Genomic DNA, 56,281 nt, shown 5'->3' on the forward strand with positions numbered 1-56,281 from the left:
GTGATGCCGAGCTCGCGCTGCAGCCGCTTCAGCTCCTCGCGCATCTGGCCGCGCAGGAAGGGGTCGAGGGCGGAGAGCGGTTCGTCGAGCAGCAGCACCTTGGGGCGGGTGATCAGGGCGCGGGCCAGGGCGACGCGCTGCTGCTGGCCGCCGGAGAGCTGCGCGGGCAGACGGTCCGCCATCGTCTCGAGCTGCACCAGGCGGAGGAACTCCCGCGCCCGCGCCAGGCGCTCCGCCTTGCCCACCCCGCGCATGCGCGGCCCGAAGGCGATGTTCTCGAGCGCCGAGAGGTGCGGGAACAGGGCGTAGCTCTGGAACATCATCGCCGTGCCGCGCTCGGCCGGCTTCAGGTCCGTGACGTTGCGCCCGGCCAGGAGGATGTCTCCCGCGCTGATGCTCTCATGGCCGGCGATCATCCGCAGGGTGCTGGTCTTGCCGCAGCCGGAGGGGCCGAGCAGGCAGCAGTAGCTGCCGCCGGGGATCAGGAGGGAGAGGCCGTCCACCGCGACGGTGGCGCCATAACGCTTGGTGACGCCGATCAGCTCCACATCCGGCCGCAAGCCCGTCCTCCTCCTGCCATCCGCCGCCCCCATGCAAGCGCCGCACCAGGGTGACGCCCGCCGGCGCGCCGGCGATCGGCACCACGGTCGGAAGGGCGGATTGCCCAGGATGAAGGCAGATGCTCCCGCCACCGGCCGGGGCTCTGCCGGCCTCCTGGGCACCTCCTTCATTCTGAGGATGCGAGGAGGACTTGTGTCTCTTAATCTGGAAGGACAGGACAAAGGACCTTCATGCCGGACACCACCTCCACGATCTGCGGGACCTGCCCGTCCCTGGCGGACATGGCCTGTTTGGTGCCGACGCTGAATGCGGTGGTGGACGCAGCCTGGCATCCCGGCTGGGCGCCCGCCGCCCTGGTGCGCCTGGTCCAGTTCTGCGGAGCGCTGCGCGAGGGGACCGATCCCGAGAAATGGGCGATGCTTCGGCACAGCCTGCGGGAGCATCCCGTGCGCCGCCTGGTGATGGAGGACCCGCTGGCCCGGCTGGCGCTGGAGCATCCTGGCGACACGGCCGGCCATCCCCTCCTGCGCGACCTGCTGCTGGGCCTGGGCGAAGGGCCGCGGATGCTGGAGCAGGCCTCGCGGGCCGGGCGGGATCTTTTCGCGGTCTCCTCGCAGATCGGCCTGCCAGCCGGGTTGAGGGGCCAGGCCGCCTTCCTGGCCAGCGTGGTCGAGGGGATGCTGGAGCGGCAGCCGGGGGCGGAAATCCTCACGCTCGGCGCGGGCCATCTGCGCGAGGCCGCCCTGGTGCGGCAGCGCGGCGCCATCGGCCGCTGGGTGGCGCAGGCCACGGAGCAGGACGTCCTGACGCGGATGCGGGACAGCCTGCCGTCTGGTCTGCCGGTGCGGAGCCTGCGCTGCAGCCTCGGCGGCTTCGTGCGCCGGCCCTACATGCGCGGCTGCTTCGACCTCATCCTGCTGCCCCTGCTGCCGGATGCGCTGGATGCCAACGGGCTGCGGAACCTGGCCGATGCCGCCTTCGCGGCGCTCAAGCCCGGCGGGATGCTGCTGATCGGCAGTCCCGCCGGTCCGGCGCCGGAAGCGGCCTGGATGGAGGCCTTCCTGCACTGGCGCCCGGCCTGGCGCACAACGCAGGACCTGCTGGCGGCTTTCGCGGTGCTGCCGCCGGCCCAGCTCACGACCTGCCGCGCCTTCAGCAGCCCGGAAGGCCGGCTGGTCTATGCGGTGGCGGAGCGCCGGCGGCGCTGAGGATCAGCGCCCTTCGCGCGCCGCCAGGGCGGCGATCTGCCGCCGCATGGCGTCGAGCAGGGCGGAGACCTGCCCGCCATTGCGGCTGATCACCGCCGAGTACTCGCTGCGCTGGGTCAGGCGGAGCGACGTGCCCTCGGCGATCACGTCCACCACGCGCGGCTGGCCGCCGACCTCGCTGACCCGCCAGTCGAGGCTGAAGGGGGCGCTGTTGGGTCGCTCGATCACGGTGTTCACCAGCGCGTCATCCTCCGTGCGCTGCTGGCTGCGGCCCAGGCTGAAGCGCACCCCCTGATACTCGCCGAAGCGCGCCGAGAGGTTGCGGATCAGGGTCTCCTCGAAGAGCCGCATGTATTCCTGCTGCTCGGCGGGCGTGGCCACGCGCCACCACCGGCCGAGCACGAAGCGGCCCACGCCCTCGACATCCACGGCGCGGCGCAGGATCGCGGCCACCTGCTGGCGCCGCGTGGCGATGTCCTGTTGCGCGTTGATCGCGCTCACGAGATCCCGGCCGGTGGTCTCGATGAAGCTGCCGGCCCGGCCGATATCGACCTGCGCGCGCGCGGCGCCGGCGGCCAGGAACTGCGCGGTGAAGGGAAGGGCCAGCGCGCTGGCCAGGAGAAGGCGGCGGTTCATCCGGTTCGATCTCATTCCTTGCCGAGCGGAGCGGGGGAGGGGCGCGTGTCCAGCGGCCCGCCGATGCCGAAGCCGGTGGCCCGGGCCTCCGGCGCGGTGCCGCCTCCGTTGCGGATCTCGTAATTGCGGCCCTGGCGGTAGGCGCTGCGGATGGTGCTGTAGGGGTCGAGACTGGTCGCCCTGACGTCCGCGATGGTGTCCAGCAGCCCCTCACGCGTATCCAGGATGGTCAGCCCGGTCTGCACCCAACCCAGTGTCTCCGCCGTGTTGTCCCCATTGGCCACCACCCAGGTGATCGGGTTGGCGGCGATGTCGACTCCAAACCCCACAAGGTCGCGCGGGTTGCTGGGGCCGAGCACGGGGATGAACAGATAGGGGCCTTCGCCCAGGCCCCAGACGGCGAGGGTCTGACCGAAATCCTCGCCATGGCCGGGCAGGCCGACCTCCTTCGCCACGTCGAACAACCCGCCGATGCCGAAGCTGCTGTTCATCAGGAAGCGGGCCAGGGTGGTGGCGCTGCGCTCCACGCTGCCCTGCAGCACGTCGTTCATGAAGATCACCGGGCTGCGCAGGTTGGTCAGCACATTGCGCACGCCGCCCCGCACCGGCTGCGGCAGGACGAAGCGGTAGACCCGCGCCGCGGGCTCCAGCACGACGGTATCGATGCCCTCGTGCACCGCGTACATGCCGCGGTTGAAGGGCTCCAGCGGGTCGTTGTTCTGCTCGAACTCCGCCAGCGCCTCGGGATCGCTGGCCGGCGGCCGCGTGGCGCAGGCGGACAGGGCGAGCAGGCCGAGCAGCAGGAGAAGCGGGCGGCGGACGGGCATGGTGGGCAGGGTTCCTGACGGCGCGCGGCACGGCGCTGGCTACGGGTACATACATCCGCGGATGGATGTATGGAACAGGCTATGGCCAAGTCTCAGTGAACAACGTTCCGCGACGACGAGGGATAGCATTCTCCCGGCCGCGGGGACGCAATTTCTCCCGGATGTTCCATTTTCCCTGGACGTTCAATTTCTCCCGGGTCTGCGGTAGAGAGGAGGCATGAGCCATCTCCCCGACCACGCCAATGTTGCCCCTGCCGCCGCGGATCTCTCCGCCGGCGCGAGTCCCGGGACCCTGCAACGCTGGCTGACGGGACCCCGGGTCGCCGGCCTGCCCCTGCCGACCGAGCTGCCGCCGCCGGCGCTCTCCTTCGAGTTCTTCCCGCCGCGCACCGAGAGCCTGGAGCAGCAGCTCTGGGCCTGCGTGCGGCGGCTCGAGCCGCTGGCGCCGCGCTTCGTCTCCGTCACCTACGGCGCGGGCGGCACCACGCAGGAGCGCACCCATGCCACGGTGGCGCGGCTCGTGCGGGAGACCTCGCTGACCCCGGCGGCGCACCTGACCTGCGTCGGTGCCAGCCGGGCCGAGGTGGACGAGGTGGCGCACCGCTACTGGGCGGCGGGCGTGCGCCATATCGTCGCCCTGCGCGGCGACGCGCCGGCCGGGCAGGAGAGCTATGTGCCGCACCCGCAGGGCTATGCCTATGCCGCCGACCTGGTGGCCGGGCTGCGGCGCGCGGGCGAATTCGAGATCTCGGTCGCCGCCTATCCCGAGACGCATCCCTCCGCCCGGTCGGCGCAGGAGGACCTCGACAACCTCAAGCGCAAGATCGATGCCGGGGCGACCCGCGCCATCACCCAGTACTTCTTCGACACCGAGGTCTATCTGCGCTTCCTCGACCGGGCGCACGCCGCCGGCATCACCGTGCCGATCGTGCCGGGCATCCTGCCGGTCTCCAACTTCACCCAGGTGGCCAAGTTCTCGGCCATGTGCGGCGCCAGCGTGCCGGCCTGGATGGGCCGCCTGTTCGAGGGGCTGGACGATGATCCCGAGACCCGCCGCATGGTGGCGGCCGCCCTCGCCGCCGAGCAGGTGCGGCTGCTGCAGGCCAACGGGGTGGACGAGTTCCACTTCTACACCCTGAACCGCGCCGACCTGACCTATGCCATCGCCCATATCCTGGGCGCCCGGCCGATGCGGCAGGCGCCGGCCGACCCGGCCTAGGCCGGCCGCGCCGGGCTCTCCGGCGCCAGCCGGCGATAGACCGGGCGCAGCAGGAAGGGGCTGAGGAAGAGCGGGAACTGGCAGAGCGCGCAGAAGATCAGGATGCGCGCATCCGCCGTCGCCGGCAGCACCGCGAGGTAGAGCGCCATGTTGCGGTTGCCGGAGAGCAGCCCGGCCGACAGGCCGAGCCGCCATCCGGCCGGGCGGAAGGCCAGGGCGGTCAGGGCGTTCAGTCCGAAGCAGGTGGCGAAGGCCAGCAGCAGCCCGCCCAGCATCATCGCCGGCGCCTGCAGCATCCGCCCCAGCATGCCGTCCATCACCCCGAAGCCGTAGACCACCACCAGCAGCACCGAGGCGCCATCCACCGCCCGGCCCCAGCGGGCCAGCCGCGCCGGCCCGGCCAGGGCGCGGATGGCGAGCGAGACCAGCAGCGGCAGCCCCACCACCAGCAGCAGGCGGGCCGTCAGCCCGCCGACCGTCAGCGCCAGGTCGATGCCGAGCAGGCCGAGCGCCAGCGGCGGCGCGGTGAAGGGCAGCAGCAGGGTGGAGAGCAGGGCCACCACCAGCGCGATCTCGCCATCCAGCCCGACCAGGCGGGCGAAGGCGGGGGAGGAGGTCGCGGCGCAGCCGGTCGCCATCACCACCATGCCGGCGCCGAATCCCGCCTCCAGCCCGGCCGTCCGCACCACCGCGTAGGTGACCAGCGGGCAGGCCAGGAGCAGCCAGGCCAGCAGGGCGGCGACCAGCAGCGGGCGGCGCAGATAGGCCAGCACCTGCGCCGGATCGACCCGCAGCAGCACCAGCGTCATCAGCACCACGACCGAGGGGGTGAGCAGCGGCCGCGCGGCGCTGGCGAGCGGCGGCAGGAAGAGGCCCGCGAAGATGGCCAGGGCGAGCAGCGGCCCCCCCTGGCGCGCGGACCATTCCAGGGCACGAATCAGGCTGGCGATGGAAAGCGCTCCGGCTGCGGGCGGCCGGTGGTTGGCCGCGTTCGCTCCCCGTTCTATATCCAGGGCGTGCCCAGGCCAATCCCGCTTCCCCTCCGCCGCATTCTCCCGGTCCTGCTGACCCTTCCGCTCCTCGGCACGCCCGCCCAGGCGGCCTGTTCCGACGCGGCGGCGCCGGGGGTGGACTGGCGCCGCTGCCTGCAGGACGGCAAGGACCTGCGCGGCGCCGATCTCAGCGGGGCCGTGCTGCGCGACGCCAGCTTCGCCCGCGGCCGCCTGCAGGATGCCGTGCTGGACCGGGCGGAGGCGCCCGATGCCCGCTTCACCTCGGCCGAGATGAGCGGGGCGAGCCTGGCCGGGGCGGTGCTGCGCGGCGCCGACTTCACCCGCGCCGACCTGAGCCGCGCCGTCCTGCGCCAGGCCGACCTGCGCGGCGCCCGCTTCTTCCGCGCCGATCTCAGCGAGGCCGACCTGACCGGCGCCATCATCGCCGGCGCCGATCTCTCCACCGCCCGACTCGGCGGCGCCCTCTGGGTCGACGGGGAGACCCGTTGCGCCGCGGCCTCCGTGGGGTCCTGCCAGCGATGAGCGACGCCGGTTATCTGAGCCGCCTCAACCCCGAGCAGCGCGCCGCCGTCGAGACGGTGGATGGGCCGCTGCTGGTGCTCGCCGGCGCCGGCACCGGCAAGACCCGGGTGCTGACCACCCGCTTCGCGCATATCCTGATGACCCGCCGTGCCTTCCCCAACCAGGTGCTGGCCGTCACCTTCACCAACAAGGCGGCGCGGGAGATGCGCGAGCGTGTCGCCGCCATGCTGGGCCAGCCGGCCGAGGGCCTCTGGCTCGGCACCTTCCATGCCCTCTGCGCGCGCATGCTGCGCCGCCATGCCGGGCTGGTCGGGCTGGAGAGCAGCTTCACCATCCTCGACACCGACGACCAGATGCGTCTGCTCAAGCAGGTGATGGAGGCGGCCGGCATCGACCTCAAGCGCTGGCCGGCGCAGGGGATGATGGCCATCATCCAGCGCTGGAAGGATCGCGGGCTGATGCCGGCGCGCATCACCGCCGCCGAGGACACCGACTATGCCGGCGGCCGCGGCCGCGGCCTCTATGCCGCCTACCAGGAGCGGCTGCGCCAGCTCAACGCCTGCGACTTCGGCGACCTGCTGCTGCACGTCACGGAGATCCTGCGCACCCAGCCGGACGTGCTGGCCGACTACCACCGCCGCTTCCGCTACATCCTGGTCGACGAGTACCAGGATACCAATACGGTGCAGTACCTGTGGCTGCGGCTGCTGGCGCAGCGGGAGAACCCGGCCGAGCGCAACATCTGCTGCGTCGGCGACGACGACCAGTCGATCTATTCCTGGCGCGGCGCCGAGATCGAGAACATCCTCCGCTTCGAGAAGGATTTCCCCGGTGCCACCATCGTGCGCCTGGAATCCAACTACCGCTCCACCGCGCCGATCCTGGCCGCCGCCGCCGGGCTGATCGCCCGGAACAGCGGCCGCCTCGGCAAGACCCTGCGCCCGGGCCGCGACGACGCGGCGGGGGAGAAGGTGCGCGTCGTCTCGCTCTGGGATTCGGAGGAGGAGGCGCGGATGGTGGGCTCCCGCATCGAGGCGGCGCGGCGGGGCGGCCACGACCTCTCCGAGATCGCCATCCTGGTCCGCGCCGGCTTCCAGACCCGCGCCTTCGAGGAGCGGCTGATCACCCTCGGCATCCCCTACCGCGTCGTCGGCGGGCAGAAGTTCTATGAGCGCGCCGAGATCCGCGACGCCATGGCCTATCTACGGGTGCTGAGCCAGCCGGCCGACGACCTCGCCTTCGAGCGGATCGTCAACACGCCCAAGCGCGGCCTGGGCGACACGGCGCTGCGCGCCATGCATGACCTGGCCCGGGCGGAGGGGCGGCCCCTGGTGGTCGCCGCCTGGCGGCTGATCGAGACCGGGGCGCTGCGGCCCAAGCCGCGCCAGGCGCTGCGCGAGCTGCTGGAGGGCTTCGCCCGCTGGCGCGAGATGCTGCCGCGCGAGGGCCATGTGGTGGTCGCCGCCACCCTGCTCGACGAGAGCGGCTACACGGAGATGTGGAAGCAGGACAAGTCGCCGGAGGCGCCGGGGCGGCTCGACAACCTGAAGGAGCTGCTGCGCGCGCTCGGCGAGTTCGAGAGCCTGGCCGGCTTCCTGGAGCATGTCGCGCTGGTGATGGAGAATGACGAGCAGTCGGAGGATGGCCGGGTCAATCTGATGACCCTGCATGCCGCCAAGGGGCTGGAGTTCGACAGCGTCTTCCTGCCGGGCTGGGAGGAGGGGCTGTTCCCGCACCAGCGCGCGCTGGACGAGGGCGGCGACAAGGGGCTCGAGGAGGAGCGGCGCCTCGCCTATGTCGGCATCACCCGCGCCCGGCGGCACTGCGTCATCAGCCATGCCGCCAACCGGCGCATCTACGCCAACTGGACCAGCGCCATCCCGAGCCGCTTCCTCGACGAGCTGCCGCCCGACCAGATCGAGCAGGAGGGGGCCGCCGGCGGCGCCCGCGCCCGCATGGCCGCGCAGCCCTCGGCCTTCTCCGGCCAGTTCCCGCTGGTGGCGCGGCGCCCCCGCGTCATCGAGGCCGGCGCCTGGGAGGTGGCGGAGCGCCCGGCGCGCGCGGCGGCCATTCCGGCGGGGCAGCGGGTCTTCCACCAGAAATTCGGCTATGGCCGCGTGGTGGCGGCCGAGGACAACAAGCTCGATGTCGAGTTCGACAAGGCCGGCCGCAAGCGCGTGCTCGATACCTTCGTGGAAAAGGCCTGACCGTGAACCGTCACCCTCCGACGCTCGAGACCCTGACCCTGGACGGCCTGCCGGAGGAGGCGGTGCCGGCCTTCGAGGCGGCCCTGCAGACGGTCTGCCCCAGCGTCGGCTACTTCAAGGACGACGCCACCGACACCTGGCGGCTCGAGGCGGTGCGCGAGACGGGATCGGGGGATGACGAGCTGCTGCCGGCCCTGGTCCTGGCCGCGGCGCTCTCCGGCATCGAGCCGCCCGAACTGCAGCGCGCCCCGGTCGAGGCGGAGGGCTGGCTGGCGCGCACGCTGCAATCCTTCCCCGAGCAGGAGATCGGCGCCCGGGTGCTGATCCGGCCGACGCACCTGCCCAACCCGCCGACCTATGGCCGCATCGTGCTGCGGCTTGACGCCGGTCTGGCCTTCGGCTCCGGCGAGCACGGCTCGACGCGCGGCTGCCTGATCGGCTTCGAGCGCATGGCCCACCGTCGGCCGCGCCGCATCCTCGATCTCGGCACCGGCTCAGGCATCCTGGCCATGGCGGCGGCGAAGCGGCTGCGGCGGCCGGTGCTGGCCACCGATATCGAGCCCTGGAGCGTGCGGATCACCGAGGAGAACGCGCGGATGAACGGGCTGCGCAACCGGGTCCGCTCCCGCCTGGCCGATGGCTGGCGCCACCGGGCGGTGCGCGCCGGGCGGTATGACCTCGTCTTCGCCAATATCCTCGCCCGCCCGCTCTGCGCCATGGCGAAGAGCCTGTCGGACCATCTGGCGCCCGGCGGCACGGCGATCCTGGCCGGCCTGCTAGGCACGCAGGTGCGGATGGTGCTGGCGGCGCACCGCCGCGCCGGGATGGTGCTGGAGCGCCGCATCGACCAGGGCGCCTGGTCGGCCCTGGTGCTGCGTCGGCGCTGAATGCGAAACCGCCCCGCATCTGGGGGGATGCGGGGCGGCCTGGCTCGATCCGGCGGGGGGAGGGGGGGAGGAACCGGATCGTTGGTCTCTGCCCTGTCTAACGAAGGTCCGGCGGCGTGGTTGCGGGCCGGCTCCGGTTTTTCAGGACATATTCTCCGCTCAGGCGGCCAGGCGGTCCTGCGCCTGGGTGTTGGAATTGGCCGCCGGGCGGACGGTCATGGCGGGGGCCATCGCCGCCACCGGGGCCTCGCCGCGGCTCACAGCCTCGCCGCGCAGCACGCGGGGGATATCGGCGCGGGTCAGGCCGATATCGGCCAGCTCACGGTCGGTGAGGCTGGTCAGCTCGTCATGGGCGCGGCGGCGGGCCGGATAGTCGGCCACGGCGCGGAAGGCGGCGACCACGGCGTTGCGGATCCAGCTGCCGACCGCCTCGTCGCGCTTCTTCATGGCGGCGAGGGCAATGGCCTGGGCCTCGTTCAGCTTCATGGCGGGAAGCAGGGCGTCGGCGTCGAGCTGCGGCTTGGAGATGCGGGCGTTCATTGTCTAGCGTTCCGTCTCTTGCGCGGGGGCGGTCCGCGGGATCGGCTCCTGCCGTCAACCGCCCGCTCCAACTGCGTGGCCATGATGTAATATTGTGCGGGCGCGAAGAGGAGTGCTGGTGCTGAAGCTGAGATATGCGGTTCGCGCATCGATACGTGAGGAAACATGTTCTTAATGGGATGCTCATCAAAGTGAAACAAGCTGATCGCCTGGCCGCCCTCCGCGCCGAGCTCGCCCGCCTCGGGGTGGACGGTTTCCTGATCCCGCGGGGCGACGAATATCTGGGGGAATACGTGCCGCCCAGCGGCGAGCGGCTGGCCTGGATCAGCGGCTTCACCGGCAGCGCCGGGCTCGCGGTGGTGCTGCCGGATCGCGCGCTGCTCTTCACCGACGGGCGCTACACCACCCAGGCCCGGGCGCAGACCGATCCGTCGTGCTGGACTCTGCTGCACATCACCGAGCAGCCACCTCATGAATACCTGTCCAGCCATGCGCCTGACGCAAGGCTGGGTTATGATCCCTGGCTGCATCCGCAGGCGGCGGTGGAGCGTCTCGCCGCCGCCGGCCTCACCCTGGTGCCGCTGGCGGTCAATCCGCTGGACGCCATCTGGCGCGACCGCCCCGCGCCGCCGCGCGCCCCGGCGGTGCCGCAGCCGGCCGAGTATGCCGGGCAGGACGCGGCCTCGAAGCGGGCGGCGGCGGCGGAGCGGCTGCGCGAGGCGGGCGAGGATGCCGTGGTCCTGACCGACCCGCATTCGGTCGCGTGGCTGCTCAACATCCGCGGCGGCGACCTGGAGCACACGCCGCTGGCCCTGGGCTTCGCCCTGCTGCGCGCCGATGGCAGCGTCGACCTGTTCATGGAGCCGGCCAAGCTCGGCGAGCCGGTGCGCGCGCATCTCGGCAATGCCGTGACCTGCCTGCCGCCCGCCGCCCTGCCCGCGACGCTGGCCGGAATGGCCGGGCAGGTGGTGCGGATCGACCCCGACATCACCCCCGCCTGGTTCGCCGCCAGCCTGCGGGACGCCGGCGCCACGCTGCGGACGGGCGAGGACCCGGTGCGCCTGCCCCGCGCGCGCAAGAATCCGGTGGAGCAGCGGGGCAGCCGCGCGGCGCATCATCGCGACGCCCTGGCGCTCGCCCGCTTCCTGCACTGGTTCTCGGTGTCGGCGCCGCAGGGAGGGGAGACGGAGATGAGCGCCGCCGCCCGGCTCCTGGCCTTCCGCCGCGACCTGCCGCTGTTCCGCGCCGAGAGCTTTCCGGCCATTTCCGGCGCGGGCGAGAACGGCGCCATCGTGCATTACCGCGCGACCGAGGCGACCAACCGGCCGATCCACGCCAATGAGGCCTATCTGATCGACAGCGGTGGCCAGTTCACCGATGGCACCACGGATGTCACCCGCACCCTCTGGACCGGCCCCGGCACCCCGCCCGCCGATCTGGTCGAGCGCTACACGCGCGTGCTGAAGGGGCATATCGCCCTGGCCGGACTGCGCTTCCCGCAGGGCGTCGGCGGCGCGCATATCGACGCCGTGGCCCGCGCGCCCCTCTGGGCGGCGGGGCTCGACTTCGACCACGGCACCGGCCATGGCATCGGCAGCTTCCTCTCGGTGCATGAGGGGCCGGTCAGTATCAGCCGGGCGGCGAAGCCGGTGCCGATCGAGGCCGGGATGATCCTTTCAGACGAGCCGGGCTTTTATCTGCCGGGCGCCTATGGCATCCGCATCGAGAACCTGCTGCTGGTCCGGCCCGCGCCGGAGCGGCCGGGGCAGGTGAAGCCCTTCCTGGAGTTCGAGACCCTGACCCTCGCCCCCTATGAGCGCCGGCTGATCGATCCTGCCCTGCTGACGCCCGGGGAGCGGGCCTGGGTCGATGCCTATCATGCCCGCGTGCTGGCCGAGCTCGGCGGCGAGCTGGAGGCCCCCGTGGCGGAATGGCTGTCTTGGGCCTGCGCCACGCTCTGAAGGCCCGGCTGCGCCGCTTCCGCCGCCCCACCATCCCCGCCGCGCCGCCGGTGCGGCCGCTGGATCTGGCGGGGCGGCGGGTGCTGCTGGTCTATGGGCTGCTGGGGGAGGGCGCGGCGCGGCTGGCCCCCCTCGGCATGGACTACATGGGCACGCAGCTGCGCTGGCTGCTGGCGCAGGGCGCGGTGGCGCAGGTGGTCAAGCTGCCGACCACGGCGCCCATCGCCCCCAACGCCGCCCTGCTGGCCGAGGCGATCCTGGCCTCGCCCGCGCCCTGCCTGATCGTGGCGCACAGCAAGGGGGGGCTGGAGGCGCTGGCGGCGCTGCTCGATCCCGCCGTCGCGGCGCGCTGCACGGGGCTGCTGGCACTGCAGTCGCCCTTCTTCGGGTCGCCGGTGGCCGATGCCCTGCTGGCCCGGCCGCGGCTGCACCGCAGCCTGGCGGCGCTGGTGCGGGCGCTGCGCATGGGCGGTGGCGCCGGCCTGCCCGATCTTTCCACCCCCGGCCGCGCGGCCTGGATGCGCGAGCACGCGGCGCGGGTGGCCGAGATCACCGCCGCCATGCCGGTGCTCTGCGTCGCCGCCCGGCTCTCCGCCGGGATCACCGGGCCGGACCGGCGCTACCTGCCCATGGTGCGCTGGATGGAGCGGCAGGGGGCGGGGCCGAATGACGGGCTGGTCTCCGTCGCCTCCGCCCTGCTGCCTGGTGCCATGCACCGCGTGGTGACCGGCGGCCACCGCGTCTCGGTCTCGCAGGGCAGGGGGCGCGACCCCATCGGCATCCTGCGCCAGGGGCTCGGCCTGCTGCTCAGCCGGCGGATGGCGTCTCCGCTGCGTCCGGATGGGCCATCGCCCGCCACTCCGCCTCCGTCAGCGTCCTGACGCCGAGCTCCGCGGCCTTCTTCGCCTTCGAGCCGGCATCGGCGCCGATGATGACGAAGTCGGTCTTCTTCGAGACGCTCTTCGTCACCTTGGCGCCGAGCCGCTCGGCCACCGCCTCCGCCTCATCGCGCGAGGTGCGCTCCAGCGTGCCGGTGAAGACCACGACCTTGCCGGCGAAGGGGCTGTCGCCGCCGCCGAGGCTTTCCACCGGGGCGGGCGAGACCTCGCCGAGCAGGTCGTCCAGCGCGGCCATGTTGCGCGGCTCCTTGAAGAACTCGGCGAGCTCGCTGGCGATGGCGGGGCCGACGCCCTGGATCGAGCCCAGCTCCTCCCGCGCCTCGGAACCGATGACGGTCGCCTCCCGCATCCGGGCGCGCCAGTGATCGACGTCGTGGTAGTGCCGCGCCAGCAGCTTGGCGTTCTGCGCGCCGATGCGGCGGATGCCGAGGGCGAAGATGAAGCGCTCCAGGGCCGGGCGGCGGCGCTCCTCGATGGCGGCCAGCAGATTGGCCAGCTTCTTCGAATCCCGCTTCGACGCCTTGCCCCAGCCCTCCCATTGCCGGATCGCCGCGGCATGGTCCTTCAGGCGGAAGATGTCGGCCGGGCTCCTCACCAGCCCCGCCTCGTGCAGGGCGATGATGTTCTCCTCGCCCAGCCCCTCGATGTCGAGCGCGGTGCGGCCGACGAAGTGCTTCAGCCGCTCCACCGTCTGCGCCGGGCAGACCAGGCCGCCGGTGCAGCGGCGCACCACCTCGCCCTCCGGCCGCACGGCATGGCTGCCGCAGGCGGGGCAATGCGTCAGCGGCTGCCAGGGCGCGCTGTCCGCCGGCCGCCTCTCCGGCACGATGCCGACGATCTGCGGGATGACGTCCCCGGCGCGCTGCAGGATGACGGTGTCGCCCACCCGCACATCCTTGCGCGCGATCTCGTCCTCGTTGTGCAGCGTCGCGTGCTGCACCATGACGCCGCCGACATTGACCGGCTGCATCACCGCGCGCGGCGTCAGCGCCCCGGTGCGGCCGACCTGGATCTGGATCTCCAGCAGCACCGTCTCGGCCCGCTCGGCGGGGAACTTCCAGGCGATGGCCCAGCGCGGCGTGCGGCCGACGAAGCCGAGCCGGCTCTGCCAGTCCAGCCGGTCCAGCTTGTAGACGACGCCGTCGATGTCGTAGTCCAGCCCGGCGCGGCCCTCGGCCATGCGGGCCTGGAAGGCTTCCGCCGCCCGCTCGTCCGGCAGCAGCGCCGAGAGCGGGTTCACGCGGAAGCCCCAGCGCGTCAGCGCCCGCAGATAGTCCCAGTGCGTCTCCGCCACCGGGCTGCTGGAAGCGCCCTGGGCATAGGCGAAGAGCTTCAGCGGCCGCCGCGCCGTCACCTCCGGGTCGAGCTGCCGCAGCGAGCCGGCGGCGGCATTGCGCGGATTGGCGGGGATGCGGATCTCGGGCCCCACCTTCTCGCCCCGCTCGCGGCGCTGCTCCCGCTCCTCGGCCAGCCGCGCCTGCTCCTCGCGGAAGGCCAGGAAGTCGGCCTTGGTCATGAAGACCTCGCCGCGGATCTCGATCTGCTCCGGCGCCCCGGGGCCCAGGCTGCGGGGCAGCTCGGCCTCGGGCAGGGTCAGCAGGTTGCGGGTGATGTCCTCGCCCAGCGTGCCGTCGCCGCGCGTCGCGCCCCGCGTCAGCACCCCCTTCTCATAGGTCAGGTTGACCGAGAGCCCGTCGATCTTGGGCTCGCCCACGAAGCGCAGCACCTCGGCCTCGTCGAGCCGCAGGAAGCGGCGGACGGTCCTGGCGAACTCGGTGAAGTCGCCGGCGCCGAAGGCATTGTCCAGGCTCAGCATCGGCGTGCCGTGGCGGGCCTTGGCGAAGCCCGCGGCCGGGGCCGCCCCCGGCGCCGCCTCGCTCGGGCTGTCGGCGCGCTTCAGCGCCGGGAAGCGCGCCTCGATGGCGGCGTTGCGGCGGCGCAGCGCATCGTATTCGGCGTCCGTGATCTCGGGCGCGTCGTTCTGGTGGTAGGCGATGTCGGCGGCGGCGATCTCGGCGGCCAGCGCGGCCAGATCGGCGGCGGCCTGGGCCTCGGTGAGATCCTCGACGGCGATGGCGCGGGGCGACGGGGTCATGCTGCCCTGCTAACCCAGCCCGGCCCCGGCGGGAAGCCGGCGGGCGCGCCGAGGCCTCCGGCGCCCTTGCCGTCCGTCAGGCCGGCCCGCCCAGCAGCGAATCCGCCGCCGCCCGCGCCGCCTCCGTCACCGTCTCGCCGGCCAGCATCCGCGCCAGCTCCTCGCGCCGGGCGGCGACGTCCAGCGGTTCCACCCGCGTCTCGGCGCGGTCGGCGCGCACGCCCTTGGACACCCGCCAGTGCTGGTCGCCGCGCGCCGCCACCTGCGGGCTGTGCGTCACCACCAGCACCTGCAGCCGCTCGGCCACGCGGGCGAGGCGCTCGCCCACCGCCGCCGCCGTGGCGCCGCCGATGCCGCTGTCCACCTCGTCGAAGACCAGGGTCGGCACCGGCGAGCCGCGGGCCAGCACCACCTTCAGCGCCAGCATCAGCCGCGACAGCTCGCCGCCCGAGGCGATCTTCTCCAGCTGGCCCGGCTTCTGGCCCGGATTGGTGGTGACCAGGAAGGTGACGCGATCCTGCCCGTCGGCGGCCCAGGCGCGCTCCTCGCGCGGGGCCAGCTCGATATGCAGCCGGGCGCGGTCGAGCTTCAGCGGCGCCAGCTCCTGCGCCACGGCCTTCTCCAGCCGCCGGGCGGCGGCGGCGCGCGCGGCGGACAGCGCGCCGGCGGCCTCGGCATAGGCGGCGCGGGCGGCGCCGGCGGCGGCCTCCAGCGCGGCGGCGCGCTCCGCCCCGGCATCCAGCGCGGCCAGCCGGGCGCTGAGGTCCTGCAACAGGCCGGGCAGCTCCACCACGGCCACGGCATGCTTGCGGGCGGCGGCGCGCAGCGCGAAGAGCCGCTCCTCCACCTGCTCGAGCCGGCGCGGATCGGGGCCGAGATCGGCGCCCAGCCGCTCCAGCAGGGCCTCCGCCTCGGCCAGCGCGTCCTGCGCCTGGCCGATGGCCGCCAGCACCGGCGCCGCCTCCTCGTTGGGCGGCGGCAGGCGCTCCAGGGCGCGCGCGGCGTTGCGCAGCGCCGCGGCCGGGCCGGTGCCGCCGCGCCGGTCGCGCGGCTGCAACTCCGAGAGGGCGGAGGAGACCGCCTCGGCCCGGCGCTCGCCCTGCTGCATGGCCTGGCGCTCATCGGCCAGGACATCCTCCTCGCCTTCGACCGGGGCCAGGCCCGACAGCTCCTCCACGGCGTGGCGCAGCCATTCCTCGTCGCGCTGCGCCTGGGCGATGGCCTCGCGCGCCTCGGCCAGCACCCGCTCGGCGCCGCGCCAGGCGCGCCAGGCGGCGCCGACCGCCTCGCGCCGGCCCTCCAGCCCGCCGAAGGCATCGAGCAGGCCGGCATGGGTGGCCGGATCGGCGAGGCCCACCTGATCGTGCTGGCCCTGCACCTCGACCAGCAGGGCGCCGAGCCGGCGCAGCAGGCCGACGCCGACCGGCTCGTCGTTGACGAAGGCGCGCGAGCGGCCATCGGCCTGCACCACGCGGCGCAGCACCAGATCCTCCTCCGCCTCGATGCCCTGCTCGGCGAGCAGGAGCTGGGCCGGGTGCTCGGCGGCGAGATGGAAGCAGGCGGCGACGGAGGCGTGCGGCTGGCCGGCGCGCACCATGCCGGCCTCGGCGCGCTGGCCCAGGGCGAGGCCCAGGCTGTCGAGCAGGATGGACTTGCCGGCGCCGGTCTCGCCGGTCAGCACGGTCAGGCCGGCACCGAGCGACAGGTCGAGTCGCTCGATCAGCACCACATCACGGATGGCGAGGGAGGTCAGCATGGGCCGCCCCGGCAACGCGGCTCAGAAGACAGAGTTCCAGGCGCGGCTCAGCAGGCCCGGACGCTCGGCATCCGCCGCGGGGGCGCCTTCCACCAGGAGGGCGTAGGAATCCTGGTACCAGCGGCTGCCGGGGTAGTTGTGGCCGAGCACGCTGGCGGTCTTGCGCGCCTCGTCGGTCAGGCCGAGGGAGAGGTAGATCTCGGTCAGCCGGTGCAGCGCCTCGGGCACGTGGTTGGTGGTCTGGAACTCGTCCACCACGCGGCGGAAGCGGCCGATGGCCGCCGCGTAGAGCCCGCGCGACTGGTAGAAGCGGCCGATGTTCATCTCGCGCCCGGCCAGATGGTCACGCGCCAGATCCATCTTGAGCCGCGCGTCGCGGGCATAGGCGGTGTCGGGGAAGCGGTTCACCACCTCCTGCAACTGGGCCAGGGCGGTCTCGGTGGTCTGCTGGTCGCGCTGCGCGTCGACGATCTGTTCGTAGTAGCAGAGCGAGCGCAGGTAGTAGGCATAGGCGATGTCGCGATGCGCGGGGTGGAGCTGGATGAAGCGGTCCAGCGCGCCGATCGCCTCGGTGTAGCGGTTGCGCATGTAGTCGGAATAGGCCGACATCAGCCGCGCGCTGGTGGACCAGGTGGAATAGGGGTGTTCCCGCTCCACCGCGTCGAAGAATTCCTGGGCCTGCTGGTAGCGCTCCTGCCGCAGCGCGTCGATGCCGGCGGCATAGAGGGCCTCCGGCGTTTCCGCGGCGAGATTGGCACGGGCCTGCAGCGAGGAGCTGCGGCCGTCCCAGGAGCTGCACCCGACCGCGAGGAGCGGCGTGGCCAGCAGGAGAGAGAGGCGGAGGGTCCGGTTCAGGCGGCTGCGCATGGCGCTCGCTCCATACCACGCCTGCCCGATGAAGGCGATGGGGGGCAGGTCGGTGGCCGCCCTCAGGCCGCCACCGGCTCCGCGTAGGACGGCGCCAGGGCGCCATCCTGCTGCCAGCGCCAGGCCTGCTCGTCGGCGAAGAGGGCGCGCAGCAGGCGGTTGTTCAGCGCATGGCCGGAGCGGCTGCCGGAGAAGCGGCCGGACAGCGGCGCGCCCGCCAGGGCCAGATCGCCCACCACGTCCAGCAGCTTGTGCCGCACGCATTCATCGGCATGGCGCAGGCCGCCCGGGTTCAGCACCAGCGGCCCGTCCACCACCACGGCATTGGCGAGGCTGCCGCCCTGGGCCAGGCCGGCGGCCCGCAGGCGGGCGACATCCTCGGCCAGGGTGAAGGTGCGGGCATCGGCCAGAAGCTGGCGGAAGCTCGACTCGGTCACGCGCAGGGAGAGGCTCTGGCGGCCGATGGCGGTGGAGGGAAAGTCGATCTCAAGGGCGGCCTCGAAACCGGGGGTGGCGGAGGGCTCGAGCATGGCCCAGGCGGCGCCGGGGCCCTCGCCCTCCTGCACGCGGATGGTCTTGAGCACCTCGATGCCATGGCGGGGCATCAGGCTGGTCACGGTGCCGGCGCAGTCGATCAGGAAGACGAAGGGCGCGGCGGAACCGTCGAGGATCGGCACCTCCGGCCCGTCCACCTCGATCACGGCATCGTCGATGCCGCAGGCGGAGAGGGCGGCCATGACATGCTCGATGGTGCCGATGCGCGCATGCGGCTGGCCGGGCAGGGCGATGGCGGTGCAGAGGCGGGTGTCGAAGACGAGGTCGTAGCGCGCCGGGATCTCGAGGCCGAGATCGGTGCGGCGGAAGACGATGCCTTCGCCGGCCGCGGCCGGGTGCAGCGTCATCGAGGCGCGACGTCCGGAGTGCAGGCCAATGCCGACGCAGCCGATGGACGCCTTGAGCGTCCTGCGCCGTCCCATGCCTGCCACGAAGAATCCGTCCATCACTGCCTCTGGGTCACTCGGTCGATACAAGGGTCACGAAGGGGTCACTGGTCACGTCGGGCAAGCCCGAGAAGCTGCCTGCCTGAGTGTCTAGATGGCACCGGGACGCGTCACGGGCGAATAAACCCTTGTTTCCGTATATTTCTGTCGAGGTTACGCAGGGAAGCTTTTGTTTCTAATCGGTTTTTGCGATGCAAAAAGAGCCCCGCATCCAGGATGCGAGGCCCTCTTGTTACGTCAGGAACGGTCAGGCTGGCGCCTGTCCGTCGCGCCGGCGTCAGTTGCTCTGGCGACGAAGGAAGGTCGGGATGTCGAGCCCCATCTCCTCGGCCGGCTGGGCGGCGCGCGGCGCGGCAGGCTGCGGCGCCTGCGGCTGGGGCGCCATCGGCTGCGGGGCGACCGGGCGGGGCGCAGGCGGCACTTCGGCATCCCCAACCAGGTTGCGGCGCATCAGCCCGGTGGCCTTGCGGAAGAGATTGAAGCCGCCACCCGCCGGCGGAGCCGAGACCGGCGTCGGCGCCATGCGCGGCTGCATCGCGCGGCCCTGCTCCGGCTGACCCACGGCGGCCGGCATCTCCTCGGGCGAGGGGGCCTCGACCGGCACCGCCGGGGCCTCATAGGCCGTCGGCTGCGGCGCCACGGCGGGGGTCACGGTCGCCGGTGTCGCCATGCCGGCCGGGCGGCGCGGCGCGCCGAAGGTGGGCGCGGCCTGCAGCGGCGCGCCGGGCGGGCCGACGCGGACCGGCGCGGCCGCCTGCGGCATGGCCGGGCGCGGCGCGGTCGGCGCCCCGATCACACCGCGCGAGACCGGCGGCACCGTGGCGGTGCCGACCGCGGCGACCGGCGCGCCGCCGCCGATGGCGACGACCTTCACCGGCTTCTCCGCCGCAACGTCCTTCACCGCATCGATGCCGGTGGCGACGACGGAGACCCGCAGGCGGCCATTCATCTCCTCGTCGACGGAGGAGCCGAAGATGATGTTCGCTTCCTCGTCCACCTCGCGGCGGATGCGGTTCGCGGCCTCGTCGACCTCGAACAGCGTCATGTCGTAGCCGCCGGTGATGTTGATCAGCACGCCGCGCGCGCCGAGCATCGAGGTGTCCTCGAGCAGCGGGTTGCTGATGGCGGCCTCGGCGGCCTTCACCGCCCGGTCCTCGCCCTCGGCCTCGCCGGTGCCCATCATCGCCTTGCCCATCTCCGCCATGACGGTGCGGATATCGGCGAAATCGAGATTCACCAGGCCGGGATTGACCATCAGGTCGGTGACGCCGCGCACGCCCATGTGCAGCACGTCGTCGGCCATCTTGAAGGCCTCGGCGAAGGTCGTGCGCTCATTCGCCTTGCGGAAGAGATTCTGGTTCGGGATGACGATCAGCGTGTCGACATAGGTCTGCAGTTCGTCGAGCCCCGCCTCCGCCGCGCGCCGCCGCTTCGGTCCCTCGAAGTCGAAGGGCCGGGTCACGACGCCGACCGTCAGGATGCCACGCTCGCGCGCCATGCGCGCGATGACCGGCGCCGCGCCGGTGCCCGTGCCGCCGCCCATGCCGGCGGTGATGAAGACCATGTGCATGCCTTCGAGATGGCGCGCCAGATCCTCCGTCGCCTCTTCCGCCGCCGCGCGGCCGATCTCCGGCTTGGCACCGGCGCCCAGGCCCTGGGTCAGGTGCGGGCCGAGCTGCACGCGGCGCTCGGCGCGGCTGTTCACCAGCGCCTGCGCGTCCGTGTTGGCCACGAGGAACTCGACGCCGTCGAGACCCATCGCGATCATGTTGTTCACGGCGTTGCAGCCGGCACCGCCGACACCGACGACGGTGATGCGCGGACTGAAGTCCGTGTGCTGCTGGCGCGGGATCGTCAGGTTCAGCGTCATTGCAGCGAATCTCCTCGGGTAGCGGGCGTGTGGCGTGACGGATGAAGCGAATCGTGACCGCGTACAGATTGCATCAGACGCGCTCGCGAAGCCAGTTGACGAGACGAATAAATCGACCGTTTCCACGCTCGGGACCGGGGTCGATATCCAGGAGCGGACGGCCCTCTCCGGTGCCCCATGCGACTAGTCCCAAAGTTGTGGCAAAGTCGGGTCCTTGCGCGGATTCTGGAACGCCGCGCATCGGTTGCGGCCGCCCGATGCGCACCGGGCGATCCAGGATTCTCGCCGCCATCTCGCGCACGCCGACCAGCTGACTCGCGCCGCCGGTGAGAACGACGCGCGAACCGGCGTCGCGGCCGAGCGCGGCGGCGTCGAGACGGTCGCGCACCAGCTCCAGCGTCTCCTCGATTCGCGGGCGGATGATGCTGCCGAGCTGGCTGCGCGGGATCTGCACCAGATGATCCTCGTCCTCGCCGACGCGCGAGACGCCGATCATCGCCTTGGCGTCGTCGGCGCTGTCGAGCGCGCTGCCCTCCAGGATCTTGATGCGCTCGGCATGCGCGATGGGCGTCGCCAGACCGCGGGCGATGTCGTTGGTCACCTGCCAGCCACCGACCGGGATCTGCGCGGTGTGCAGCAGATGACCCTCGCCATAGACGGCGAGGCTGGTGGTGCCGCCGCCCATGTCCACCACGGTCGCGCCCAGCTGACGCTCATCCTCCACCAGGACAGAAAGAGCGGATGCGAAGGGCGCCGAAACAAGCTCCTCCACCTCCAGGTCGCAACCGGCGAGGCAGACGCCAAGATTGCGCAGCGAGGCGGAGGCCGCGTCGACAAGGTGCAATTGCGCGGCCAGCGTCTCGCACACCATGCCGCGCGGATCCTCGACGCCGGGCGTGGCGTCGATGGTGAAGCCGAGTGTGGTGGCGTGCACCGTCTCGCGCCCCTCATCGGCGGCGCGGCGGCGGCCCTCGCCCAGCACGGCGCGCAGATCCGCCTCGGTCACGGCGCGGCCGCCGATCGGCCATTGAATGCTCATCAGCCGCGAACTCGGCTGGCCGCAGGAGAGGTTGACGATGGCGCCGGACAGCTTGATCTCCGCCGCCTCCTCGGCCTGGGCGACCGCGGCGCGGATGCAGAGCTCGGCTTCCTGCAGATCGACGATGTTGCCGCCCTTGATGCCGCGCGCGCGCTGCCATCCGCAGCCCAGGACGCGGGCATGGCCGTCGCCTTCGACGCGGGCGATCAGGCAGACGATCTTGCTGCTGCCGATATCGATCACGCCATAGGGGCCGCCGCGCGCGCGGCGCCGCTTGGGCGGCGGGGCGGGCGGCTCGCCCGGGCCGATGATGCGGGCCATCCGGCTCATCCGCGTCCGCTCCTTCGCCCCTTGGGCGGTTCGGCGATCGGTTCGGGCTGCGGGTTCTGCCGCACGACGAGCCGGTCGGGCAGGCGCATGTCGATGGCGACCAGCGGCCGGTCCATCAGCGCGCTGCTCCGCTGCAACTCGCCGAGGCGGTGGATCGCGGCGGCCTCGTGGGATTCCGGCAGCAGCACGTCGGTGCCGTTGTGCAGCCTGAGGTTCCAGCGCCGCTCGCTGACCAGCACCAGCGCCTGGGTGCGGCGGCGCACCTCGGGCTCGGTGGAGAGCGCGTCGTAGAGCGCCGCGCCGCGGTGGTGCGCGCCCTCGCCGACCAGCAGCGGCAGCGGGCCGAAGGCATCCAGCGTGTCGGCCGAGACCACGCGGCCGTCACGGTCGACCACGGCGAACTCGCCCTGGTGCTGCCAGATCGCGAAGGGCCGGCGCTCATGGATCTCGATGACGATGCTGCCGTTGAGCAGGCGCTGCACCTCGGCGCTCTCGATCCAGGCGATGCTCTCCAGCCGGGCCTTGGCCTGCTCGGGCGAGAAGCCCAGCAGCGGATCGCCGACGCGCGTGCCGATGGCGGCGCGGATCAGCTCGCGCGGCGTGTTCTGCTGGCCGCGCACGATGATCTCGCCCACCACCATGCCGGCCCCGCCGGTGGCCTCGGCCAGGTTCTCGGACAGCCAGGAGAAGCGCCCGGCGGGGTCCAGGGCCGAGACCAGCACGGCCCCGCCGCCCAGCAGCCCGAGGCCGAGCGCGACGTAGAACGCCGGCCGCAGCATCGGCCGGCGGCGGCGCAGCCAGAGGCGCACGCCGCTCGGCCGCCGCGACGTCGCCTGGGCGCGGCCCTCCGCCGCCAGCCGGGCGCGGTCCTCGGTGCGCAGGCGGGTCGGGCTATGGGCCATGGCGCGCCTCCCGCACCAGCCAGGCGCAGAGCTCGGGGAAGCTGATGCCGCAATGCGCCGCCTGCTCCGGCACCAGGCTGGTCGGCGTCATGCCCGGCTGGGTGTTCACCTCGAGCAGGACCAGCCGGCCGGTGGCATCGTCGTAGCGGAAGTCGGAGCGGCTGATGCCGCGGCAGCCCAGCGCCTCATGGGCGCGGAGCGCGACCGACTTCGCCGCCGTGGCGATGGCGTCCGGCACCTCGGCGGGGATGCGGTGGCGGCTGCCGCCCTCGGCATACTTGGCGTCGTAGTCGTAGAAGACACGGCCGGTGTCGATCTCGGTGACGGCCAGCGCGCGGCCGCCCATGACGGCGACGGTCAGCTCGCGGCCGGGGATGTATTCCTCGACCATGATGGCCGGGCCGAAGCGCCAGCCGCGCGCGATCTCGGCGCGGCGGTTGTCGCCCTCGCGCAGGATGTGCACGCCGACCGAGGAGCCCTCGTTCACCGGCTTCGCGACATAGGGGCGCGGCATCGGATCGGCCGATTCCAGCTCGGCCGGCGTCACCACGCGGTGTTCGGCCAGCGGCAGCCCGTGCGCGGCGAAGACCGCCTTGGACGCCGCCTTGTCCATGGCGACCGACGAGGCGCGCACGCCGGAATGCGTGTAGGGCAGGCCGAGCCAGTCCAGCACCCCCTGCACGCAGCCATCCTCGCCGAAGCGCCCGTGCAGCGCGTTGAACACCGCGTCGGGCCGCGCCGCCTGCAGCGCCGCGATCAGGCCCGGCAGGTCCCGCGTCACCTCGATGGGCGTGACGGCGAAGCCCGCCTCGCGCAGCGCCGCGACCACCTGCGCCCCCGTCGAGAGCGAAACCTCGCGCTCCGCCGAGATGCCGCCGAACAGAACGGCGATGTGGTTCATGCCGAGACCTCCCCGATGCGGCGGATCTCCCAGTCCAGCGCCATGCCGGACCGCGCGGCGACGCGCGCGCGCACCTCTTCGCCGAGATCCTCAAGATCGGCGGCCGTGGCGGCACCGAGGTTGAGCAGGAAATTGCAATGCTTCTCCGAAACCTGGGCATCGCCCCGCCGCAGCCCGCGGCAGCCGGCGGCGTCGATCAGCGCCCAGGCCTTGTGCCCCTCGGGGTTCTTGAAGGTCGAGCCGCCGGTGCGCGCGCGGACCGGCTGCGCCGCCTCGCGCGCCGCGCGGATCTCGTGCATCCGCGCGGCGATGGCGCCGGCCTCTCCCGGCGCGGCGCGGAACCGGGCGCGGGTGACGATGCCGCCCTCGGGCAGGACGGCCCGGCGATAGGCGAAACCGAGCTCGGCGGCGGTGAGGCGCAGCAGGCCGGAGGGTGTCGCGACCTCGGCCCAGTCCAGCACGTCCTTCACCTCCGCGCCGTAGGCGCCGGCGTTCATCGCCACCGCGCCGCCGATGGTGCCCGGAATGCCGCAAAGGAATTCGAGGCCGGCGAGGCCCGCCGCCGCGGCATGCTCGGCCACGGTCACGTCCAGCGCGGCGGCGCCGGCGACGAGGCCGTCCGCCTCGACGGCGACCTCCGAGAAGCCGCGCGCCAGCTTGACGACGATGCCGCGCACGCCGCCGTCGCGCACCAGGAGGTTGGAGGCGGCGCCGATCGCCGTGACCGGGCAATCCCGCGGGCGGTCGCGCAGCAGCAGCAGAAGGTCCTCCGCGTCGGCGGGGCGGACCAGCCATTGCGCCGGGCCGCCGGTGCGGAACCACGTCAGCGGCGCGAGCGGCGCCGCCTCCTGCACGCGGCCGCGCAGCGGCGGCAGGGCGGGGAGGGTGTCCTGCGGCATGGCGCGGCTCACCGGCTGCCTCCGGCCAGGCGCGGACCGCGCGGCTGCAGCGCGGCCAGCTGCTCCGGCAGGCCATGCGCCCAGCCGGTGATATTGCCGGCGCCGAGGCAGATCACGTAGTCGCCCGGCTTGGCGATGGCGTTCACCATCTCCGGCAGGCTGTCGGGGCCGGGCAGGGGGACGACGCTGCGGTGGCCGTGGGCGCGCAGCCCGTCCACCAGCGCATCACGGTCGAAGCCCGGGATCGGCGCCTCGCCGGCGGCATAGACGTCGGCCACGATGACGGTGCCGGCATCGTTCATGCACTGGCAGAAGTCCTCGAACAGCGCCTGCAGGCGGCTGTAGCGGTGCGGCTGCACCACGGCGATGACGTCGCGCGCCCCGGCCTGCCGCGCCGCCTTCAGCACGGCGGCGATCTCGACCGGGTGATGGCCGTAATCGTCGATGATCTGGATGCCGTTGGCCTCGCCGACGCGGGTGAAGCGCCGCTTCACCCCCTTGAAGCCGGCCAGGGCCGAGCGGATGGTGCCCTCATCGATGTCCATCTCCATGCCGACGGCGATGGCGGCCAGCGCGTTCTGCACATTGTGCTGGCCGAGCATCGGCAGGCGCATCGGCTTCAGGCTGCGGCTGCGGCCCGTCGCGCGGTCCTGCACCGTGACCTCGAAGGTGGCGCCCATGCGGTCGGTGATCAGCCGTTCGGCCCGCACATCGGCCTGTGGCGAGAAGCCGTAGGTGATCAGGCGGCGGTCGATCTGCGGGATCATCGCCTGCACGTTTGGGTGGTCGGCGCACAGCACCGCGAAGCCGTAGAAGGGGATGTTGCCGACGAACTGGGCATAGCCCTGCTTCATCGCCTCCTCGGTGCCCCAGTGGTCGAGGTGCTCCGGGTCCATGTTGGTGACCACGGCGGCGACGGCGGGCAGGCGCAGGAAGGAGCCGTCGCTCTCATCCGCCTCCACCACCATCCAGTCGCCCTCGCCGAGGCGGGTGTTGGTGCCGTAGGCGTTGATGATGCCGCCATTGATCACGGTGGGGTCGAGCCTGGCCGCCTCCAGCACGGTCGCGACCAGCGAGGTCGTCGTCGTCTTGCCGTGCGTGCCGCCGATGGCGATGCCCCATTTCAGCCGCATCAGCTCGGCCAGCATCTCGGCCCGGCGCACCACCGGGATCAGCCGCTGGCGCGCCGCCACCACCTCGGGGTTGTCGCGCTTCACCGCCGTCGAGGTGACGACGACCTGGGCGGCGCCCAGATTGGCCACGTCATGCCCGACCATGACCGAGATGCCGGCGGCGCGCAGCCGCTCGACATTGTAGCCCTCGGCGATGTCGCTGCCCTGCACCTGGTAGCCGAGATTGTGCAGCACCTCGGCGATGCCCGACATGCCGATGCCGCCGATGCCGACGAAATGAATGGGACCGATATTGAGCGGCAGGGCGCGCATCACGAAGCATCCTGGGACTGGCGCGCATCCGCGCGGGAGAGAACGAGATCGGCGAGGCGGGCGGCCGCGTCCGGGGCGGCCAGCCGCGCGGCGGCGGCGGCGGCCGCGGCCAGGCCGCCCGGCGCTTCGATCAGCCGCGTCAGCTCGGCGGCCAGCGCCGCGGGCGTGAAGCCCGGCTGCGGCATCACCGTGGCGCCGCCGGCGGCGGCCAGGGCGCGCGCATTGGCGGTCTGGTGGTCGTCGATCGCGTGCGGCAGCGGCACCAGGATGGCGCCGCGCCCGGCGCAGGCGAGCTCCGCGATGGTCGAGGCGCCGGACCGCGCCACCACGAGATGCGCCGTGTCGTAGAGCCGCGCGACATCGCCGAAGAACGGCGCGAGCTCGGCCGGCACGCCCATCTCCTCGTAGGCGGCGCGGACGCGCGGCAGGTCCTCGGTGCGCGTCTGCTGCACCACGGCGAGGCGCGCGCGCAGCGCCGGCGGCAGCAGCGCGACGGCGGCGGGCACGATGTCGGAGAAGACGCGCGCGCCCAGGCTGCCGCCCAGCACCAGCAGCCGCACCGGACCCTGTGGCGGGTGGAACTCCCGCCCGGCCAGCGCGGCCAGGGCCGGGCGCACCGGATTGCCGACCACCGCGGTGCGGGCGCCGCGCGGCACCCGGCTCGTCGCCTCGAAGGACAGGGCCAGCGCGTCGACCCCGGCGGAGAGCAGGCGGTTGGCGCGGCCGAGCACGGCATTCTGCTCGTGCAGGATGGTGGCCGGGCGGCGGGCGCCCCCCAGGCTGCGCGCGGCCAGCAGCGGCGGCACGCAGGGGTAGCCGCCGAAGCCTACGACGGCGCTGGGGCGCAGGCCCTGCAGCAGCCGCCGCGCCTGCACCATGCCGGCCGCCATCGCCACGGCCCCGGCCGCGGCGCGCCGGAGGCCGCGGCCCGCGAGGCCCGCGCCCTTCAGCACGTAGCGCTCGCCCTGCGCGAAGGAGGGGGTGACGTAATCGGCGCTGCGCGCATCGGTCATCAGCGCGATGCGGTGGCCGCGCCGCAGCAACTCCGCCGCCAGCGCCTCGGCGGGGAAGAAGTGTCCGCCGGTTCCGCCGGCGGCGATGACGATGGGAGCGCTCACGCGCCCTCCGCCATGCGGGCGATGCGCCGCCGCGTCAGGGCCAGCAGCATGCCCATGCCGGCGGCCACCGCGACGACGGAGGAGCCGCCGTAGGAGATGAAGGGCAGGGTCATGCCCTTGGTCGGGATCAGGTGCAGCGCCGAGCCCATGTTGATGAAGGCCTGCAGGCCGAACTGCGTCAGCAGCCCGGTGGCGGCCAGGATGATGAACATGTCCTTCTCGCCCAGCAGCCGCAGCAGGCCGCGCAGCACGATGAAGCCGAAGACGCCGAGGATCAGCAGCAGGATGACCAGGCCGAACTCCTCGCCGGCGACGGCATAGACGAAGTCGGCATGCGCGTCGGGCAGCAGGCCCTTGAGCCGGCCCTCGCCGGGGCCGACGCCGAGCAGCCCGCCATGACCGAAAGCCTCCATGGCGATGGTCACCTGGTAGGTGTCGCCCGAGGCGGGATCGAGGAAGCGGTCGATGCGTGACTGGAAGTGCGGCAGGGTGAAATAGGCGGCGATGGCGCCCAGCACGCCGGCCACGCCGCAGACGCCCACCAGCATCATGTTGATGCCGACGATGAAGAGCTGCGCGCAGAACACCGAGGCGACGACCAGCAGCATGCCGATGTCCGGCTGCTTGGCCAGCACCGCCACCACCATCAGGAACATCACGATGGCGGCCGCCGGCGCCCAGCGTCCCAGCGTCCTGGCCTCGGCCAGCAGCCAGGCGGCGACCACGGCGAAGCAGGGCTTCAGGAACTCGGAGGGCTGGATGGTCATGCCGGGAAGATGGATCCAGCGCCGCGCGCCCTTGATCTCGACGCCGATCGACAGCGTCGCGGCGGTCAGCAGCAGCGCGCCCAGGAAGCCCAGCAGCGCCACGCGCCGCACCTGCTTCACCGACATGAGCGAGATGGCGACCATGACGCCGGTGGCGGCGGCCAGGAAGAAGACCTGCTTCAGGATGAAGATGTCGCGCGAGGAGGCGCCGATGCGCTGCGCCACGCCCGGGCTCGCCGCCAGCAGCATGACATAGCCGAAGCCTACCAGCATCAGCAGGGCCGCGAGCGTCCAGCGGTCCACCGTCCACCACCAGCGCCCGACGACGGAGGTATCGGCACGGGAGAGGGCCATCACACGGTCTCCGGCAAGGCGGCGACGAGGGCGCGGAAGGCGTCGCCCCGCGCGTCGAAGCCGCTGAACTGATCGAAACTGGCGCAGGCCGGCGAGAGCAGCACCACGCCGGCGCCGAGCGCGCGCGCGGCGGCCAGCGCCGCCGGCACCGCCGCCTCCAGCGTGCCGGCGATCTCCACCGGCACGCCGGCGGCGGAGAGGGTGGCGGCGAAGTCCGCCGCGCTCTGGCCGATCAGCAGGGCGCGGGCGATACGCGGGAAACACGGCGCCAGGCTGTCGATGCCGCCCGCCTTCGGCACGCCGCCGGCGATCCAGACGACGCGGTCGTAGCTGGCCAGGGCCCGCTCCGCGCTGTCGGCATTGGTCGCCTTGCTGTCGTTGATGAAGACGACGCCGTCGCGCGCGCCGACGCGCTCCTGCCGGTGCGGCAGGCCGGGAAAGCTGGCGAGGCCGGCGGCGAGGCCCTCGCGCGGCAGGCCGAGGGCGAGCGCCGTGGCGGCGGCGGCGGCGGCATTCTGCGCGTTGTGGCGGCCGGGCAGGGCGGCGGCCTCGTCGAGATCGGCCAGGATGCCGCCGTCGTCGCGCAGCAGGCGACCCTCGGCCCAGACGCCGCCCGGCTGCGGCGTGCCGCCCGAGACGGGGATCACGCGCGCGGCGGTGGCGTGGGCGAAGCGCGGGCCGCTGGCATCGTCCATGCCGATCACCGCGGCATCGCCCTCGCCCTGGCGGTTGAAGATGCGCGCCTTGGCGGCCGCGTAGCCCTCCATGCCGCCATGGCGGTCGAGATGGTCGGGCGTCAGGTTCAGCTGCACGGCCACGTCGAAGCGCAGCGTCTCGACGCGCTCCAGCATGTAGCTCGACATCTCCAGCACGTAGGTGCCGTCCCCCGGCAGCAGCGGCAGGCCGAGGGCGGCCGGGCCGAGATTGCCACCCACGGCCGAGATCCGCCCGGCCTGCCGCAGCAGGTGGTGGATCAGCGCGGTGGTGGTGGACTTTCCGTTGGTGCCGGTGATGCCGACAAGGCGCGCCGTGCTGCCCGCGGTGCGCAGGGCGCGATGGAGCAGCTCGGCGTCGCAGAGCACGGGCACGCCGGCGGCCGCGGCCGCCGCGGCGGCGGGATGCGCCCGCGGCAGGCGGTGCGGGATGCCGGGCGAGAGCAGCAGCGCGTCGAAGGGAAAGCCCGGCCGTGCGGCGGGGTCGCCCACGGGCAGGCCCTCGGCCTCGGCCGCCGCGCGGCCGGCCGGCTGGTCGTCCCAGCACAGCAGCCCGGCGCCCCAGCCCCGCAGCCGCAGCGCCGCCGGCAGGCCGGCGCGGCCGAGCCCGACCACGGCGATGCGCTGCCCGGCGAAGGGCGCGAAATCCGTGCGTTCGGCGAGGGCGAGGGGCGCGGTCATCAGCGGATCTTCAGCGTGCTGAGGCCGACGAGGGCCAGGATCATGGCGATGATCCAGAAGCGGATGACGATGGTCGGCTCGGCCCAGCCCTTCTTCTCGAAGTGGTGGTGCAGGGGCGCCATCAGGAAGACGCGGCGGCCGGTGCGCTTGTACCAGAAGACCTGGATGATGACCGAGACCGTCTCCACCACGAACAGGCCGCCGACGATGGCCAGCACGATCTCGTGCTTCGTCGCCACCGCCACCGCGCCGAGCGCGCCGCCGAGGGCGAGGCTGCCGGTGTCGCCCATGAAGACCTTGGCCGGCGGGGCGTTGAACCACAGGAAGCCGAGGCCGGCGCCGATCAGCGCCGAGCAGAACACCGCCAGCTCGGAGGTGCCGGGAACGCCGTTGAGCTGCAGGTAGTCGGCGAAGACGCGGTTGCCGACGAGATAGGCGATGAGCGCGAAGACGGCGGCGGCCAGCATCACCGGCACGGTGGCCAGCCCGTCCAGCCCGTCGGTCAGGTTCACCGCGTTGGAGGCACCCATCATCACCAGCATCGCCAGCACGGGGAAGAAGATGCCGAAGTTGATCATGGCCTCCTTGAAGAAGGGCATGGTCAGGTGCGTCGACAGCTCGGCCGGCATCAGCAGGGTGATCCAGATGGCGGTGAGCAGGCCGACGCCCGCCTGCACCACCAGCTTCATCCGGCCCGAGACGCCCTTGGTGTTGCGCTTGGTGACCTTCAGCCAGTCGTCCCAGAAGCCCAGCAGGCCATAGCCCAGCGTGACCAGCAGCACCGCCCAGACCAGGCCGTTGCGCAGATCGGCCCAGAGCAGGGTGGAGGAGACCAGGCCGAGCAGGATCAGCACGCCGCCCATGGTGGGCGTGCCCTTCTTGGTCAGCAGATGGCCCTCCGGCCCGTCGGTGCGGATCGGCTGGCCGCCGTTCTGGAAGCTGCGCAGCCAGCCGATCACCCAGGGCCCCAGGAACAGGCAGATGAACAGCGCCGTCATGCAGGCCGCGCCGGCCCGGAAGGTGACGTAGCGAAACAGGTTGAAGAGGATGAGCCCGTCCCCGAGGGGGGACAGGAGATTGAAAATCATGAATGCGCCCCTTCGCGCGCTTCCCCGCGCGCGGATGTCAGGGCCTTCACGACCGCCGCCATGCGGCTGCCGAGGGACCCCTTCACCAGAATGACATCGCCCGGACGCACGGCCCCCACGACCAGCGGGGCCAGTTCTTCGCTGCTCTCCCGATGCGCGCCGCGCCGGCAGGCCGGCAGGGCGTCGTACAGGCCGCGCATCAGTGCACCGCAGCAAAATACCAGATCGGCGGCGGCCAGAACATCCGGCAGCAGGGATGCGTGCAATGCGGGTCCGTGCTCGCCCAGCTCCCGCATGTCGCCCAGCACGGCGATGCGCCGCCCCGCCTGGGCGGCCAGCACGCCGAGCCCGGCGCGCATGGCCGGCGGCTGGCCGTTGTAGCTGTCGTCGATCAGCAGGGCGGTGCCGCCGGCCAGGACCAGGGTGGCGCGGCCACCACGTCCGGCGCCGGGGCGGAAGCCCGCCAGCGCCGCCAGGAAGTCGGCCGGATCGGCGCCGAGCGCCGCCGCCGTGGCCAGCGCGGCCAGGGCGTTGAGGGCGAGGTGGCGGCCGGGGGCGGCGAGCGGGAGGTGGTGGCGGGTGCCGCGGAAGGCGATCGCGGCCTCGCCCGATTCGGCGCCGCCGTGATAGTCGAGCAGCCGCGCCTCGGCCGCCGCATCCAGACCGAAGCCGGTCACGGCGAGGCCCGCGCGGGCGGCGCGCCGGGCCAGCAGCGGGTACATCGCGGAATCGCGCGGCAGGACGACCGGCGCGCCGGGCGCCAGCCCTTCCATGATATCGGCCTTCTCCTCGGCGATCTCCTCGAGGGAGCCGAGATGGCCGATATGCGCCGCCTCCACCGTGGTGATCGCCGCCACATGCGGCCGCGCCAGCCGGGCGAGGGGGGCGATCTCGCCCCGGTGGTTCATGCCGATCTCGATGACGCCGTAGGCCGCCCCGCGCGGCATGCGCGCCAGGGTCAGCGGCACGCCCCACTGGTTGTTGTAGCTGGCGACGGCGGCATGGGTCGGCGCCAGGGCGGAGAGGCCGTGGCGCAGCATCTCCTTGGTCGTCGTCTTGCCGACGCTGCCGGTGATGGCGGCGATGCGGGCCTGGCTGCGCGCGCGGCCGGCGGCGCCGAGGGCGGTGAGGCCGGCCAGCGTCTCGCGCACGCGAAGCAGCGGCGCGCCCGCCGCCACGCCCGGCGGATCCCGGTCCACCATGGCGCCGGCGGCGCCGCGCGCCAGCGCATCGGCCACGAAGTCGTGCCCGTCCCGCGCGTCGCGCAGCGCGACGAAAAGCTCGCCCGGGCCGGCCGCGCGACTGTCGATGCCGATGCCGCGGATGTCGAGCCCGTCGGGCGCCGTCCCGCCGGTCGCCTCGCGCAGCTCGCCAGAGGTCCAGAGCGGGCTCATGCGCCGCCGCCGGCGAGGCGGCGCACCGTCCCGGCATCGTCGAAGGGCAGGGTCTCGGTGCCGATGGTCTGGCCGGATTCGTGCCCCTTGCCGGCGATGGCCAGCACATCCCCCGGCCCCAGCGCGGCCAGGCCGGCGGCGATGGCGGCGGCGCGGTCGCCGATCTCGGTCACCTCGGCCTCGCCCGTCATGCCGGCGCGCACGGCGGCGCGGATCGCCGCCGGGTCCTCGGTGCGCGGATTGTCATCGGTCAGGATGGCGTGGTCGGCCAGCCGGGCGCAGACCGCGCCCATCAGCGGCCGCTTGCCCGGGTCGCGGTCGCCGCCGGCGCCGAAGACCACGTGCAACCGGCCAAGCGCATGCGGACGCAGCGCGGTGAGCAGCCGCTCCAGCGCGTCCGGCGTATGGGCGTAGTCGACATAGACGGCGGCGCCGTGGGACAGCCGCGCCGCCAGCTCCATCCGCCCGCGCACGCCGACGAGGCGCGGCAGCAGGGCGAGCACCCGGTCGGCCGGCAGGCCGCAGGCGACGGCCAGGCCGGCGGCGAGCATCACGTTGTCGGCCTGGAAGCGGCCGGGCAGCGCCAGGATCAGATCGGCGCGGCGGCCGAAGGCGTCCAGCGCGATCTCCTGCCCCTCGGGGCGCGGCGCGTGGCGCAGCAGGCGGATCTGCTCGCCGGCCTCGCCCACGGTGTGGAACTTCAGGTGCCGCCGCCGGGCGATGCGGCGCAGCGCCTCCAGCAGCTCAGGCGCCATGTCGGCATTGGCGACCGCGTGGTCGCCCTGGTCCAGCAGGGTGTCGAAGAGGCGCAGCTTGGCCGCGGCATAGGCGGCCATGTCGCCGTGATAGTCGAGATGGTCCCGCGTCAGGTTGCTGAAGCCGGCGGCGGTCAGCATCAGCCCGTCCAGCCGCCGCTGCTCCAGCCCGTGCGAGGAGGCCTCGAGCGCGGCGTGCTGCACGCCGGCGCGGGCCAGCCCGGCCAGGGTCTGGTGCAGCACCACCGGATCGGGCGTGGTCAGCGACGGCGTCTCGGGAAAGCCGGGCGCGCGCAGGCCGAGCGTGCCGAGCGAGGCCGCCTTGCTGCCGGCCAGGGTCCAGATCTGTCGCAGGAAATCGACCGTGCTGGTCTTGCCGTTGGTGCCGGTGACGGCGACGACCTTCGCCGGCTGCTGGCCGAAGAAGCTTGCGGCCAGGCGGGCCAGGGCGCGCCGCGGGTCGGCCACCGCCAGCAGCGGCCGCGGCGGCACCCCGGCGGGCCATTCGGTTCCCTCCGGCGCCAGCACCGCGCCGGCGCCACGGGCCACCGCCTCCTCGATGAAGGCACGGCCATCGGCCCGCGCGCCGGGCAGGGCGGCGAAGAGATAGCCGGGGCGGACGGCGCGGCTGTCGGCGGTCAGGCCGAGGATCTCGGCATTGCCGCCGGGCCAGCCCTGGGTGGATGCCGGAACCGCCTGCCGCATCAGGTCACCGAGCCGCAAGGCCCGCTCCCTGGTTGGAGGTGAGGCGCAGCGGCACAGGCGGCGGCAGCGCCCCCGGCGCGGCGCGGCCGGGCAGGGTCGGCATCGGCACGGCGCGCGGCAGCACGGGCGGCGCGGCGTCATCGCGCGGCGTGGCGGCGGGGCGGGGCGCCGCCGCGCGGGGCGGCTCGGCGGCGCGGCTGGCGGCCGGGGTGGCGGCGCCGGCCGCCACCGAGGCGCGCGGCCGACCCGGCTGCAGCGGGATGGAGGTGGCGGCGACGATCTGGGGATTGCCCGGATCCTCGGGCACCAGGCCGAGGATCGGCGCGATGCGCGCGATCACCGAGCCCGCCGCCGGCGCCGCCACCCAGCCGGCGGTGGCGTAGCCGTAGCTCTTGGCGTTCGGCTTCGGCTCGTCGACCATGACATAGAGCGCGTAGCGCGGCGCGTTCATCGGGAAGGCGCCGACGAAGGCGGCGATGCGCTTGTTCATCAGGTAGCCGCCGCGCGGGCCGGTCTTCTGCGCCGTGCCCGTCTTGCCGCCGACGAAATAGCCCGCGACATCGGCGTTCTTGCCCGAGCCGTCGGTGACGACCAGGCGCATCAGCCGGCGCATCGTCTCGCTGGTGCGCTCGCCGATCAGCCGCACGCCCTCGCGCTGCGCGCCGGGCGGCTGCGCCAGCAGCGTCGGCTGGCGCAGGATGCCGCCATTGGCGATCGCCGAGACACCGGTCACCACATGCAGCGGCGTCACGCTGATGCCGTGGCCGAAGGCGATGGTGAACATGTTGATGTCGCGCCAGCTGTTGGCCGGCGGGGCGAGCGGCAGCGCGGCCTCGGGCAGCTCGATCTGCTGCCGCGCCAACATGCCGGCGGCCTTCATGAACTCGCGCTGGCGCTGCGGACCGAAGGTCTGCGCCATGTGCGCGGCGCCGAGGTTGGACGAATAGGCCAGGACCTCAGGGAAGGTGATCCAGCGGTTCTTGCCCTTGTAGTCACTGATGGTGAAGCGGCCGAAGCGGATCGGGCGCGAGGCGTCGAAGCTCGAGGTGTTGACGTTGGCGGTGCCGTATTCGAGGGCGGCGGCGGCGGTCAGCAGCTTGAAGGTCGAGCCCGGCTCGTAGACGCCGACGGTGACGCGGTTGAAACGCTCGTCGGGTGTCGCGCCGCCGATGTCGCCGGCATCGTAGTCCGGCAGGCTGACCATCGAGATCACCTCGCCGGTGTTGATGTCGAGCACCACCCCCGCGCCGCCGATGCCGTTGAAGTCGGCGATGGCCTTGCTCACCGCGTCGCGCAGCGCGAGCTGCACGCGCACGTCGATCGACAGCCGCAGCGGCGTCTCGCGGTCGGTGGAGAGGCGCTCGTCGAAGCGCCGCTCGATGCCGGAGACGCCCTTGCCATCGACATCGACATTGCCGAGCACGTGCACGGCGGCGCGGCCCTGCGGATAGTAGCGGCGCTCCGCCTCCTCGAAGTCGAGCCCGGCGATGCCGAGGTTGATGACGCCCTGCTGCTCGCGCGGGGTCAGGGCGCGGGAGATGTAGACGAAGCCGCGGTCGCCGGAGAGCCGCTCGATCAGGCGCTCGCGTTCCAGCTGCGGCATCACCGTGCGCAGGCGGTCGGCCACTTCGGTCGGATTGTGGATGACGCGCGGATTGGCGATCAGCGCCGTGACGGGGAGGGAGATGGCCAGCATCTCGCCGTTGCGGTCGGTGATCGGCGCGCGGCTCGCGACATGCAGCGAGGGCGGCTGCAGGGCGCGCACGGCGGCGTTCAGCCGCTTCGGCTCGGCCGGGGCGATCACGGTGGACCAGGTGGCCTTCATCGCCACCGCGAGGAAGAGCGCGCCGAAGCCCAGCGCCGCCACCACCAGCCGCCCGCGACTCCGCTCCAGCTGGGCCCGGCGCTGCAGGTCCGGGCCGGTGACGCGCACGGTCACGCCGGGCAGCGACTCCTCATGCGGCGCCGGCCCGTCGCCGGTGGCGGACAGGACCGGGCGGCGCAGTGGCGGGGAATCGGGCGAGGGCGGCTGGATGGGCATCATGGCGGCCTACTGCCAGGTGCCGGGGCGAACGGGGACCGGCGCGGCCATCGGCACCGGCGGGGCCAGGCTGCTGCCGCCGACCATGCCGAGCGAGGAACCGCCCGGCGCGGCATTGCCGGGTGCGGCGACGGCGCGGGCGGCGGAGACATGGGCGGCGGTCCGCAGCAGGTCGGGGCGCGGCGCCGGGCGGGTGTCGGCGACCAGCGGGCCGCGCGGGACGGCGCGGACGGCCGGCGCCGCCACGACGGCCGCCGGGGCCTCGCGGGCGCTGTCCACCGCCGGCACCGGGCGGCGCGGCGCCGGCGCGGCGCGGGCGGCGGCGAGCTGGCTGGCGGCGTGCGGCGCCTCCCGGACGGTCTCCACGGCGCGGGGCGCGGGACGCGGGGCGGGCTCGGCGGCGCGGCTGTCCTGCGGCCGGGACTCGGCACGGGCCGGGCGGGCCTCCGGCATCCGCGCCGCCGCGGCGGCGACGGTGATCGGCGCCGGGCGCGGCGCCTCGGCCAGGGCGGGGGCCTCCGCCGGCGGCTCGGGCGGCACCGGCAGCGCCGCCTCGGCGAGGGCGGTCTCCGGCGCCGGCCCGAACAGGCTCACCGGGCCGGCGAAGGCCACGGCCACCGGCAGGCGGCGCTCCAGCTCGGTCATGCGGACGAACTGGGACGGCGTCATGGTGTCCAGCGCCAGATGCTTCTGCGCCACCTGGCGCAGCCGCTCCGGCTGGTTCAGCAGGGCCCATTCGGCGCGCAGCACCTGGCTGCGCTCGCGCGCCGCCTCGATGCGCCTGCTGACGTCACGCAGCTCGCGGTCGAGCTGCGCCGCCGCCTCCTCCGCGCGGTAGACGTGCCAGCCCACGGCGCTGAAGGCGAGGATGGCAACCACGGTCAGGGGGCGGAACATCAGGCCTCCTCCAGCTTCTCGAGAGCCCGCAGGCGGGCGGAACGGGCGCGCGGATTAGCCGAGACCTCGGCTTCCCCGGGACGCAGGGCATTGTTGGTGACGAGCCGGAACTCCGGCCGGCGCCCGGCCGCCAGCATGGCGGAGGGCGCATGGCGCGAAGCGCCTGGGGCGCGGCCCGCGGCGCTCTGCATGAAACGCTTGACGATGCGGTCCTCCAGCGAGTGGAAGGCCACCACCACCAGCCGCCCGCCGGGCGCGAGCAGCCTGGCGGCGGCGGCGAGGCCACGCTCCACCTCGCCCAGCTCGTCGTTCACCTTCAGCCGCAGCGCCTGGAAGGAGCGCGTCGCGCTGTCGATCCCGGAGGGATCGCGCGGCATCACCGAATGGATGATGCGCACCAGCTGGCCGGTGGTCTCGATCGGCGATTCGCGGCGGGCGGCCAGGATGGCGCGGGCGATGCGGCGGGAATGCCGCTCCTCGCCGAGCTGCCAGAGGATGTCGGCCAGCTCCGCCTCGGGCAGGCGGTTCACCAGATCGGCCGCCGAGGGGCCGCTCTTCTCCATCCGCATGTCGAGCGGGCCGTCGCCGCGGAAGGAGAAGCCGCGCTCCGCCTGGTCGAGCTGGAAGGAGGAGACGCCGAGGTCGAGCACCACGCCGTCGAGCGCCGCCACGCCGTGGCCGGCCATCAGCTCCAGCATGTCGCCGAAGCGGCCCTCGACCAGCTTCAGCCGCTCGGGGAAGGCGGCGAGCAGGCTGGCGCCACGGGCGATGGCGTCCGGGTCGCGGTCGATGGCGTAGAGGGTGCAGGCGGCGCGCTCCAGGATGGCGCGCGCGTAGCCGCCGCCGCCGAAGGTGCCGTCGAGGTAGGTGGCGCCGTCGCGCGGGGCGAGGCTGTCCAGGACCTCGGTCAGCATCACCGGACGATGCCCGCTCATGCCGTGCCCTCCGGCGCGCGCGGGCCGCGCGGCGGCAGGGTCAGGCCGCGCTCGCGCGCCTGGAGTCGGCTCTGGGCGACACGCTGCTTCGCGCCTTCCGGCTCCCAGATCTCGAAGATGCGGCCGCGGCCCATGAAGACGATGTTCTCCTGCAGGCCGGCGAAGGCGATGAGGTGTTCGGGCAGCATGATCCGGCCATCGGCGTCGGGGCGAAGCGGGCATGCCTCGGCATAGAGCGCGGCGGAGAGGTCGTCCTGGTCCTCGGAGAAGACATCGAAGCCTTCCAGCCGGTCCGCCAGCTCGTCGAAGACGGTGGCCGGCCAGCCCTCCAGGCAGCTGTGCTGGTGCGACGGGCGGAGGATCAGGTCCTCGCTCTGCAGCTGGGTCAGGACGGCACGAAACGGCGCCGGGACGGAGACCCGTCCCTTCTTGTCCAGCCGATTCGTGTGCATCCCCATGAAGCGGGTCATGAAGCCGCCCTGTCCCCCTGCGGCGGTAAGCCTGACCGGCCGGGGAAGCGGCTGGCGGGGCCCCCCGACCCCGCCAGCTACCCGACCATCCCCTTCATCGGCCCCTCGCCCCCCCGAGCTCCGAGCCGTTCATGGGATAATCTGGATTATCATGGGTTAACTCTGGGCAGCAAGCTTAAAACCCGCGTCGGTGCTTGTATAAAATTACGGAAAACATGCGCTTAGACGGCGCAGCGCCGAATCGACGTGAATCGGTAAATAAACGTGATGGGTGGGAGTCAAGAGCGTCAGACGGCCTGTAAGCCGGGTTCTGTCCAGAGCCTGGCGCAAGCCTGACCCTGGGGCGACCATTCCTCTGGGACATGCCTCGCGGCATGCCTCTCGCGGCCAACCCGGGTGGCGGGGCGGGAATGCCCCTGCGGCCGAGACCCTCGCGGATCTCCCGCCGGCCACCCCTATTCGGCCTTGCTCCCGGTGGGGTTTACCCTGCCGCCCCTGTTGCCAGGGGCGCGGTGCGCTCTTACCGCACCGTTTCACCCTTGCCGGGGCGGCAAGCCGGCCCGGCGGTTTGATTTCTGTGGCACTGTCCCTGGGGTCGCCCCCGCCGGCCGTTGACCGGCACCGTATTCCCGTGGAGCCCGGACTTTCCTCCAGCCCCGGAACCTGTCCGGGACCAGCGGCCGCCCGGCCGTCTGACGCGGTGTGCATGTGCGCCGGGGCCCGGCGGGTGTCAATGCGCCCGGTGCCCCGCGCCCGCCGGTGGAACGCTTTTCTGGAATAAGGTGTATTATTGCTACGCTTCTACCCGCGACAGCCGCGAATGCCTGGAAGCTATATATTATAAGGTGTGGCGTTGCCGGGTTCTTCCATCAGGGCGGCAAGCGATTCCAGGCGACGCAGCGTTCCGCTGCCGGCCCGGCCATCCACCCCTTCCGGGTACCAGTGGCGCTGGAAGGCGGTGAGCGCCAGGTGCGGCGCGGCGGGATCGACGGCATAGCCGATCCGCCGCAGCAGCGTGGCGGCCGCCACCAGGTCCTCGCCGCTTCCATCCCCGGTGTCATCCCCGGCCGCATCGGGCCACAGGCCGATGCCATTGGCCGCCAGGCCGCGCCAGTCGAACAGCTCGCCGGGGTCCTGCTTGCGGTCCGGCGCGATGTCGCTGTGCGCCACCACGTGTCCGGGCGGGATCGGATGCCGGGACAGGATGTCGAGGCAAAGCTCGGCCACGGCCGCCATCTGCAGCGCGGGGAAGGGCCGATAGCCCCATTCATGGCCCGGATTGACGATCTCGATGCCGATGCTGGTGGCGTTCAGCAGGCTGCGGCCGCGCCAGAAGGACAGGCCGGCATGCCAGGCGCGGCGCGATTCGGGCACCAGGCGCCAGATCGCGCCATCCTCCTCCACCAGATAGTGGCAGGAGACGCGCGGCAGCGGGGCCGGGGGTGCCGGGTCGCAGAGGCGGTCCAGCGCCGCGCGGCCCGTCGGCATGCCGGTGTAGTGCAGCACCAGCATATCGACCGGCGCGCCACCGGGCCGCTCGTCGTGGTTGGGGCTGGGCCGGTCGCGGCAGGGCAGGGCGGTCTCCGCCGCCTGCCTCACAAGCCGCGTTCCCGCTTCACCTTGTCCCAGGCGGCATTGATCTCGGCCACGCGCTGGGAGGCCTGCCGCACCCCCTCGGCCGGGACGCCGCGCGCCGCCAGGCTGTCCGGGTGGTGCTCCTGCATCAGCCGGCGCCAGGCGAGGCGCACCTCCCGGTCGCTCGCCGTGGCGGAGACGCCGAGCACGGCATAGGCGTCGGTGACCGGGGGCGGCGCCAGGGTGGACCGGTCGTAGCCGGTGCGGAAGCTGCCGGCGGCATCGTTCAGCCGGAAGGACTGGCGCACGCGGGCGAGGAAGATCGCCTCCCCCCGCGTCATCGGCCCATCGGCGCGGGCGATATGGTGCAGCGCGGTCAGCACTTCCTCGAGCACGGTCGGGTTGTCGGCGAAGACCTCGCCGAGCCGCCGGGCGAAGGGCTCGTAGCCGCCGGCCTCGTCGCGTGCCTTGTCGAAGAGCAGGCCGACCTGCCGCTGGTTCTCGGGCGGGATGCGGAAGACGCGCTTGAAGGCGTCGATCTCCTCCCGCTTCACCGGCCCGTCGGCCTTGGCCAGCTTGGCGGAGAGCACGATGACGCTGACCGAGAAGATCTGGTCGCGGTTGGTCAGGCGGGACAGGGATTCCGGGCGGGCATCCAGCTCGTCCCGCGTGCCCTCGTCCGCGGCATGGCCGAGCGCCGCGCCGACGACGGCGCCGAACGGCCCGCCCATGGCGAAGCCGGTCATGCCGCCGAGGATCTTCCCCCACAAACTCAAGACTGGTCTGCCTCCATGCCCTGTCCTTCCCCTACCATGCGTCGGGCGAGGCTGCCATGCCATGTGGTGGCGAACGGGGTGGTGGCGAACGGGCTTGCATGCGCGGCGGGACGGCGGCACAGGACAGGCGGAAACGGGCGGGTGGGCGGCGCGGGCGTCGATGCGCTGGCCGCCGGGAAGGAGCAGGGATGAGCGGAGCGGGCTGGGAGTTCTGGATCGACCGGGGCGGCACCTTCACCGACATCGTGGCGCGCGATCCGGCGGGGCGGCTCTCCACCCGCAAGCTGCTTTCGGAGAATCCGGGCCGCTACCGCGACGCCGCCGTGGCCGGCATCCGCGCCTGCCTGGGCCTCGAGGAAGGCCAGCCGGTGCCGCCCGGCACCGTCGCCGCCGTCCGGATGGGCACCACCGTCGCCACCAACGCCCTGCTGGAGCGCAAGGGCGAGCGGGTCCTGCTGCTGGTCAATCGCGGCTTCGCCGACGCGCTCCGCATCGGCAACCAGGCCCGGCCGCGCCTGTTCGACCTCGACATCCGCCTGCCCGAGCTGCTGCATGAGCGCGCGGTCGAGGTCGGCGGCCGCATCGCCGCCGACGGCCAGGAGATCGAGGCGCTCGACGAGGCGGCCGCGCGCGCCGCGCTGGAGGCGGGCCTCGCGGAGGGCTTCCGGGCCGTCGCCATCGTGCTGATGCATGCCTGGACCAACCCGGAGCACGAGCTGCGCCTGGGCGCGATGGCGCGCGGGATGGGCTATACGCAGGTCAGCCTGAGCCACCAGGCCTCGCCGCTGCCGCGCATCGTGCCGCGCGGCGACACCACCGTGGTCGATGCCTACCTCTCTCCCATCCTGCGCCGCTACGTGGAGCAGGTGGCCGGGCAGCTTCCCGGCGTGCCGCTCTACTTCATGCAATCCTCCGGCGGGCTGATCCTGGCCGAGCGGTTCCAGGGCAAGGACGCCATCCTCTCCGGCCCGGCGGGCGGCATCGTCGGCGCCGCCCGCACCGCCGGCATGGCTGGCTTCGACCGGATCATCGGCTTCGACATGGGCGGCACCTCGACCGATGTCGCCCTCTATGCCGGGCAGTTCGAGCGCGCCTTCGAGACGGTGGTGGCCGGCGTCCGGATGCGGGCGCCGATGATGGCGATCAACACGGTGGCGGCCGGTGGTGGCTCGATCCTGGCCTTCGACGGCGCCCGGCTGCGCGTCGGCCCGGAGAGCGCCGGCGCCGTGCCGGGCCCGGCCTGCTACCGCCGCGGCGGGCCGCTGACCGTGACCGACGCCAATGTCATGACCGGCAAGATCCAGCCGGCGCATTTCCCGCCGATCTTCGGGCCGGAGGGGAATGCGCCGCTGGATGCCGCGGTGGTGCGCGAGAAGTTCGTGGCCCTGGCGCGCGAGATCGCCGCCGCCACCGGCCAGCCGGAGCAGGACCCGCGCGCGGTGGCCGAGGGCTTCCTGCGCATCGCCGTCGCCAACATGGCGCAGGCCATCAAGCAGGTCTCGATCCAGAAGGGGCATGACGCCGCCCGCCATGTCCTGACCTGCTTCGGCGGCGCCGGCGGCCAGCACGCCTGCCTGGTGGCCGACGCGCTGGGCATGGACACGGTCTTCCTCCACCCCTTCGCCGGCGTGCTCTCGGCCTATGGCATGGGCCTCGCCGACCAGAGCGTGATCGAGGAGGCGGCGGTCGAGGCGCCGCTCTCGCCCGAGGGCATGGCGGATCTGGTCGCCACGGCGGAGGCGCTGGGCGGGAAGGGCCGTGCCGCCCTGGCGGCGCAGGGCGCCGATCCCGCGCGGCTGCGCTCCGAGCCGCGCCTGCACCTGCGCTATGCCGGCACCGACAGCTTCCTGCCCGTTCCCCTCGATGACCACGAGACGGTGCTGGAGGCCTTCACGGAGGCGCATCGCCGCCGCTTCGGCTTCGCCACCCCGGAGCGGCCGGTGCTGGTCGAGGCCTGCGTGGTGGAAAGCATCGCGCCGGGCGAGGCGATCGACGAGCCGGCCCTGCCGCCGCGCGCGGCGGGCCGGGGGCCGGCGCCGATCGACACGATCAGCCTCTTCACCGCTGGCGCCGAGCAGGCCGCGCCGGTCTTCGACCGCGAGGCGCTGCGCGCCGGGGACCGCCTGCCGGGCCCGGCGCTGATCCGCGAGAGCACCGCGACCACGGTGGTCGAGCCCGGCTGGACGGCCGAGGTGACGGCGGCCAACCACATGATCCTGCGCCGCTCCGAGGCGCGGGCGGCGGCCGGCGCCGCGCCGGCGGAGGGCGAGGCGGCGCGGCCGGACCCGGTGCTGCTGGAGCTGTTCAACAACCTGTTCATGAGCATCGCCGAGCAGACCGGCACGGTGCTGCAGAACACCTCGCTCAGCGTCAACATCAAGGAACGGCTCGACTTCTCCTGCGCCATCTTCGACGCGCAGGGCCGGCTGGTGGCCAATGCGCCGCATGTGCCCGTGCATCTGGGCGCCATGGGCGAGAGCGTGCGCACCGTCATCCGCAGCCGCGGCCGGACGCTGAAGCCGGGCGACGTGGTGGCGCTGAACAATCCCTCCAACGGCGGCAACCACCTGCCGGACATCACCGTCATCACCCCCGTCTTCGACGAGGCGGGACGGGAGATCCTGTTCTTCACCGGCTCGCGCGGGCATCACGCCGATATCGGCGGGCTGACCCCCGGCTCGACGCCGCCGCAATCCCGCACCCTGGAGGAGGAGGGCGTCGTCATCGACGACTTCCTGCTGGTCGATGGCGGGCATTTCCGCGAGGCCGAGTTCCGCGCCCTGCTGGGCGGCGCGAGGTATCCCGCCCGCAGCCCGGATGTGAACGTGGCGGATGTGAAGGCCCAGGTCGCCGCCAACGAGACCGGCGCGCAGGAGATGCGCCGCGCCGTCCGCGCCTTCGGGCTGGAGACGGTGCGGGCCTATATGCGCCACGTCATGGACAATGCCGAGGCCAGCGTCCGCGCCGCCATCGACCGTCTGTCCGATGGCGCGTTCCACTACACCATGGACGACGGCAGGCCGCTGCATATCGCGGTGCGGGTGAACCGGGCCGAGCGGTCCGCCGTCATCGACTTCACCGGCACCGGCGAGCAGAGCCCCGGCAACTTCAACGCGCCGCCGCAGGTGCTGCATTCCGTGGTGCTGTACTGCTTCCGCTGTCTCGCGGGCGGCGACATCCCGCTGAACGACGGCTGCCTGGTGCCGCTCACCATCGTCCTGCCGGAGGGCACCTTCCTCTCGCCGCGCCCCGGCGCCGCCGTGGTCGCCGGCAATACCGAGGTGTCGCAGGCCGTCTGCAACGCCCTGCTGGCGGCGCTGGATGCCTGCGCCTCCGCCCAGGCGACGATGAACAACCTGCTCTTCGGCGACGACACCTACCAGTACTACGAGACGGTCTGCGGCGGCGTCGGCGCCGGCCCGGGCTTCGACGGCGCCTCGGCGGTGCAGACGCACATGACCAACACGCGCATGACCGACCCCGAGATCCTGGAACTGCGCTACCCCGTCCGGCTGGAGGAGTTCTCGATCCGGCGCGGCTCGGGCGGCGCCGGGCAATGGCGGGGCGGCGACGGCGCGCGGCGGCGCATCCGCTTCCTGCGGCCGATGCAGGCCATCATCGTCGCCTCGCGGCGCGAGGTGCCGCCGCACGGGCTGCACGGCGGTGCCGATGGCGCGCCCGGCCGGCAATGGGTGGAGCGGGTCGATGGCAGCATCGAGCCGCTCGGCGGCCGTGACAGCGCCGAGCTGGTGGCGGGCGAGGTGCTCGGCCTGGAGACGCCGGGCGGTGGCGGCTGGGGACGGCCCGCCCCCTGATGCGACAATGGCCCCGCCTTCGCCGGACCGGCTGGATCGCCCTCGCGTTGCTGCCCCTGCTGGTGCTGGCCGCCGCCTGGTTCGGCCCGCGCCTGACCAACTGGGACCAGCACCGCGACCGGCTGGCCATCCTGGCGGCCGGGCGGCTGGGCCAGCCGGTGGCGCTGGCGGGGCCGGTCAGCCTGACCCTGCTGCCGCAGCCGATGCTGGAGGCCGGCGGCGTGACGGTGGGCGGGCCGGACGCGCAGATCTCGGTCACCGCGCGCGCGCTGCGCCTGCGGCTCGACTGGCTGGCCCTGCTCGGCCTGCGGCTGGAGCCGCGCGAGGTCGCGCTGGTCGGCGCCGAGATCCGCCTGCCCTGGCCGCCGGCGCCGGGCCAGGCCTTCCGCCCGCCACCCTGGCTGACCGAGCTGCAGGGCCGCATCCAGGATTCCCGCGTCATGCTGGGCGGCATCACGCTGGAGCAGGTGCAGGCCAGCCTGGTCGCCGCCGGCCCGTCCGACGCGCTCGGCCTGCGCGGGCATTTCCGCTTCCGCCAGACCGAGTTCGACTTCGAGACGGTACTCGGCCGCGCCGGGCCGGACGGGGTGGCGCCGCTGAACCTGACGCTCAGCGGCGCCAAGGCCTCGCTGTCCGCCAGCGGCGTGCTGCTGCCGGAGGGCGGCTTCGAAGGGGTGGCGCAGGGGGGCGGCAGCGACCTCGCCGCCCTGCTGCCCGCGCCCCCCGGCAGCTTCCGCCTGCGCGGCCGGCTCAGCCTGACCGCCGAGCTGCTCACCGCCGACGAGCTCAACCTCGACATCGGCGGCAGCCCGGCGCGCGGCGCGGCGACACTGCGCCTGGCGCCCTCGCCACGCCTCGATCTCGCCCTGGCGACCGGGCGGGTCGACCTCGACCCCTGGATCGCGGCCCTGCGGAGCGCCGGGCCGCTGCCGCTGCCCTTCGGCGTCGATCTGTCGGCCGAGGCTGCCAGCTACCGCGGCCTGACCCTGCGTCGCCTGCGGGGCGCCGCCCTGCTGGAGAACGACCGGCTGACGCTGCGCGATGTCGGCGCCCTGCTGCCCGGCGACACCGAGGTGTCGCTGAACGGCGCCACCACCACGCGGCCGGGCCCCGGGCGCCCGGCGCGGCTGGAGGGGTGGCTGCGGTTCCAGGGCACCGCCCTGCGCACCACGCTGCTGGCGCTCGGCCTGCCGCTGGAGGGGACCGACCCGGCCCGCCTGCGCGAGGGGGAGGGCCAGCTGAAGCTGCTGCTCGACGAGGCGCAGCTGGCGGTCTCCGATTTCACCGGGACGCTGGATGGCGGCCGGGTGTCCGGGGCGGGCGTCTGGCGCTTCGGCGGCCGCCCGGCGCTCGGCCTCGGACTGACCTTCGAGGATCTGCGGCTGGACGGCTGGTGGCCGGAGGGCGCCGGCTGGGCCGGCGCGCGTCAGCGGCTCGCCGCGATCGACCTCAACCTGCGCCTCAACGCCGAGCATGCCCGCTACGGCGCCCTGGTGCTGGAGGGGCTCAGCGCCGACGCCTCGCTGGAGAACGGCCGGCTGACGGCGCGGCGCATCGGCGCCCGGATGGCGGAAAGCGACCTGGCGCTCTCCGGCGTGGTCCAGCTTGGCGAGGCGCCCCGCTTCACCGATCTGGCCTTCGAGGTCACCGCGCCGCGCGCCGCGCCGTTGATGGCGCTGCTGCCCGGCCCGTGGCCCGACGGGGTGGCGCTGGGCCAGGGCGCGCTGGCGCTCCGCCTCGCTGCCAGCGGGGCCTTCGAGGCGCTGGCCGTGCGGGGCAACCTGGAACTCGGCGACCTGCGGGGCGAGGTGAATGGTACGCTGGACCTCCGCCAGCCGCGCTATGCCGGCGCGCTCACCCTGCGCCATCCGGGCGCGCCGCGCCTGCTCGAGGAGATGGGCCTGTCCGCCCCCGCCTGGCTGGGCCAGGGCTCCTTCTCGCTGATCGCCAATCTCGCCGCCGCGCCGCGGGAGCTGCGGGCCGAAGGCCTCGACGTCGTCGCGGCCGGGCTGCGCCTCGGTGGCCAGCTGGGGCTCGACCTGGCGGCGCTGCGACCCCTGCTGACCGGCCGCCTGGCCGCCGAGCGCCTGCCGCTGCCCGATCCCGACTGGCGCTCGCGCGAGCCGCTGCCGCTCGAGATGCTGGGATGGCTGGATGCCGAGCTGGCCCTCTCGGCGCAAAGGCTGGAGCCCGCCACGCTGCCGCCGCTGGAACAGGCCTCGGCCCGGCTGCTGCTGCGCGACCGCGTGCTGCGGCTCGAGGAGATGCAGGCGCTGCTGACCGGCGGCCGGCTGGCCGGGGCGCTGGAGCTGAACGCCGCCGCGATGCCCCGGGCGCTGGACCTGCGGCTGGACGTCTCCGACCTGGCGCTGACCGGACCGCTCACCGGCCTGCCCATCGATCTCACGGCCGGGCAGATGGAGGCCGGGCTGCGGCTCCACGCCACCGGCCACAGCCCGGCGGCGATGCTGGCGACCTTGTCGGGGGAGGGGCAGGTGGCGGTGCGCGATGGCGTCCTCCGCGGCGCCGACCTGCGGGCCGCGGCGATGGCGGCCGAGCTTCCGGCGCTGGATCAGGCCGAGGCGGGCCTCCGGGCCGCGCTGCTCGGCGGCGCCACCGCCTTCGAGGCGCTGGAGGCCGGGGTACGGCTGGAAGCCGGCCGCATCCTTCTGCAGGATGGCCGGCTGGCGGTGGGCGATGCCGCCGAGGCGGTGCCGGGCGGAGCCGCGCTGGCGGCGACCCTGTCGGGCGAGTTCGATCCGGCGCGCGGCGGCATGGAACTGCTGCTGGCCACCCGGCCGGCCGATCCGCCGGGTGGATCCCCGGGCGGGCCAGGCTTCGGCCTGCGGCTGACCGGTCCGCTGAACCAGTTGCGGCGCGTGCCGGAACTGGCCGACTGGCTGCGCTGGCGCGCCACGCGCTGAGCCCCGGCCTTCGCCCGGCTCAGCGGGCCGGCAGCATGACCTCCCCCTCGCCGGGGGCCGCCTCCGCCGCCTCCGCCTCCGGCCCGATGACCTGCTGCAGCGCATGCACGCGCAGCGCGCTCGCCAGCGGCAGGTCCGGGTCGGCGCGCCCGGCATCCACGCCCTGGACCAGGGCCGAGAGGGTCTGGGCCCGGCGGGCGGCGATCAGCTCCAGCGCCGTCCAGAAGGGCGCCTCCAGGGCCACGCTGGTGCGGTGGCCGGCCAGGGTGAAGGACCGCTTCAGCAGATGGCGCCCCGTCATCCCCGCCGCCTCAGCCCGCCCCGTCCAGCGAGGCGCCGGGGGAGACCATCAGCTCCGGCTTCACCCAGGCGTCGAAATCCTCGGGCTTCACATAGCCGAGCTGCTCCGCGGCGTCGCGCAGCGTCAGGTTCTCGGCCAGGGCCTTCTTGCCGATCTGCACCGCCTTGTCATAGCCGATGCGGGGGTTCAGCACCGTCACCAGCATCAGCGACTTGGCCAGGTTCTCGGCGATGCGGGGACGGTTGGGCTCCAGCTTGTCCACCATGTTGTGGGCGAAGCTCTCGGCGACATCGGCCAGCAGCGCGACCGACTGCAGGGTGGCGTTGATGATCACCGGCTTGAAGACGTTCAGCTCCAGATGCCCCTGTGCGCCGCCCACGGTGATGGTGACGTGGTTGCCCATGACCTGGGCGGCGACCATGGTCATCGCCTCCGACTGGGTCGGGTTGGTCTTGCCCGGCATGATGGAGGAGGAGAGGCCGTCGGCCGGGATGAACAGCTCGGAGAAACCCGAGCGCGGGCCGCTGCCGAGCAGCCGGATGTCGTTGGCGATCTTGTTCAGCGAGACGGCCAGGGTGTTCAGCACGCCTGACAACTCGACGAAGGCATCCTCCGCCCCCATGCCCTCGAACTTGTTGGGGTTGGGCTGGAAGTCGAGCCCGGTCAGCGCCCGCGCCCGCTCGCAGAAGACCGTGTCGAAATCCTTGTGGCGGTTCAGCCCGGTGCCGACGGCGGTGCCGCCCTGCGGCAGCAGCAGCAGGCGCGGCATGGCGCCCCGCAGCCGGTCCTGGCCATGCGCCACCTGCGCCGCCCAGGCGGCGAATTCCTGCCCCAGCGTCACCGGCACGGCGTCCATCAGGTGGGTGCGGCCGACCTTGACGATGTCGCCCCATTCCCCAGCGCGCTTCTCCAGCGCCGCCCGCAGCACGCCGAGCGCCGGGATCAGGCGCTGCTCCACCGCCTCGGCGGCGGCGATGTGCATCATGGTCGGGAAGCTGTCGTTGGAGGACTGGCCGCGGTTGACGTGGTCGTTCGGATGCACCGGCTTGCGGGTGCCGAGCGGCTGGCCCAGCATCTCGTTGGCGCGGTTCGAGATGACCTCGTTGGCGTTCATGTTGGTCTGGGTGCCGGAGCCGGTCTGCCAGACGGGCAGGGGAAAGTCGGCGTCGCGCCGGCCCTCGGCGATCTCGGCGGCGGCGGCGATGATCGGATCGGCGATCTCGGCCGGCAATTCGCCCAGCGCCTTGTTGGCCTCGGCGGAAGCCTGCTTCTGCAGGCCGACGGCGCGGATCAGGCCGCGCGGGAAACGCTCGGTGCCGATCCGGAAGAGCCGCCGCGCCCGCTCCGTCTGCGGGCCCCAGTAGCGGCCGGCCTCGATCTCGATGGTGCCCAGGCTGTCGGTTTCCGTGCGGACGGTTTCCGGGCGGGCGGTCTCGGTGCGGGTCTCGGCCACGGCGGCGCTCCTAATTGAGAGTAGTTCTCAATTGGTCCCGTCTGACGCCGTGACAAGGGGGCCGGTCCGGAAAGTGACCGCGCCCCTACCAGCCGCGATAGGGGCGCGGCGGCGGCGCGTAATAGGCGACCGGCGGCGGGGCGTAATAGGTCGGCGGCGGTGCATAGTAGGCGACCGGGGGCGGGGCGTAATAGGCCGGGGGCGGCGCGTAGTAGGCGACCGGCGGTGGCGCGTAATAGGCCGGCGGCGGCTCGCGATAGACCACCGCCGGAGGGGCGGCGACGGCGCCGCCGATCAGCGCGCCGACGGCCAGCCCGCCGATGATGCCGGCGGCGACGGCGCCACCGCCGGGGCCGCGCCGGTGCCAGTCCCCGGCCTCCGCCGGCGGGGTGGCGAGGAGCAGGGCGGAGCCGGCGGCGGCGGCCAGGGCCAGGGTGCGGAAACGGGACTTCATGACGCCCTCCAGGGCTTGGACAGCGGCCATTCTATCCCGGATCCGAGCCAGATTGTGGCAGGCCCGGTAAAGGAATGTTTCCGCAGCCGCTCAGGCGCGCGGGCCGTAGGTGGCGATCTCGATCAGGTTGCGGTCCGGGTCGCGGCAATAGACCGAGGTGATCGGCCCCAGCGCTCCGGCCTTGGGCACCGGCCCCTTCTCGATGGTGACGCCGCATTCGTGCAGATGCGCGACCACGTCCTGCGCCGTCACCGCCACGACGAAGCAGAGATCCTGCGTCCCCGGTGCCGCGGCCTCGCCGCTGAACCAGGCCTCCTGCGTCGCCGTCTCCGGGCGCAGGTTGAGCTTCTGCCCGCCGAAGCGCAGCGCCGTCCGCCGCTCCTCGCCGAAGGCCTCGCGGTCCATGCCCAGCACGCGCTGGTACCAGGAGGCGCTGACCTCCACGTCGCGGCAGGTGATGACCAGATGGTCCAGCCGGTCCACCGAGAAACGCATCAGCCTTCCTTTCCTGGCGGCAGGGCGCTGCCGATCCGCGCCATGACCTCGATCTCGATCCGCATCGCATCCGTCTGCAGCCCGGCATGGAGCAGGGTGGAGGCGGGGCGCGCCCGGCCGAGCCACTTCCGCGTCACCGGCCAGCAGGGCTCCCAATCCTCGCGCCGCGGCACGATGAAGGTGGCGCGCACCACTTCGTCCAGGCTGGAGCCGGCCTCGGCCAGCGCCGCCTGGATGTTGCGGAAGCACTGCTCGGCCTGCTCCACCACGCCCTCCGCGATGGTCATGGTCGCGTAGTCGTAGCCGGTGGTGCCGGAGACATAGACGGTATCGCCCACGACCACGGCGCGGGAATAGCCGATGTCCTCCTCGAAGCGGCTGCCGGAGGAGATCAGGCGGCGTGGCATGGGCCTATTCCAGCCCGTCGTAGAAGTCGTTGCCCTTGTCGTCCACGACGATGAAGGCCGGGAAGTCCTCCACCTCGATCTTCCAGATCGCCTCCATGCCGAGCTCCGGATATTCCAGCACCTCGACCTTGCGGATGCAGTCCTGCGCCAGCCGGGCGGCGGGACCGCCGACCGAGCCCAGGTAGAAGCCGCCATGCTCCTGGCAGGACCGGGTCACCGCCTTGGAGCGGTTGCCCTTGGCCAGCATCACCAGCGAGCCGCCGGCGGCCTGGAAGCCGGCGACATAGCTGTCCATGCGGCCGGCCGTGGTCGGGCCGAAGGAGCCGGTGGGCAGGCCCTGCGGCGTCTTGGCCGGGCCGGCGTAGTAGACGGGGTGGTCCTTGATGTACTGCGGCAGGCCTTCGCCACGGTCCAGCCGCTCCTGCAGCTTGGCATGGGCGATGTCGCGCGCCACCACGATGGTGCCGGTCAGCGAGACGCGGGTCTTGACCGGGTGGCGGCTCAGCTCGGCGCGGATCTCGTCCATCGGCCGGTTGAGGTCGATGCGGACCACTTCCCCGCCCAGGATCTCGTCGGTCGCCTCCGGCAGGAAGCGGGCCGGATCGTGCTCCAGCGCCTCCAGGAACACGCCCTCCGGCGTGATCTTGGCCTTGATCTGCCGGTCCGCCGAGCAGGAGACGCCGATGCCGATGGGCAGGGACGCGCCGTGGCGCGGCAGCCGGATGACGCGGACGTCGTGGCAGAAGTACTTGCCGCCGAACTGCGCGCCGATGCCGAGGTTCTGCGTCAGCTTGTGCACCTCCGCCTCGAGCTCGGGGTCGCGCAGGCCGTGGCCGGACCTGTCGCCCGTGGTCGGCAGCGCGTCGAGGTAGCGGGTGGAGGCGAGCTTGACGGTCTTCAGCGTCGTCTCGGCCGAGGTGCCGCCGATGACGATGGCCAGGTGGTAGGGCGGGCAGGCCGAGGTGCCGAGCGTCTTGATCTTCTCCTCCAGGAAGGCCAGCAGCTTCGGCTTGTTCAGCACCGCGCGGGTCTGCTGGTAGAGGAAGGTCTTGTTGGCCGATCCGCCGCCCTTCAGCACGAACATCATGTGGAACTCGTCCGCATGGTGGTCACCGGGGGAGGCGTAGATGTCGAACTGGACGGGGAGGTTGTTGCCGGTGTTCACCTCCTCGAACATCGAGAGCGGCGCCATCTGCGAGTAGCGCAGGTTGGTCTCGGTATAGGTGCGGTGCACGCCGTAGGAGAGCGCCTCCTCCTCGTCACCCTCGATCCAGACCCGCTGGCCCTTCTTGCCGAAGACGATCGCGGTGCCGGTGTCCTGGCACATCGGCAGCACGCCACCGGCCGCGATCGAGGCGTTCTTCAGCAGGTCGAGCGCCACGAAGCGGTCATTGGCGCTGGCCTCGGGATCCTTCAGGATCCGCGCCAGCTGCTCCAGGTGGCCGGGGCGGAGGAAGTGGCTGACTTCCCTGCAGGCGGTGAAGGCCAGTTCCTCCAGCGCCTGCGGGCTCACCTTCAGGACCTTGCGGCCCTCGACCTCGATGACCCGCACGCCCTCGATCGGCAGCTTGCGGTAGGCGGTCCTGTCCTCGCCCAGCGGCAGCATCGGGCTGTAGCGGAAGCTCTCCGGGCGCTGCGAGACCGGCATCCCGGCATCGGTGTCCTTGATCGGCGTGTCCGCGAGGGGGGCGGCGGGATCGGCAGGGGGCATGACGGCGCTCCGGCAGGAGGGCGGGGGGGAGACCGGTGGGCCGGGCAGGGTCCCGGGCGCCACCGGCGGGTGGTGGACTCCGGGCTGGAGGTAGCGCAGCCGGGCGGGCAAGCCAACAGGCGAGCCCCCGGGCCGCGGCCCGGACCGCGCGGCGGAGGGGCGGGAGGGCGCGGCTTCGCTGGACAGGCGGCACGGCGCATGGCTGCATGGACGTCCCCGGCCCGCCCGAGCGAGAGACGACCGATGGACCAAGCGATTCTCCTGGGCGCCAGCGACACGCCGCAATGGCTGCACCTGGCGCTCGCCAACCGGCACGGGCTGGTGGCCGGCGCCACCGGAACCGGCAAGACCATCACGCTCCAGGTCATGGCCGAGGCCTTCTCGCGCGCCGGCGTCCCGGTCTTCTGCGCCGACATCAAGGGCGACCTCTCGGGCATCAGCCAGCCCGGCCGGCCGAACCCCAAGGTGGAGCAGCGGGCGGCGGCGACCGGCGTCGCCGACTTCGCCTATGAGGGCGCGCCCGTCGTCTTCTGGGACGTCTTCGGCCGCCAGGGCCACCCGATCCGCGCCACGGTGGCGGAGATGGGGCCGCTCCTGCTCGCCCGCCTGCTGGAGCTGAACGACACCCAGGAGGGCGTGCTCAACATCGCCTTCGCCCTGGCCGACGATGACGGCCTGCTGCTGCTCGACTTCAAGGATCTGCGCGCCATCCTGGGCCATGTGGCGGAGCGCGCCGCGGAGCTTTCCGCCGAGTACGGCAATGTCAGCAAGGCGACCATCGGCACCATCCAGCGCCGCCTGCTGGTGCTGGAGCAGCAGGGCGCCGAGCATTTCTTCGGCGAGCCGGCCCTGGCGCTGACCGACCTGATGCTGCTGGCCCCGGACGGGCGCGGCGCGGTCAACGTGCTGGCGGCGGACGAGCTGGTGCAGCGGCCGCGCCTCTACGCCACCTTCCTGCTCTGGCTGCTCTCCGAGCTGTTCGAGGAGCTGCCGGAGGTGGGCGACCTGGAGAAGCCAAAGCTGGTCTTCTTCTTCGACGAGGCGCACCTGCTGTTCAAGGACGCGCCCCGGGCGCTTCTGGAGAAGGTGGAGCAGGTGGTGCGGCTGATCCGCTCCAAGGGCGTCGGCGTCTATTTCGTCACGCAGAACCCGCTCGACGTGCCGCAGGGCGTGCTGGGCCAGCTCGGCAACCGGGTGCAGCACGCGCTGCGCGCCTTCACGCCGGCCGACCAGAAGGCGGTGCGCGCCGCCGCCCAGACCTTCCGCGCCAATCCCGGATTCGACACCGAGGCGGCGATCACCGAGCTCGGCGTCGGCGAGGCGCTGCTCTCCACCCTGCAGCCGGGCGGCGCGCCCGGGCCGGTGCAGCGGACGAGGATCCGCCCGCCGCAGTCCCGCATGGGCACCATCACGCCGGAGGAGCGGCAGGCCCTGATCGGGCACAGCCCGCTGGGCGGCAAGTACGACACGCCGGTGGACCGCGCCTCGGCCTATGAGCTGCTGCAGCAGCGGGCCGCCACCGTGCCGGAGGAGGCCGGGCCGCACGCCTCTCCCTGGGGCGGGCCGGCGCCGGTGCGGGGCGGCAGCGCCTGGGGCAATGGTCAGGCAGGCGGCGCGGCGGAGGCGGGCGGGGAGGGCCAGGCCGGCGGCTGGAGCCCGGAGGCCTGGGGCCGTGGCGCCGGCACGCCGGCCCCGGGGCCCGCGCCGCGCCCTTCCGGCCGGCGGGCGCCGGCCCAAGCCGCGCCGCCGCAGGGCGCCGGCGGCGGGTTGTTGCAGGACATCCTCTTCGGCAGCGGCGGCGGGCGGCGCGACAGCCCGGTCGGCGCCCTGGCCAAGTCGGTGGCGCGCAGTGTGGGATCCCAGGTCGGCGGCCAGATCGGACGTGCCCTGGTACGCGGCATCCTGGGATCGATCAGCAAGCGCTGAGGCCCGCCGCCGTCGCGGGCGGGCCTTCCGGCGCTCAGGCGCCGTCGCGTCCCGGGCGGCGGCGGAAGGCGTCCAGGCTGACCACCTGGGCGGGACTCTCGGCCTCCTCGGCCGGGGCGGCGGCGGGCAGCTCCTCGGCCTGCTCGGCCATGGGGGCGGGCTGCGCCGCCTGCGCCGGCTCCCGCGCGCTGGACTCCGCCGAGGGGAAGCGAAGCCCGACCCGGACATGGGGATCCCAGAAGGCGGTGAGCGCCGCGATCGGGATGACCAGCGTGGCCGGCACACCGCCGAAGGACAGGCCGGCGGTGACGAAGCCCTGGCTCCGGTCCACCTTCAGGTCCCAGAACTGGTGCTGGAGGACGATGGTCATCTCCTCCGGATAGCGGGCCTTGAGATGCGCGGGGATGGAGACACCGGGAAGATCGGTGCGGAAGGTCAGGTAGAAGTGATGCTCGCCGGGTAGGCCGTGCTCGCTCGCATGGTCGAGCGCGCGCAGCGCGACCTCGCGCATCGCGTCCTCGGTCCAGCTGTCATAGGGGAGCAGACTCTCGGTCTGCCTCGTCTCTTCGGTCATCGGTCATATCCCGGCAGACGCTTCAAGGTAGACCCCCATACCGGAAGTCTCGGGCGGCCGGGAAGTGGGCCCCCGGCAAGAATCGCCTGACAGGAATCGAGAGGACCCGGGCGGGGTTGCCTCGTCTGCGCGGAAGTGGGGGGATTCTGTTGCCCGGTTCCCCCCGGACCGCGCTTACCTATGGTTAGGCAGCGAGCGCCATGGTCTCGCGACCATTATCGTTGGCACTTGTGATATAGCCCGATAACGGCGGTACAATGCCGGGCAAAAGACATGGCTTTACCACGCGCGTCGAGCCTGTTTCGCCCCCCTATGGTGGAGGCGCCGGGCACTGCCCCCGGGTCCGCAACGCTTATTCCACATGCCGTTTATCGCCATAGCCACCCGAAGGTGAGCAAAGCGCATATAGGACATTCCTCTGCCGATTGCGAGAGGGGTGGCGCCTCCGCCGGTGCCCTGTTCCCGGGCATGCTCTGTTCCCTTGGGGCGCCCGACGGGCTATGGGCAGGCGCCGGGCCGGTCCGCCGGCCCGCCACACCCTGGCTCAGCAAGGCGGTTCCATGGCGCTCACCCCATCCCAGCTTCAGGACCTCGCCGAGGCCAAGGCCTTCCGCGCCGAGACCCGCCGCCCCACCGTGCCGGCGCTGGAGGCCATGCTCTTCGAGCCCGTGCCGGTGCTCGACCACGGCTTCGTCCGCGTCATCGACTACATGGGCGACGACGCGGCGGTGGTGCAGGCGGCGCGCGTCTCCTACGGGCGCGGGACGCGGGCGGCGAATGAGGACCGGGGGCTGATCCGCTACCTGATGCGGCACCGCCACTCGACCCCCTTCGAGATGTGCGAGATCAAGTATCACGTGAAGCTGCCGATCTTCATCGCGCGGCAGTGGATCCGCCATCGCACCGCCAATGTGAACGAGTATTCGGCGCGCTACTCGATCCTGGACCGGGAGTTCTACCTGCCGGCGCCGGAGCAGCTCGCCGCGCAGTCGGCCAGCAACCGCCAGGGCCGCGGCACGGTGCTGCAGGGCGCCGAGGCCGAGCATGTGCTGCGCCTGCTGCGGCAGGACGCCATGACGACCTACGATCACTATGCCGAGATGCTGAACGAGGACGAGGCCGGTCAGCCGGCCGACCCCGCCCGCCAGGGGCTGGCGCGCGAGCTGGCGCGGATGAACCTGACGCTCAACACCTATACCCAGTGGTACTGGAAGACGGACCTGCACAACCTGCTGCATTTCCTGAGCCTGCGCGCCGATGCCCATGCCCAGTACGAGATCCGGGCCTATGCCGAGGCGATGATGCGCTCGCTGGAGGCCTGGGTGCCGGCGGTGGCCGAGGCCTTCCGCGACTACCGGCTCGGCGCGGTGACGCTGTCGGCGCAGATGCTGGCGGTGGTGCGGCGACTGCTGGCGGGCGAGGCGGTGGAGCAGGGCGGCAGCGGGCTCTCGAAGCGGGAATGGCGGGAGCTGATGGAGCAACTGGGCCGTCCCGCCTGATCCGCCGCCATGGCACCCGCCCCGCGCAACGGCACCGGTGGTGCCTCCACGCCGCGCCGCGTCCCGGGCCGCCCCTCTGGCCGCCCCCGGACGGCGCCGGCCCGGCGCGGGGCGCGCCGCCTGCGGGCGCCCTTCGCCGCCCTCTCCGGCTTCCTGCGCGATTTTCCCTGGCGCCGCTGGATGGCCGTGCTCATCTGCGTGGGCGTGCTGCTGATCGGCGTGCCGCTGGCGCATGCCCTGGTGGGCGATCTCGGGGCCCTGCTGCTGCTGACCGGGCTGGGGGGCTTCGCTCTCGGCCGGGCCACCGCGCGGCGGCCGTCGCCCCCGGCCCGCAAGCCGCGCGGCCGTGCCTGACGCCGCTTTGACGAGAAGGAGAACCCGATGGGTTGGGTGGTGCTCTTGCTGCTGCTGATCGGCTTCCCGCTGATGCTGGTCTTCGCCGCGCTGTCGCTCAGCCTCTGGCTGGTCTGGGCGGTGCTGGGCCTGGTCTGGGCGGTGCTGACCTTCCTCTTCCACGATCCGGCCACGGCGCTGCTGATCGTGGCGGCGCTGTTCATCGGCTACCGCTACGGCCGCCGGCGGCAGGATGGGGTCCCCCGGGACGGGAGACTGCCGCGCGGCCACTGAGCCGCGCGGCGCCGCCGTCACTCCACGATGATGCGCGGCCCGGCGGGCGCGGCGGTCAGCTTGGCCGACAGCCGCCGGGCGATGGCGCGGTAGCTCTCCGCCTCGTGGCTCTCGGGGCGCGCCATGACGATGGGCGTGCCGGCATCGGCGAGCTGGCGGATCTCCAGCTTGAGCGGCAGCTCGCCGAGGAACTCGACGCCCATCCGCTCCGCCTCCGCCCGCGCCCCGCCATGGCCGAAGA

At 73.1% G+C, this 56,281-nt stretch carries 48 protein-coding genes and 2 other RNA genes (2 of these 50 cut by a window edge); 13 read left to right on the top strand and 37 right to left on the bottom strand.

Features of this window, described 5'->3' with window-relative positions:
• On the bottom strand, positions 1–560 hold the 5' portion of the coding sequence (locus tag D9598_RS08890; protein WP_198366086.1) for an ABC transporter ATP-binding protein. It extends 454 nt beyond the left edge of the window; 560 of the gene's 1,014 nt are visible here — the first part of the coding sequence; the start codon lies at positions 558–560; its stop codon lies beyond the left edge, outside the window.
• 231 nt (positions 561–791) lie between these two features.
• On the opposite strand from D9598_RS08890, the gene D9598_RS08895 reads away from it, so the two are divergent.
• Entirely contained in the window at positions 792–1,769 is a 978-nt protein-coding gene (locus tag D9598_RS08895; RefSeq protein WP_198366087.1) for a hypothetical protein, read from the top strand.
• A gap of 3 nt (positions 1,770–1,772) precedes the next feature.
• Here D9598_RS08895 and D9598_RS08900 read toward each other — a convergent pair whose 3' ends face one another.
• Together D9598_RS08900 and D9598_RS08905 are read right to left on the bottom strand one after the other, a co-directional pair.
• A complete protein-coding gene (locus D9598_RS08900; protein WP_232477032.1) occupies positions 1,773–2,405 on the bottom strand; it encodes a phospholipid-binding protein MlaC in 633 nt (210 codons plus the stop codon).
• An 11-nt stretch (positions 2,406–2,416) separates the two neighbouring features.
• Entirely contained in the window at positions 2,417–3,232 is an 816-nt protein-coding gene (locus D9598_RS08905; RefSeq protein WP_198366089.1) for a VacJ family lipoprotein, read from the bottom strand.
• Positions 3,233–3,449: 217 nt separating this feature from the next.
• Here D9598_RS08905 and metF point away from each other — a divergent pair, with 217 nt between their 5' ends.
• Complete coding sequence (gene metF, locus D9598_RS08910) at positions 3,450–4,451, top strand: methylenetetrahydrofolate reductase (RefSeq protein ID WP_198366090.1); 1,002 nt, start codon at positions 3,450–3,452, stop codon at positions 4,449–4,451.
• Here the strand turns inward: metF and D9598_RS08915 are convergent.
• Positions 4,448–5,260, bottom strand: a complete 813-nt coding sequence (locus D9598_RS08915) for a hypothetical protein (RefSeq protein ID WP_232477033.1) — start codon at positions 5,258–5,260, stop codon at positions 4,448–4,450. The genes metF and D9598_RS08915 overlap by 4 nt on opposite strands.
• Positions 5,261–5,467: 207 nt before the next feature.
• On the opposite strand from D9598_RS08915, the gene D9598_RS08920 reads away from it, so the two are divergent.
• The 3 genes from D9598_RS08920 to D9598_RS08930 are packed head-to-tail and all read left to right on the top strand — an operon-like array spanning position 5,468 to position 9,080.
• Positions 5,468–5,986, top strand: a complete 519-nt coding sequence (locus tag D9598_RS08920) for a pentapeptide repeat-containing protein (protein WP_370591971.1) — start codon at positions 5,468–5,470, stop codon at positions 5,984–5,986.
• Positions 5,983–8,193, top strand: coding sequence for an ATP-dependent helicase (locus D9598_RS08925; protein WP_198366091.1), 2,211 nt, complete (start codon positions 5,983–5,985; stop codon positions 8,191–8,193). The genes D9598_RS08920 and D9598_RS08925 overlap by 4 nt, the downstream gene beginning before the upstream one ends.
• A complete protein-coding gene (locus D9598_RS08930; protein ID WP_198366198.1) occupies positions 8,190–9,080 on the top strand; it encodes a 50S ribosomal protein L11 methyltransferase in 891 nt (296 codons plus the stop codon). Before D9598_RS08925 ends, D9598_RS08930 begins: the two co-directional genes overlap by 4 nt.
• A gap of 159 nt (positions 9,081–9,239) precedes the next feature.
• On the opposite strand, the gene D9598_RS08935 is transcribed toward D9598_RS08930, so the two are convergent.
• Positions 9,240–9,620, bottom strand: coding sequence for a DUF1127 domain-containing protein (locus D9598_RS08935; RefSeq protein ID WP_198366092.1), 381 nt, complete (start codon positions 9,618–9,620; stop codon positions 9,240–9,242).
• Positions 9,621–9,799: 179 nt separating this feature from the next.
• Between D9598_RS08935 and D9598_RS08940 the strand changes: the two genes are divergently transcribed.
• Together D9598_RS08940 and D9598_RS08945 are read left to right on the top strand one after the other, a co-directional pair.
• Positions 9,800–11,581, top strand: coding sequence for an aminopeptidase P family protein (locus D9598_RS08940; protein WP_198366093.1), 1,782 nt, complete (start codon positions 9,800–9,802; stop codon positions 11,579–11,581).
• The gene (locus D9598_RS08945) at positions 11,551–12,462 is read left to right on the top strand and encodes a hypothetical protein (protein ID WP_198366094.1); all 912 of its coding nucleotides are present in this window, start codon (positions 11,551–11,553) and stop codon (positions 12,460–12,462) included. The genes D9598_RS08940 and D9598_RS08945 overlap by 31 nt, the downstream gene beginning before the upstream one ends.
• Here the strand turns inward: D9598_RS08945 and ligA are convergent.
• From ligA to D9598_RS09060, 23 genes are all read right to left on the bottom strand, one after another.
• A complete protein-coding gene (ligA, locus tag D9598_RS08950) occupies positions 12,389–14,575 on the bottom strand; it encodes an NAD-dependent DNA ligase LigA (protein WP_198366095.1) in 2,187 nt (728 codons plus the stop codon). The two genes, D9598_RS08945 and ligA, sit on opposite strands and share 74 nt — an antisense overlap.
• A gap of 76 nt (positions 14,576–14,651) precedes the next feature.
• Positions 14,652–16,331 carry a DNA repair protein RecN gene (gene recN / locus D9598_RS08955; protein ID WP_198366096.1) on the bottom strand — a complete coding sequence of 560 codons (1,680 nt, stop codon included), beginning with the start codon at positions 16,329–16,331 and terminating at the stop codon, positions 14,652–14,654.
• A 21-nt stretch (positions 16,332–16,352) separates the two neighbouring features.
• Positions 16,353–17,198 carry an outer membrane protein assembly factor BamD gene (locus D9598_RS08960; RefSeq protein WP_198366097.1) on the bottom strand — a complete coding sequence of 282 codons (846 nt, stop codon included), beginning with the start codon at positions 17,196–17,198 and terminating at the stop codon, positions 16,353–16,355.
• Positions 17,199–17,260: 62 nt separating this feature from the next.
• A complete protein-coding gene (gene lpxC, locus D9598_RS08965) occupies positions 17,261–18,199 on the bottom strand; it encodes a UDP-3-O-acyl-N-acetylglucosamine deacetylase (protein ID WP_198366098.1) in 939 nt (312 codons plus the stop codon).
• A gap of 277 nt (positions 18,200–18,476) precedes the next feature.
• Entirely contained in the window at positions 18,477–20,069 is a 1,593-nt protein-coding gene (gene ftsZ, locus D9598_RS08970) for a cell division protein FtsZ (protein WP_198366099.1), read from the bottom strand.
• 73 nt (positions 20,070–20,142) lie between these two features.
• Positions 20,143–21,438 (bottom strand): cell division protein FtsA, encoded by a 1,296-nt coding sequence (ftsA, locus tag D9598_RS08975; protein ID WP_198366100.1) that lies wholly within the window; start codon positions 21,436–21,438, stop codon positions 20,143–20,145.
• Positions 21,435–22,340, bottom strand: coding sequence for a cell division protein FtsQ/DivIB (locus D9598_RS08980; RefSeq protein ID WP_232477034.1), 906 nt, complete (start codon positions 22,338–22,340; stop codon positions 21,435–21,437). Before D9598_RS08980 ends, ftsA begins: the two co-directional genes overlap by 4 nt.
• Positions 22,330–23,241 carry a D-alanine--D-alanine ligase gene (locus D9598_RS08985; protein WP_198366101.1) on the bottom strand — a complete coding sequence of 304 codons (912 nt, stop codon included), beginning with the start codon at positions 23,239–23,241 and terminating at the stop codon, positions 22,330–22,332. Before D9598_RS08985 ends, D9598_RS08980 begins: the two co-directional genes overlap by 11 nt.
• A complete protein-coding gene (murB, locus tag D9598_RS08990; RefSeq protein WP_198366200.1) occupies positions 23,238–24,140 on the bottom strand; it encodes a UDP-N-acetylmuramate dehydrogenase in 903 nt (300 codons plus the stop codon). The genes D9598_RS08985 and murB overlap by 4 nt, the downstream gene beginning before the upstream one ends.
• 8 nt (positions 24,141–24,148) lie before the next feature.
• Complete coding sequence (murC, locus tag D9598_RS08995; RefSeq protein WP_198366102.1) at positions 24,149–25,585, bottom strand: UDP-N-acetylmuramate--L-alanine ligase; 1,437 nt, start codon at positions 25,583–25,585, stop codon at positions 24,149–24,151.
• Positions 25,585–26,703: an undecaprenyldiphospho-muramoylpentapeptide beta-N-acetylglucosaminyltransferase gene (gene murG / locus D9598_RS09000; RefSeq protein ID WP_198366103.1), complete on the bottom strand. Its 1,119-nt coding sequence runs from the start codon at positions 26,701–26,703 to the stop codon at positions 25,585–25,587. Before murG ends, murC begins: the two co-directional genes overlap by 1 nt.
• Complete coding sequence (locus D9598_RS09005) at positions 26,700–27,824, bottom strand: FtsW/RodA/SpoVE family cell cycle protein (protein ID WP_198366104.1); 1,125 nt, start codon at positions 27,822–27,824, stop codon at positions 26,700–26,702. Before D9598_RS09005 ends, murG begins: the two co-directional genes overlap by 4 nt.
• A complete protein-coding gene (gene murD / locus D9598_RS09010; RefSeq protein ID WP_198366105.1) occupies positions 27,824–29,218 on the bottom strand; it encodes a UDP-N-acetylmuramoyl-L-alanine--D-glutamate ligase in 1,395 nt (464 codons plus the stop codon). The genes D9598_RS09005 and murD overlap by 1 nt, the downstream gene beginning before the upstream one ends.
• The gene (mraY, locus tag D9598_RS09015; RefSeq protein WP_198366106.1) at positions 29,218–30,306 is read right to left on the bottom strand and encodes a phospho-N-acetylmuramoyl-pentapeptide-transferase; all 1,089 of its coding nucleotides are present in this window, start codon (positions 30,304–30,306) and stop codon (positions 29,218–29,220) included. The genes murD and mraY overlap by 1 nt, the downstream gene beginning before the upstream one ends.
• A complete protein-coding gene (gene murF / locus D9598_RS09020) occupies positions 30,303–31,700 on the bottom strand; it encodes a UDP-N-acetylmuramoyl-tripeptide--D-alanyl-D-alanine ligase (RefSeq protein WP_198366107.1) in 1,398 nt (465 codons plus the stop codon). Before murF ends, mraY begins: the two co-directional genes overlap by 4 nt.
• On the bottom strand, positions 31,697–33,160 hold the full coding sequence (locus D9598_RS09025; protein WP_198366201.1) for a UDP-N-acetylmuramoyl-L-alanyl-D-glutamate--2,6-diaminopimelate ligase: 1,464 nt from the start codon (positions 33,158–33,160) through the stop codon (positions 31,697–31,699). Before D9598_RS09025 ends, murF begins: the two co-directional genes overlap by 4 nt.
• A gap of 4 nt (positions 33,161–33,164) precedes the next feature.
• Positions 33,165–35,204 carry a penicillin-binding protein 2 gene (locus D9598_RS09030; protein WP_232477035.1) on the bottom strand — a complete coding sequence of 680 codons (2,040 nt, stop codon included), beginning with the start codon at positions 35,202–35,204 and terminating at the stop codon, positions 33,165–33,167.
• Positions 35,205–35,210: 6 nt separating this feature from the next.
• On the bottom strand, positions 35,211–36,098 hold the full coding sequence (locus D9598_RS09035; RefSeq protein ID WP_198366108.1) for a hypothetical protein: 888 nt from the start codon (positions 36,096–36,098) through the stop codon (positions 35,211–35,213).
• Positions 36,098–37,033, bottom strand: coding sequence for a 16S rRNA (cytosine(1402)-N(4))-methyltransferase RsmH (rsmH, locus tag D9598_RS09040; protein WP_198366109.1), 936 nt, complete (start codon positions 37,031–37,033; stop codon positions 36,098–36,100). Before rsmH ends, D9598_RS09035 begins: the two co-directional genes overlap by 1 nt.
• Positions 37,030–37,503: a division/cell wall cluster transcriptional repressor MraZ gene (gene mraZ / locus D9598_RS09045; RefSeq protein ID WP_198366110.1), complete on the bottom strand. Its 474-nt coding sequence runs from the start codon at positions 37,501–37,503 to the stop codon at positions 37,030–37,032. Before mraZ ends, rsmH begins: the two co-directional genes overlap by 4 nt.
• A gap of 283 nt (positions 37,504–37,786) precedes the next feature.
• An RNA gene (gene rnpB / locus D9598_RS09050) (RNase P RNA component class A) lies at positions 37,787–38,199 on the bottom strand.
• A gap of 135 nt (positions 38,200–38,334) precedes the next feature.
• Complete coding sequence (locus D9598_RS09055; RefSeq protein ID WP_370591973.1) at positions 38,335–39,102, bottom strand: N-acetylmuramoyl-L-alanine amidase; 768 nt, start codon at positions 39,100–39,102, stop codon at positions 38,335–38,337.
• A complete protein-coding gene (locus tag D9598_RS09060; protein ID WP_198366111.1) occupies positions 39,099–39,854 on the bottom strand; it encodes a TerB family tellurite resistance protein in 756 nt (251 codons plus the stop codon). The genes D9598_RS09055 and D9598_RS09060 overlap by 4 nt, the downstream gene beginning before the upstream one ends.
• Before the next feature lie 188 nt (positions 39,855–40,042).
• Here D9598_RS09060 and D9598_RS09065 point away from each other — a divergent pair, with 188 nt between their 5' ends.
• Together D9598_RS09065 and D9598_RS09070 are read left to right on the top strand one after the other, a co-directional pair.
• A complete protein-coding gene (locus D9598_RS09065) occupies positions 40,043–43,669 on the top strand; it encodes a hydantoinase B/oxoprolinase family protein (RefSeq protein WP_198366112.1) in 3,627 nt (1,208 codons plus the stop codon).
• Positions 43,669–46,593 (top strand): AsmA-like C-terminal region-containing protein, encoded by a 2,925-nt coding sequence (locus D9598_RS09070; RefSeq protein ID WP_198366113.1) that lies wholly within the window; start codon positions 43,669–43,671, stop codon positions 46,591–46,593. The genes D9598_RS09065 and D9598_RS09070 overlap by 1 nt, the downstream gene beginning before the upstream one ends.
• Before the next feature lie 19 nt (positions 46,594–46,612).
• Here D9598_RS09070 and D9598_RS09075 read toward each other — a convergent pair whose 3' ends face one another.
• From D9598_RS09075 to D9598_RS09100, 6 genes are all read right to left on the bottom strand, one after another.
• Entirely contained in the window at positions 46,613–46,894 is a 282-nt protein-coding gene (locus D9598_RS09075; protein WP_198366114.1) for a ribbon-helix-helix domain-containing protein, read from the bottom strand.
• Between the two features lie 10 nt (positions 46,895–46,904).
• Positions 46,905–48,347 (bottom strand): class II fumarate hydratase, encoded by a 1,443-nt coding sequence (locus tag D9598_RS09080; RefSeq protein WP_198366115.1) that lies wholly within the window; start codon positions 48,345–48,347, stop codon positions 46,905–46,907.
• Between the two features lie 85 nt (positions 48,348–48,432).
• Positions 48,433–48,831 (bottom strand): hypothetical protein, encoded by a 399-nt coding sequence (locus D9598_RS09085; RefSeq protein ID WP_198366116.1) that lies wholly within the window; start codon positions 48,829–48,831, stop codon positions 48,433–48,435.
• Positions 48,832–48,891: 60 nt separating this feature from the next.
• Positions 48,892–49,296, bottom strand: coding sequence for a VOC family protein (locus D9598_RS09090; protein WP_198366117.1), 405 nt, complete (start codon positions 49,294–49,296; stop codon positions 48,892–48,894).
• Positions 49,296–49,703: a RidA family protein gene (locus D9598_RS09095; protein ID WP_198366118.1), complete on the bottom strand. Its 408-nt coding sequence runs from the start codon at positions 49,701–49,703 to the stop codon at positions 49,296–49,298. The genes D9598_RS09090 and D9598_RS09095 overlap by 1 nt, the downstream gene beginning before the upstream one ends.
• 4 nt (positions 49,704–49,707) lie before the next feature.
• Positions 49,708–51,351: a fumarate hydratase gene (locus tag D9598_RS09100; RefSeq protein WP_198366204.1), complete on the bottom strand. Its 1,644-nt coding sequence runs from the start codon at positions 51,349–51,351 to the stop codon at positions 49,708–49,710.
• 306 nt (positions 51,352–51,657) lie between these two features.
• Between D9598_RS09100 and D9598_RS09105 the strand changes: the two genes are divergently transcribed.
• Positions 51,658–53,340 carry a helicase HerA-like domain-containing protein gene (locus D9598_RS09105; RefSeq protein ID WP_198366119.1) on the top strand — a complete coding sequence of 561 codons (1,683 nt, stop codon included), beginning with the start codon at positions 51,658–51,660 and terminating at the stop codon, positions 53,338–53,340.
• Between the two features lie 34 nt (positions 53,341–53,374).
• On the opposite strand, the gene D9598_RS09110 is transcribed toward D9598_RS09105, so the two are convergent.
• Together D9598_RS09110 and ssrA are read right to left on the bottom strand one after the other, a co-directional pair.
• Positions 53,375–53,914: an SspB family protein gene (locus tag D9598_RS09110; RefSeq protein ID WP_198366120.1), complete on the bottom strand. Its 540-nt coding sequence runs from the start codon at positions 53,912–53,914 to the stop codon at positions 53,375–53,377.
• Positions 53,915–54,048: 134 nt separating this feature from the next.
• Positions 54,049–54,349, bottom strand: a transfer-messenger RNA (tmRNA) gene (gene ssrA, locus D9598_RS09115).
• A gap of 125 nt (positions 54,350–54,474) precedes the next feature.
• Between ssrA and thyX the strand changes: the two genes are divergently transcribed.
• The 3 genes from thyX to D9598_RS09130 are packed head-to-tail and all read left to right on the top strand — an operon-like array spanning position 54,475 to position 56,040.
• Complete coding sequence (thyX, locus tag D9598_RS09120) at positions 54,475–55,413, top strand: FAD-dependent thymidylate synthase (protein WP_198366121.1); 939 nt, start codon at positions 54,475–54,477, stop codon at positions 55,411–55,413.
• Between the two features lie 9 nt (positions 55,414–55,422).
• Positions 55,423–55,767 (top strand): hypothetical protein, encoded by a 345-nt coding sequence (locus tag D9598_RS09125; protein WP_198366122.1) that lies wholly within the window; start codon positions 55,423–55,425, stop codon positions 55,765–55,767.
• A gap of 27 nt (positions 55,768–55,794) precedes the next feature.
• Positions 55,795–56,040 (top strand): hypothetical protein, encoded by a 246-nt coding sequence (locus D9598_RS09130; RefSeq protein WP_198366123.1) that lies wholly within the window; start codon positions 55,795–55,797, stop codon positions 56,038–56,040.
• 17 nt (positions 56,041–56,057) lie between these two features.
• Here the strand turns inward: D9598_RS09130 and D9598_RS09135 are convergent, their stop codons facing one another.
• A protein-coding gene (locus tag D9598_RS09135) for an Mrp/NBP35 family ATP-binding protein (RefSeq protein ID WP_198366124.1) crosses the window boundary here: on the bottom strand, positions 56,058–56,281 show its 3' portion. Its footprint extends 979 nt past the window's final position; only the last 224 of its 1,203 coding nucleotides appear in the window; the start codon falls outside the window, past its right edge; it ends in the stop codon at positions 56,058–56,060.

Origin of the sequence: Roseomonas sp. KE0001 (assembly GCF_016107285.1) — a bacterium.
GTDB lineage: Bacteria > Pseudomonadota > Alphaproteobacteria > Acetobacterales > Acetobacteraceae > Pseudoroseomonas.

Excerpts from the sequence above, each read along its gene's own strand:
- D9598_RS08980 (WP_232477034.1), bottom strand. The coding sequence starts at position 22,340 with ATGGCCCATAGCCCGACCCGCCTGCGCACCGAGGACCGCGCCCGGCTG.
- D9598_RS08900 (WP_232477032.1), bottom strand. The coding sequence starts at position 2,405 with ATGAACCGCCGCCTTCTCCTGGCCAGCGCGCTGGCCCTTCCCTTCACC.
- D9598_RS08985 (WP_198366101.1), bottom strand. The coding sequence starts at position 23,241 with ATGAACCACATCGCCGTTCTGTTCGGCGGCATCTCGGCGGAGCGCGAG.
- D9598_RS09125 (WP_198366122.1), top strand. The coding sequence starts at position 55,423 with ATGGCACCCGCCCCGCGCAACGGCACCGGTGGTGCCTCCACGCCGCGC.
- recN (WP_198366096.1), bottom strand. The coding sequence starts at position 16,331 with ATGCTGACCTCCCTCGCCATCCGTGATGTGGTGCTGATCGAGCGACTC.
- thyX (WP_198366121.1), top strand. The coding sequence starts at position 54,475 with ATGGCGCTCACCCCATCCCAGCTTCAGGACCTCGCCGAGGCCAAGGCC.
- murC (WP_198366102.1), bottom strand. The coding sequence starts at position 25,585 with ATGCGCGCCCTGCCGCTCAATATCGGTCCCATTCATTTCGTCGGCATC.
- D9598_RS09025 (WP_198366201.1), bottom strand. The coding sequence starts at position 33,160 with ATGCGGCAGGCGGTTCCGGCATCCACCCAGGGCTGGCCCGGCGGCAAT.
- D9598_RS08895 (WP_198366087.1), top strand. The coding sequence starts at position 792 with ATGCCGGACACCACCTCCACGATCTGCGGGACCTGCCCGTCCCTGGCG.
- D9598_RS08945 (WP_198366094.1), top strand. The coding sequence starts at position 11,551 with ATGGCTGTCTTGGGCCTGCGCCACGCTCTGAAGGCCCGGCTGCGCCGC.
- ftsZ (WP_198366099.1), bottom strand. The coding sequence starts at position 20,069 with ATGACGCTGAACCTGACGATCCCGCGCCAGCAGCACACGGACTTCAGT.
- ligA (WP_198366095.1), bottom strand. The coding sequence starts at position 14,575 with ATGACCCCGTCGCCCCGCGCCATCGCCGTCGAGGATCTCACCGAGGCC.
- metF (WP_198366090.1), top strand. The coding sequence starts at position 3,450 with ATGAGCCATCTCCCCGACCACGCCAATGTTGCCCCTGCCGCCGCGGAT.
- D9598_RS09070 (WP_198366113.1), top strand. The coding sequence starts at position 43,669 with ATGCGACAATGGCCCCGCCTTCGCCGGACCGGCTGGATCGCCCTCGCG.
- D9598_RS08940 (WP_198366093.1), top strand. The coding sequence starts at position 9,800 with ATGCTCATCAAAGTGAAACAAGCTGATCGCCTGGCCGCCCTCCGCGCC.
- D9598_RS09035 (WP_198366108.1), bottom strand. The coding sequence starts at position 36,098 with ATGTTCCGCCCCCTGACCGTGGTTGCCATCCTCGCCTTCAGCGCCGTG.
- D9598_RS08960 (WP_198366097.1), bottom strand. The coding sequence starts at position 17,198 with ATGCGCAGCCGCCTGAACCGGACCCTCCGCCTCTCTCTCCTGCTGGCC.
- mraZ (WP_198366110.1), bottom strand. The coding sequence starts at position 37,503 with ATGACCCGCTTCATGGGGATGCACACGAATCGGCTGGACAAGAAGGGA.
- D9598_RS09110 (WP_198366120.1), bottom strand. The coding sequence starts at position 53,914 with ATGACCGAAGAGACGAGGCAGACCGAGAGTCTGCTCCCCTATGACAGC.
- D9598_RS08905 (WP_198366089.1), bottom strand. The coding sequence starts at position 3,232 with ATGCCCGTCCGCCGCCCGCTTCTCCTGCTGCTCGGCCTGCTCGCCCTG.
- D9598_RS09065 (WP_198366112.1), top strand. The coding sequence starts at position 40,043 with ATGAGCGGAGCGGGCTGGGAGTTCTGGATCGACCGGGGCGGCACCTTC.
- D9598_RS09100 (WP_198366204.1), bottom strand. The coding sequence starts at position 51,351 with ATGCCGGTCTCGCAGCGCCCGGAGAGCTTCCGCTACAGCCCGATGCTG.
- D9598_RS09075 (WP_198366114.1), bottom strand. The coding sequence starts at position 46,894 with ATGACGGGGCGCCATCTGCTGAAGCGGTCCTTCACCCTGGCCGGCCAC.
- rsmH (WP_198366109.1), bottom strand. The coding sequence starts at position 37,033 with ATGAGCGGGCATCGTCCGGTGATGCTGACCGAGGTCCTGGACAGCCTC.
- D9598_RS09095 (WP_198366118.1), bottom strand. The coding sequence starts at position 49,703 with ATGCCACGCCGCCTGATCTCCTCCGGCAGCCGCTTCGAGGAGGACATC.
- D9598_RS08925 (WP_198366091.1), top strand. The coding sequence starts at position 5,983 with ATGAGCGACGCCGGTTATCTGAGCCGCCTCAACCCCGAGCAGCGCGCC.
- murF (WP_198366107.1), bottom strand. The coding sequence starts at position 31,700 with ATGAGCCCGCTCTGGACCTCTGGCGAGCTGCGCGAGGCGACCGGCGGG.
- D9598_RS08915 (WP_232477033.1), bottom strand. The coding sequence starts at position 5,260 with ATGACGCTGGTGCTGCTGCGGGTCGATCCGGCGCAGGTGCTGGCCTAT.
- D9598_RS09090 (WP_198366117.1), bottom strand. The coding sequence starts at position 49,296 with ATGCGTTTCTCGGTGGACCGGCTGGACCATCTGGTCATCACCTGCCGC.
- ftsA (WP_198366100.1), bottom strand. The coding sequence starts at position 21,438 with ATGAGCCGGATGGCCCGCATCATCGGCCCGGGCGAGCCGCCCGCCCCG.
- lpxC (WP_198366098.1), bottom strand. The coding sequence starts at position 18,199 with ATGGACGGATTCTTCGTGGCAGGCATGGGACGGCGCAGGACGCTCAAG.
- mraY (WP_198366106.1), bottom strand. The coding sequence starts at position 30,306 with ATGATTTTCAATCTCCTGTCCCCCCTCGGGGACGGGCTCATCCTCTTC.
- D9598_RS09105 (WP_198366119.1), top strand. The coding sequence starts at position 51,658 with ATGGACCAAGCGATTCTCCTGGGCGCCAGCGACACGCCGCAATGGCTG.
- murB (WP_198366200.1), bottom strand. The coding sequence starts at position 24,140 with ATGCCGCAGGACACCCTCCCCGCCCTGCCGCCGCTGCGCGGCCGCGTG.
- murD (WP_198366105.1), bottom strand. The coding sequence starts at position 29,218 with ATGACCGCGCCCCTCGCCCTCGCCGAACGCACGGATTTCGCGCCCTTC.
- D9598_RS08935 (WP_198366092.1), bottom strand. The coding sequence starts at position 9,620 with ATGAACGCCCGCATCTCCAAGCCGCAGCTCGACGCCGACGCCCTGCTT.
- D9598_RS09005 (WP_198366104.1), bottom strand. The coding sequence starts at position 27,824 with ATGGCCCTCTCCCGTGCCGATACCTCCGTCGTCGGGCGCTGGTGGTGG.
- D9598_RS09085 (WP_198366116.1), bottom strand. The coding sequence starts at position 48,831 with ATGGCCGCTGTCCAAGCCCTGGAGGGCGTCATGAAGTCCCGTTTCCGC.
- D9598_RS09030 (WP_232477035.1), bottom strand. The coding sequence starts at position 35,204 with ATGATGCCCATCCAGCCGCCCTCGCCCGATTCCCCGCCACTGCGCCGC.
- D9598_RS09130 (WP_198366123.1), top strand. The coding sequence starts at position 55,795 with ATGGGTTGGGTGGTGCTCTTGCTGCTGCTGATCGGCTTCCCGCTGATG.